Raw genomic sequence first — 55,458 nt, 5'->3', positions numbered from 1 at the left:
GCGAACCCCCGTACCACCGCCGCGCATTGCCCGCAGCTCTCGAAGAAGCTGACCTGGTACGGCGACAACCGCGCCCGGCTGCAGCGCGTGATCGACGAGCGCGGCCGCTGCTCCCGCCCGCACCTCGGACACGGCGGGAAGCGCCCGGTCGCCGCCTTCGACTGGGACAACACCGTCACCAAGAACGACGTCACCGACGCGACCATCGCCTGGTCCCTGCGGCACGACAAGATCCTGCGCCCCAAGAGCTGGAAGTCCACCAGCAAGTGGATGACCGACGACGCCCACCGCGCGCTCACCAAGGCCTGCGGCACGAAGGTCCCGGTCGGCAGGCCGCTGCCCACCTCCACCAACACGGCCTGCGCGGACGAGATCTTCGAGGTGCGCGAGGACGGGAAGACGATGAGCGGCGCCGCCGCCTTCGCCGGGACGTGGGACCACCGCCACACCGTCCCGCAGTACGCCTGGGTGCCCCAGCTCTTCGCCGGTCACACCGTCCCCGAACTGGAGTCGTACGCCGCGAAGGCCCGCAAGGAGGCACTCGCCGCCCCTGTCGGCGCCACCCAGACCGTCGGCACCCACGAGATCCCCGGCTACGTCCGCTACTACGACCAGCAGCGCGATCTGATCCGCACCCTCAAGAAGGCCGGCTTCGACGTCTACATCGTCTCGGCGGGCTCGGAGCCGGTCACCGAGGTCTGGTCGAAGAGCGTCGGCATCGACCGCGAACACACCGTCGCCATCCGCTCGGTCCTCGACCGCAAGGGCCGCATCACCACCTTCAACCAGGGCTGCGGCAACGTCCCCGTCAACAAGGGCGAGGCCATCCCGTACATCGACGGCAAGCGCTGCTGGATCAACCAGGAGATCTTCCGTCTCAAGGGCAAGAAGGCCTGGGCCAAGCAGGACCGCGCCCACCGCATCGCGCTCGGCGGCGGCGACGCCGACACCGACGTGACCTTCGTCGGCGACGCGACCGGCGCGCACCTCGTGCTGAACCGCAACAAGGACGAGGTCATGTGCCGCGCGTACGACAACGCGGACGGCCGCTGGGTCGTGAACCCCATGTTCATCGAGCCGCTGAAGCAGAAGCCGGGCCGCTACCCCTGCTCGACGGGCGCGTACAACAAGCACGGCGGGGGCAAGGGACCCGTCCTGCGCGGCGACGGCTCCGTCGTCCCCGACCAGGTGGACTCGGTGTACTGATCTTCGCGGCACGATTCCCGGACACCGCTTAGAGTGCCGGGATGAGCATGTCGCCCCCTCCCGGCTGGTACTCGGACCCCTCGGCGCCGGCCGTCGAACGCTGGTGGGACGGAACCGCCTGGACCGAGCACCGGCGGGCCCCCGAGCACCCCCAAGTGCCCGGGACGCAGCAGGGCTTCGGCCCGTCGCCGGACGCCACGGCCGTGCCGGCGCCCGCCGTCCCGGGCGGCGGGCGGGGGAAGACCGTCGCCCTGGCCGCCGCCGGGGTCGTCCTCGTCGGCGCGATCGGCACGGGCGCCGTCGTCCTGACCAAGGACGACGGCGACCCGAAGGGCGGCGGCCCTGCGCCCACCGCGCCCGTCACGAACAGCCCGGCGCCGACCGCCACGAAGTCCGCGTCCCCGAGCCCCGACCCCGACCCGGACACCCTCGTCGACGACCTCAACGGCATCACGCTCCCCGTCCCCGACGGATGGGAGAAGGACGACGACTCCTTCGGCGGCGGCGCGACCATCCAGACCCCGGACATCATCGACTGCCCCGGCGACTCCGGACTCTGCCGCGAGGGCACCGTCACGTCGAGCACCGTGACGAACACCGACGAGAGCGACCCCAAGGCGCTCGCCCTCGGCGACATCGAGGACGCGGCGGACGACGCCTTCGACCACGACAAACTGGACAACAAGCCCTACGGCGGCCTCACCGGCCACGAGAAGGTCAAGGAAGGCCAGGTGGCCGTCGCCGGGCGCACCGGCTACCTCGTGCGCTGGCGCGTCCACACCGCCAAGGGCCCCGGCGGCTACGTCCAGTCGCTCGCGTTCAAGTCGAGCGTCGGGTCGGAGTCCCCGGTCATCGTCCGCTTCGCCATCGGCGCCGGCGACGACGCGCCGCGCGTCTCCGTCCTGGACGAGATCACCGACGGCATCCGCTCGGTCGACGACAGCGCGACGGGCGGCGGCGTGGGCGAGGACGTCGGCGCGACGCCCTGAGCCGCCGTGACGCCCTGACCGGCCGCGGGGTCAGAGGAAGGTGTGGCCCTCGCCCCGGTACGTCGGGACGCTCGCCGTCACCCTGTCACCCTCGACCAGGTGCAGCGTCTCGAACCGCTCGCACAGCTCACCGGCCTTGGCGTGCCGGAACCACACCTTGTCGCCGATCAGCAGATCGTCGGCCGGGGGCCCGTGCAGCGGCGTCTGCACTTCGCCCGCGCCCTCCTGCGGGTCGTACCGCAGCCCCTCGGGCAGATACGGCACCGGTGAGCGGTCGGGGCCCGCGACCCCCGACGCCGGATAGCCCCCGCCCAGCACCGTCACGGTGCCCGCGTCCGGCCGCCGCACCACGGGCTGCGCGAACAGCGCGGCCGGACGCCCGCTGAACGACGTGTAGTTGTCGAACAGCCGCGGCACGAACAACCCGGAACCCGCGGCGATCTCGGTGACCGCGCGCTCGGCCGCGGTGTGCTGCACGCTGCCGGTCCCGCCGCCGTTCACGAACTCCAGGTCGGGCGCGGCCTCCCGCACCGCGGCGATGGTCCGCCCCCGGCGCGCGACCAGCTCCTTGCGGGCCGCCGTCTGCATCAGCCGGATCGCCCGGGAGCGCGCCGGGTGCCCCTCGACCGCGTCGCCCACCCCCGCGACATGTCCCTCGTACGCCATGACACCGACGAGCCGGAACCCCGGCCGCCGGACGATGGCGCGGGCCAGGGCGGCGACCTGCACGGGGGAGTGCAGCGGCGAACGGAGCGCGCCGACGCGGACGCGTCCGCCGAGCACCCGGTAGGAGGTGTCCAACTCCAGGCAGACCCGCACCTCTTCGGTCCCGCCGTCCCTGGCCTCGTCGATCAGCCGCAGCTGGGCCGGGTCGTCGACCATCACGGTCACCGCAGCGGCGAGCTTCGGATCGGCGGTCAGCCGCGCGAACCCGGCCCGGTCCGCCGAGGGGTAGGCGAGCAGCACGTCGTCGAAGCCGGACCCGGCGAGCCACATCGACTCGGCGAGCGTGAACGACATGACCCCGGCGAAGCCGTCGCGGGCCAGGACCCGTTCGAGCAGGGCACGACAGCGCACGGACTTGCTCGCGACCCGGATCGGCTTGCCGCCGGCCCGGCGCACGAGATCGTCCGCGTTCGCGTCGAAGGCGGCCAGATCGACGATCGCGAGGGGGGCGTCGAGATGCGCGGTGGCCCGGTCGTAACGGGCCCGGTCTGCTGCACGGGCTGTCATGGCCGAAGCCTGCCAGACACGATTACCGGAGGGTAGGGGGATGATCCGGGCAGATCGCCCGGGGTGCGGACTGGGTTCCCTCGCGTCCGACGTCAGCCCGTAGAGTGACGCGGACGGAGCCTGACGAAGCGGCGTCCACAGAGCCTCGCCGGCCTCGCGCTCCGGCCGGCCGAGCGCGAGGAGAGCGGGGGAGCATGAGCACGGAGGCGCCTCGCAGCCCCATCCCGCCGCGCCCCGCCACGCCTCCCCGCCCCCCGGCCCCGCCGGCCCCCGCCGACCCGTCCTTGACGGACCCGGCCGCCGACCCGCCGCCCGCACCGTCCGCCCGCTTCCCCGACGTCCGCCCGCCGGTCGACCAGGACTGGATACTCGACAGCCCGCGGCCCGCCTCCGCGGCGAGCGACGACGAGCTGAGCCGCTCGGCCCGTATAGAGGACCTGCTGGCCCCCTTCGAACAGGCCCGCGCGGAACGCGAGACGTCGACCGGACACGAGGCGTCCGCGGACCGTGCGGCGCCCGGGCCCACCGCCCCGCCCCCGCCCCCCGCTTCGGCCCGCCTGCCGGACACCCCGCCGATACCGGCCGGGCCACCCGCGTCCGGAGCCCCTGACCCGCAGCCGTCGAGCACCTCCGGCTTCCCCGGCCCGCCGAGCGCTTTGGGCCCGGTGCCCCCCGCCGCACCGGCAGCCACGCCCCCGCGCCCCGCCACGCCGCCGCCCGCTCCGGCGACGTCCCGCCCGGCCGACGCGCCTTCGCCCCCTCCTGAGGCAACCGCGGTGCGGCCCGCACCGCGTGGCGCCCGCCCCGTCGCCACCACGACCGCGTCCCGCCGCACGGCCGGAGCCGTAGATCCGACGCCGGTGCCCGGCGCGGGACGGCCCTTGGTGTCGTTCGCGCGGCCCGCCATGGATGACGACAGCACCACGCGGTTGCGGCCCGTCGGCGGCTGGGCCCGCCCCCGCGCGGTCGCCGCCGCGGTCTGCGCCGTGCTCGGGCTCGGGCTCATCGGGGGTGCGGTGACCGGGAGTTGGCTGACGGGGGAGTCCGCGGCCGGGGGCGCCACGCGCAGCGCGTACACCGTCACCGGCGGGCTCTGGCACAGCGTGCCCGTCGACCGGCTCTTCCCGCCCGCGCTCAAGGGCGAGGGCGCGGGCCCCGGCGGCGCGGACCGCTCGTGGACGCGGATCGCCGTCGCGCCCGACAGCGGCTGCAAGGACGCCTTCGACCCGCTGCTGCGCAAGGCCCTCGCCCCGGCAGGCTGCCTGCGGCTGCTGCGCGCCACGTACACCGACGCCACCCGCAGCCATGTCACCACCGTGGGGCTGCTGTTCACCAAGGCGGACGCCGACGGCATGCGGACGCTGCGCGACCGTTTCACCGAGGAGGGGCTCGACCGACGGCCCGACCTCATGCCCCGCCCGTACGCGGCCAAAGGCACCCCCGCCGAAGGCTTCGGCGACACCCAGCGCGCCTCCTGGACGATGTCCGTGCTCCCGGACGCCCCCGTCGTCGCCTACGCCGTCTCCGGATTCGCCGACGGCCGCGTCGTCACGGACCCCGAGCCCGCCACCGAGGCCATGGGCACCAACACCACGTCGTCGCCCGCCCAGGCGGGCCTCGGCCACGAGGCGAAAGGCATCGCCGACCGCGTCGAGCGCGGCCTGCGCAAGACCATCGCGGCCGCGGAGAAGAAGTCATGAGCATCCGCCGGACACTCGTCGCCGCCACGACGGCCCTGCTCGCGCTCGCCCCGGCCGCCACCGCCCACGCCGACGACGGCATCCGCGCCCAGCAGTGGGCCCTCGACGCCATGCACACCAGCGAGGCCTGGCGGACCACCAAGGGCGCGGGCATCACCGTCGCCGTCCTGGACACCGGCATAGATGACGAGCACCCGGACCTCGCGGGCAGTGTCCTCAAGGGCGAGGACATGGTCGGCTTCGGCGCCCGCCGCGGCGACCGGGCCTGGGCCCGGCACGGCACCGCCATGGCCGGCATCATCGCGGGCCACGGACACGGCCAGGGCCGCGCCGACGGCGTACTCGGCATCGCGCCCGAAGCGAAGATCCTGCCGGTCCGCGTGATCCTCGAGGACGGCGACCCCGCCCGCAAGAAGGCCCGCGACACCCGCGGCAACGCCCTCGCCGACGGCATCCGCTGGGCCGCCGACCACGGCGCGGACGTCATCAACCTCTCCCTCGGCGACGATTCGAAATCCGCCCACCCCGAACCGGCCGAGGACGCCGCCGTGCAGTACGCCCTGAAGAAGGGCGTCGCCGTCGTCGCCTCCGCGGGCAACGGCGGCGAACGCGGCGACCACATCTCCTACCCCGCCGCCTACCCCGGCGTCATCGCCGCGACGGCCGTCGACGAGAACGGCGCTCGCGCCTCGTTCTCCACCCGCCGCTGGTACGCCACCGTCGCGGCGCCCGGCGACGACATCGTCATCGCCGACCCCGACCACAAGTACTACGAGGGCTGGGGCACCAGCGCCGCCTCCGCCTTCGTCTCGGGCGCCGTCGCCCTGATCCGCGCCGCCCACCCCGCGCTCGCCCCCGCCCAGATCAAGCAGCTCCTCGAGGACACCGCCCGCGACACCCCCTCCGGCGGCCGCGACGACTCCCGGGGCTTCGGCCTGATCGACCCCGCGGCGGCGCTGACCCGCGGCGCCAGGATCGAGCCCGGACCCGCCGAGCCGCGCACGGCGGCCCACGGCGCGCGCTACTTCGGTCCTGGCCCGGACGCGGAGACGGGCGACGACGGGCCCGCGGGCTGGGTGGGACCGGTCGCCGGGGGCCTCGGCGTCGCGCTGCTCGCGGCGGCGGTCCAGCTGTGGCGGACCCGGTCGGGAGCGCCCCGCCGGGGTGCCGGACCCGCTCTGTAGGGTCGACACGTGGCGAACATGGCGAACAAGGCGAGCACGGCGGACATGGCGAACAAGAACATTCCCGATCCGGGATTCTCCGACGACGACGGGACCGCCGACCCCCGGCTGGCCGAGGCGCTGGCCGCCTGGTCCGAGGACCGCACGGCCCACGGTCCGGTCCTGCGGGCCCTGGCCGGCGCCCGGCTCCTCGTCCCCGTCGTCGCGGTGCTCGGCGAGGTGGAGGAGGACGAGAACGGGCTGCGTCGCGAGAAGACCAGCGACATGGCCGTCCCCACCCTCAAGGCGGGCGACCGCAAGGCGCTGCCCGCCTTCACCTCCATCGAGGCCCTCGCCCTCTGGGACCCGGCCGCCCGCCCCGTCGCCGTCCCGCTGCACCAGGCCCTGCAGGCCGCCGCCCACGAGCAGGCCGACACCATCGTCCTGGACCTGGCGGGCCCCGTCCCCTACGAGCTGGGCCGCTCCGCCCTGCTCGCGCTCGCCGAGGGGCGCGCCAGCGCCGACCCGCTCGCGGACCCCGCCGTCACCGGCGCGGTGCGCGCGGCCGTCGCCGCCGAGCCCGGCGTGCTCCGCGCCCACCTGGGCCCCGGCCACGCCGACGGCACCCTCGCCCTGGTCCTCGACCCGGCCGCGGACCCCGCCGAGGCCGCCCAGCGGGTGGCCCGGCGGATCGCCGCCGACGAAACACTGAGGGCCCGCCTGGTGCGCGGCCTCGACCTGGCACTCCTGCCGGCCGAGGCGACGCCACCGGGCGAGCCCCTCTACGTACGTACGGTGTGAAGGTGAAGGCTCAGCCGAAGACCGGGCCCGTGTACTTCTCGCCGGGCCCCTGACCCGGCTCGTCGGCAACCAGGGACGCCTCGCGGAACGCCAGCTGCAGCGACTTCAGGCCGTCACGCAGCGGCGCCGCGTGGAACGAGCTGATCTCCGTGGCGCTCGCGTCCATCAGTCCGGCCAGCGAGTGGATCAGCTTGCGGGCCTCGTCCAGGTCCTTGTGGCCCTCGCCGCCCTCGGCGAGACCGAGGTTCACGGCGGCGGCGCTCATCAGGTGGACCGCCACCGTGGTGATCACCTCGACCGCGGGGACGTCCGCGATGTCACGGGTCAGGGTGTCGAAGTCGGGGGAGTCGGGCCCGGCGCCTGCGGGGGACTCGGGGGTGGGGGTCGCGTCGCTCATGTGCCACACGATATGCCGAGCCCCGCGCGGCCCGGGCCCCGGGAGCCGCCGCGCGAGCTGGTTCGCCCCACCCGGGCAGAGCTGCTAACCTTGTGTAACGACCGGCTGGACACCCGCGTGCCAACGCGAGGGTCCGGCCCACAAGTGGAGGCTCCGATCTCCCACCTGACCGCTCCCCGGAGCGGCGGGTCACCGGTCAGGCGGCCGAAGTCCCCGAGGCTTCGGGTCGCCCGATGTGCGCCCCGCGATCACCGCGGAGGTGCTCCGGTAGTACGTGGAGCCCCTTCTGTGATCGGTCGGGGCATTTTTTGTGGCCTCGTTCGGTTGGTCCAGTCAACAGACGTAACGCGGCTGTCCGCCAGACGGTCGCGTGGTGCTACCGAGGAGGATCCATCAGCGCCGAGCCCCGCATCAACGACCGGATTCGCGTTCCCGAGGTGCGACTTGTCGGTCCCAGCGGCGAGCAGGTCGGGATTGTCCCGCTTGCCAAGGCCCTGGAGCTTGCGCAGGAGTACGACCTCGACCTGGTCGAGGTGGCCGCGACTGCGCGTCCGCCGGTCTGCAAGCTCATGGACTACGGGAAGTTCAAGTACGAGTCGGCCATGAAGGCCCGTGAAGCGCGCAAGAACCAGGCGCACACGGTCATCAAGGAGATGAAGCTCCGGCCGAAGATCGACCCGCACGACTATGACACCAAGAAGGGTCACGTCGTCCGGTTCCTCAAGCAGGGCGACAAGGTCAAGATCACGATCATGTTCCGTGGTCGTGAGCAGTCCCGCCCCGAGCTGGGCTTCCGACTGCTGCAGCGTCTCGCTTCGGACGTCGAGGACCTTGGGTTCATCGAGTCGAACCCGAAGCAGGACGGCCGGAACATGATCATGGTTCTCGGTCCGCACAAGAAGAAGACCGAGGCGATGGCCGAGGCCCGTGAGGCCCAGGCGGCCCGCAAGGCGGACGCGAAGGCCAACCCTGGCCGCTCGCAGAACTCCGCCGAGGGGGAGGAGCTCGACGAGGCTCCCGCCGAGGCCCCGGCCGAGGCTTCTGCCGAGGCCTGATCCCGTGGACGCGAGTCCAGGGGATGCCAACCGATACATATGGCTCCCGGATGCCCGGTTTAACGACCGGGCATCGGAACGCCACTGACGAGGAGAGAACGGCGCTATGCCGAAGAACAAGTCGCACAGCGGTGCCAGCAAGCGCTTCAAGGTCACCGGCTCCGGCAAGGTGCTCCGTGAGCGCGCCGGCAAGCGCCACCTGCTCGAGCACAAGTCGTCCCGTCTGACGCGTCGCCTCACCGGCAACGCCGAGATGGCCCCGGGCGACGCCAAGAAGATCAAGAAGCTTCTCGGCAAGTGAGCTCGGGTGCCGGACACGGCACCTGACCTCTGACCGGGACCCAATCGATACCGGGTCGTGTGAGTCCAACCACGGCCCCGCTACAAGGAGTTAAACAGTGGCACGCGTCAAGCGGGCAGTAAACGCCCACAAGAAGCGTCGGGCGATTCTCGAAGCGGCCAGCGGCTACCGCGGCCAGCGCTCGCGCCTGTACCGCAAGGCCAAGGAGCAGGTCACCCACTCCCTGGTCTACAACTACAACGACCGCAAGAAGCGCAAGGGCGACTTCCGTCAGCTGTGGATCCAGCGCATCAACGCCGCTGCCCGCGCCAACGGCATCACCTACAACCGCTTCATCCAGGGTCTGAAGGCCGCCAACGTCGAGGTGGACCGCAAGATCCTCGCGGAGCTGGCCGTCAACGACGAGAACGCGTTCGCCGCGCTCGTCGAGGTCGCGCAGAAGGCGCTGCCGTCGGACGTCAACGCGCCGAAGGCGGCGTGACGCTTCGCTGAGCCGAGCGTGATTTCGGACCCGTGAGCCGGTTGGCTTGCGGGTCCGCTGTCGTTCGGGGTCTCGTCCGCCCTGTGCTGTCTCTGCCGTCCGCGGGTCTGTTCTCGGCTGGTCGCGCAGTTCCCCGCGCCCCTATCGGGGCGCCGTCCCGAGGTGAGTTGAATGGTTGCCGCCCCCGAATTGATCTCCCCCAAGTCGCCCCGCGTCAGTGCGGCCCGGCGGCTGGCCAAGCGGAATTTCCGGGGGAAGGAGCGGCTGTTCCTCGCCGAGGGGCCGCAGGCCGTGCGGGAGGCCGCCGCGTACGCGGACACCCTGGTCGAGCTGTTCGCCACCGTCGACGCCGCCGAGCGGTACGCCGACATCGTGGGGGAGGCGCGGGCCGCCGGGGCCCGGGTGCACCTCGCCCACGAGGACGTCATCGCCGACATCTCGACGACCGTCACCCCCCAGGGCCTCGTCGGCGTCTGCCGTTTCCTCGACGTGCCCTTCGACGAGGTCATCGCGGGCCGCCCGAAGCTCGTCGCCGTCCTCGCCAACGTCCGCGACCCCGGGAACGCCGGGACCGTGCTGCGCTGCGCGGACGCCGCGGGCGCCGACGCCGTGGTCTTCACGGACGCCTCGGTGGACCTCTACAACCCCAAGGCGGTCCGCGCGTCGGTCGGTTCGCACTTCCATCTGCCCGTCGCCGTGGGCGTACCCGTCGAGCAGGCCGTCCGAGGGCTCAAGGACGCGGGCGTACGCATCCTCGCCGCGGACGGGGCCGGTGCGGACGACCTCGACACCGAACTCGACCGGGGCACCATGGGCACCCCCACCGCCTGGGTCTTCGGCAACGAGGCCTGGGGGCTCCCGGAGGAGACCCGCGCACTCGCCGACGCGGTGGTGCGCGTTCCGATCCACGGCAGAGCCGAAAGCCTCAACCTCGCGACGGCCGCGGCCGTGTGCCTCTATGCGTCCGCCCGTGCACAGCGCGCCGCCAGTACTCGCTGAGGGGGTCCGCTCCGTCACATCGAGCTAGTAGTGTGACGGGCTCACCGACAGTCCGAGAGGTGGGGTACGGGGAATGAGCGTCGGCACGAGCAGAGCACCGGGAGTGCAGGGCGTCGTCCGTGCTCGCACGGACCGCGACGGCCCCGGTGACCTCGGCGACCTCGGACTCGACCCCGACGAGCTGCCCGACGGGCTCGTCGTCGCCGACGAGGCGGGCCGCGTCATCTGCTTCAACGCGGCGGCGGTGCGCATCACCGCGGTCCCCGCGACCGACGCCCTCGGCGCCCCCCTGGAGCGCGCCCTCCCCTTAGAGGACCTCGAAGGCCGCCGCTGGTGGCAGCTGACCGACCCCTACGGCGGCCTCGCCATCCGCAACGGCCAGCCCGAGCGCAACCTGCTCCTGCCCGGCGGCCGCGAGATCCTGGTCACCGCCCGCTACGTACGCACCGCCCGCACCGGGCCCGTACGCCGCGTCATCGTCTCCCTGCGCGACACCGAGGCCCGCCGCCGCACCGAGCGCAGCCACGCCGAGCTGATCGCCACGGTCGCCCACGAGCTCCGCTCGCCCCTCACCTCCGTCAAGGGCTTCACGGCGACCCTGCTCGCCAAGTGGGAGCGGTTCACCGACGACCAGAAGAAGCTGATGCTGGAGACCGTCGACGCCGACGCGGACCGCGTCACCCGGCTGATCGCCGAGCTCCTCGACATCTCCCGCATCGACTCCGGCCGCCTTGAGCTGCGCCGCCAGCCCGTCGACATCGGCGCCGCCGTCGGCCGCCACATCCAGGCGCACGTCGCGGCCGGCCAGGACGCCGACCGCTTCCTCGTCCGCGTCGAGCAGCCGCTGCCCGACCTCTGGGCGGACCCCGACAAGATCGACCAGGTGCTGAGCAACCTGCTGGAAAACGCCGTGCGGCACGGTGAGGGAACCGTCACCATTGAGGCGGCGGCCGCCTCCTCCTCGCCGCGCGAGCGGGGCGGCGCCGAGACCGCCGTGACCGTGAGCGACGAGGGCTGCGGCATTCCGGAGGAGTCGATGGGCCGTGTCTTCACCCGCTTCTGGCGGGGCAGCAAGCGCGGCGGGACGGGACTGGGGTTATACATCGTGAAGGGCATCGTGGAGGCGCACGGCGGGACGATCACGGTCGGCCGCGCGCCCGGCGGCGGTGCCCAGTTCCGATTTACGTTGCCCGTGGGGGCCCCGGCGTATCTCCAGTGACCCTGTCGGGGACCGCCTGAGCAGCCCGCGGGCTCATTCGTTCACCGCACCCCCGTTAGACTCGGTCGTTGGCACTTTGTGTCCCCAAATCCGGGACAGCTTGTCTCCGAGTCGTTGACGGGGACCCATCCGCCAGCCAATCGGAAGCACGGGAAGAGATGTCGGCACCGAACAAGTCGTACGACCCTGTTGAGGTCGAGGCACTGAAACCTGAAGAGATCGAGCGCATGCGGGACGAGGCGCTCGCCGCCTTCGCGGCCGCGGACTCCCTCGACGCGCTCCAGGAGGCCAAGATCGCGCACACCGGCGGCACCTCGCCGCTGGCGCTCGCCAACCGCGAGATCGGCGCGCTGCCCCCGCAGGCCAAGGCCGAGGCGGGCAAGCGCGTGGGCATGGCCCGCGGCGCCGTGAGCAAGGCGCTCGCCGCCCGTCAGAGCGAGCTGGAGGCCGAGCGCGACGCCCGCGTCCTGGTCGAGGAGGCGGTGGACGTCACGCTGCCGTACGACCGCACGCCCGCCGGCGCCCGGCACCCGCTGACCACGATGATGGAGCGCGTCGCCGACGTCTTCGTCTCGATGGGCTACGAGGTCGCGGAGGGGCCCGAGGTCGAGGCGGAGTGGTTCAACTTCGACGCCCTGAACTTCACGCCCGACCACCCCGCCCGGCAGATGCAGGACACGTTCTTCGTCCAGGGGCCCGAGGGCGCCGAAGGCGGTGGGGGTACCTCCCAGGCTTTCGGCACTGGGGGAGAGTCCGGTGTCGTGCTCCGTACGCACACCTCGCCCGTGCAGGCCCGCGCGCTCCTCGAACGCCGCGAGCCGCCGGTCTACGTCGTCTGCCCCGGCCGCGTGTACCGCACGGACGAGCTGGACGCGACGCACACCCCGGTCTTCCACCAGATCGAGCTGCTCGCCGTCGACGAGGGCCTGACCATGGCCGACCTCAAGGGCACCCTGGACCACATGGTCCAGTCGCTCTTCGGCCCGGACATGAAGACCCGGCTGCGGCCGAACTACTTCCCGTTCACCGAGCCGTCCGCCGAGATGGACATGGTCTGCTACGTCTGCCGCGGCGAGTCCGTCGGCAACGCCGACCGCCCCTGCCGCACCTGCGGCAGCGAGGGCTGGATCGAGCTCGGCGGCTGCGGCATGGTCAACCCCAAGGTGCTCACCGCCTGCGGCGTCGACCCCCAGAAGTACAGCGGATTCGCCTTCGGGTTCGGCATCGAACGGATGCTGATGTTCCGCCACAACGTCGAAGACATGCGAGACATGGTCGAGGGTGACATCCGGTTCACCCGGCCGTTCGGGATGGAGATCTGATGCGGGTCCCGCTTTCCTGGCTGCGGGAGTACGTCGACCTCCCCGCCACCGAGACCGGCCGCGACGTGCAGGCCAAGCTGATCGAGGTCGGCCTCGAGGTCGAGACCGTCGAGCAGCTCGGCGCGGGCCTCAAGGGCCCGCTCGTCGTGGGCAAGGTCCTCACCATCGAGGAGCTCGAGGGCTTCAAGAAGCCCATCCGCTTCTGCACCGTCGACGTCGGCATGGCCAACGGCACCGGTGAGCCGCAGGAGATCGTCTGCGGCGCCCGGAACTTCGCCGTCGGCGACAAGGTCGTCGTGGTCCTGCCCGGCGCCGTCCTGCCCGGCGACTTCGCCATCGCCGCCCGCAAGACGTACGGCAGGACCTCGCACGGCATGATCTGCTCCGGTGACGAGCTGGGCATGGGCGACGACGGCTCCGGCGGCATCATCGTCCTGCCGCCCGAGCACGAGGCAGGCACCGACGCCATCGAGCTCCTCGAGCTGGTCGACGAGGTCCTCGACATCGCCGTCACGCCCGACCGCGGGTACGCCCTCTCGATGCGCGGTGTCGCCCGCGAGACCGCCATCGCGTACGGCCTGCCGCTGCGCGACCCGGCGCTGCTCGACGTGCCCGCGCCGAACTCCTTCGGCTACCCGGTCAAGATCAGCGACCCGCTCGGCTGCGACCGCTTCACCGCGCGCACCGTCACGGGCCTGCAGCCCGAGGCCCGCTCCCCGATCTGGCTGCAGCGCCGCCTGCAGAAGGTCGGCATGCGCCCGATCTCGCTCGCCGTCGACATCACCAACTACGTGATGATGGAGCTCGGCCAGCCCCTGCACGCGTACGACCGTTCCAGCGTCCAGGGCACGATCGGCGTCCGCAGGGCCGAGCAGGGCGAGAAGTTCACCACCCTTGACGGCACCAAGCGCGTCCTGGACGCCGAGGACCTGGTCATCACCGACGACCGCGGCCCCATCGGCCTCGCGGGCGTCATGGGCGGCGCCAACACCGAGATCGCGGACTCCGAGGCGGACGCGGAGACCGGGCAGGTCCGCGGTACCACCGAGGTGGTGATCGAGGCCGCGCACTTCGACGCGATCTCCATCGCCCGCACCGCGCGCCGCCACAAGCTGGCATCCGAGGCGTCCAAGCGCTTCGAGCGCGGCGTCGACCCGCAGGCCGCGGCAGCCGCCGCGCAGCGCACCGTCGACCTGCTCGTGCTTCTCGCGGGCGGCAGCGCCGAGGCCGGCGTCACCGAGGTCATCGCCCCGACCGGGCCGCGCACGATCACCATGCCGGCCGACCACCCGGACAGCGTCGCCGGTGTCGTCTACGGCCGCGAGACCGTCGTACGCCGCCTCCAGGAGGTCGGCTGCGACGTGTACGGGCAGGACACCCTGACCGTCACCGTGCCGTCCTGGCGCCCCGACCTCGCCGAGCCGAACGACCTCGCCGAGGAGGTCATCCGCCTTGAGGGGTACGAGAACCTGCCCTCGACGCTGCCCAAGCCCCCGGCGGGCCGCGGCCTGACCGAGCGGCAGCGGCTGCACCGCCGCGTCGGCCGCGCGCTGGCCGGCGCCGGTTACGTGGAGGCGCTGAGCTACCCCTTCATCGGCGAGGGCGTCTTCGACCAGCTGGGCCTGGAGCCGGACGACCCCGCGCGCCGCGTGGTGAAGCTCGTCAACCCGATCTCCGACGAGGAGCCCGCGCTCCGTACGACGCTGCTGCCTGGGCTGCTCGCCACCCTCCGCCGCAACGACGGGCGGGGCTCGCACGACCTGGCCCTCTTCGAGACCGGCCTTGTCTTCCACCCCCAGGACGAGCTGAAGGTCGCCGGGCGCCTGCCCGTGGACCGGCGTCCCACCGACGAGGAGATCGCCTCCCTCACCGAGGCGCTGCCCGTCCAGCCCCGGCACGCGGCCGTCGTCCTCGCGGGCGCCCGCGAGCAGGGCGGCTGGTGGGGCAAGGGCCGCCCGGCGGACTGGGCCGACGCCGTCGAGGCGGCGCGGACCATCGCCCGGGAGGCCGGTGTCGAGCTCATCGTCGACCAGGGGCAGTACGGCCCGTGGCACCCCGGCCGCTGCGCCCTGCTGAAGGTCGTCGTCGACGGCGAGATCGTCACCGTCGGCCACGCGGGCGAGCTGCACCCGCGCGTCGTGAAGGCGCTGGGCGTGCCCGCGCGCACCTGTGCGATGGAGCTGAACCTGGACGCGCTCGAGTCGGCACGCGAAGGCGGCGTCCAGGCACCGCGCATCTCGACCTTCCCGGTGGCCACCCAGGACGTCGCCCTCGTGGTCGACGCCGAGGTGCCCGCCGCCGTCGTCGAGTACTACCTGCGCGGCGGCGCGGGCGAACTCCTGGAGTCCATCCGGCTGTTCGACGTCTTCGAGGGCGAGCAGATCGGCGCGGGCAAGAAGTCCCTGGCGTACGCGCTGCGCTTCCGGGCGGCCGACCGCACGCTCACCGTCGACGAGGCCTCCGCGGCCCGCGACGCGGCCGTCGCCCTGGCGGCCGAGCGGACGGGCGCGGTGCTGCGCGGAGCGTAGCCACCGCCGGGCAGTAGGCAACAGGCGCACACGGGGCGCATCGAGGGGCTCATCCGGACCACCGGGTGAGCCCCTCACTCGTTCGGGTGGCAAGAGGAATCAGCATGGTCCGATCGGTCCATACGGTCGTAAGAATCGATCCGGCCGTAGCGCCGGCCTGCTCGCTGAACAGGGCCTGGGACACGACCTAGGGGGGGCCGAGGGCATGACGCGTACCAGACCTGGGGCTGCCCGGCGGGGTGCCCGCCTGCTTCCCCGTGTGCTTGACCGCGTCCGCCCGGCGCGGCCTCCGCGGCACCGACGCGCGCTCGCCCTGCTCCTTCCCACGGTGTGGGGCGCCTGCGCGGTCACGTACAAACTGGCCTGTCCGCTCGCGCAGCAGGACGGCATGGGGGCACGGATCGTCAGCAGCGCCGTCTTCTTCGCCGTCGGGGCCGGGCTCATCTGCCACGTCCATCGGGCGCTGCTGCGGGAGCTGCGGCAGGTCCGCGAGGTCGCGGGCGCCGCGCAGAACGTACTGCTGCGGCCGCTGCCGCCCCGCCTCGAAGGGCTCGCGCTCGCCGTCGGTCGGCTCTCCGCGTCGCGCGGCGCCTCCGTCGGGGGAGACCTGTACGAGGTGGCGGCCACCGAGCACGGCGTCCGGGTCGTCATGGGCGATGTGCGCGGGCACGGCCTCGCCGCCATCGGGAGTGTCGCCGCCGTCCTCGGCAGCTTCCGCGAGGCGGCCCACGACGAGCCCGAACTCCCGCTGGTCCTTCGGAGGTTGGAGAGAGCGCACAGCCGGTACCTGCGGGAGCGCTCGCGCGCCGAGCACCCCGCGAACGGCGGCCCGGCACCGGACGCCCCGCCGGCCGAGGAGTTCGTGACCGTACTGCTCCTTGAGATCAGCCAGGAGGGCGAGATCTCCGCGCTGAACTGCGGGCACCCCTGGCCCCACCTGCTGAGCGGCCAGGCGCGGCCCCTGACGGACAGTGAGCCGCTGCCGCCGCTCGGTTCCTTCCCGCTCCCCGCCGAACTGCCCGTGCTGCGCTGCGGCCGGCTGCTGCCCGGCGAGGCGCTGATCCTGCACACGGACGGCATGGAGGAGCAGCGCAACGCCGCGGGCGCGTTCTTCCCGCTGCGCAGCGCCCTCACCGAGGCCGCAGGTGGCCGGCCCGTCTCACCGCAAAGCCTGGTCCGCGCGGTCCATGCCCGGCTCGCCCGCCACGCGGGCCGGTCGCCGTCCGACGACGCGGCCCTGCTCGTGCTGCGCAACGACCGGGTGCGGGTCCCCGTCCAGCAGCCGGAGCCCGGGCGGCGCGCCCGCACCATGAGTTGAGAGCGGGCCCACGGGGCGGCCGGGCACCGGGGAAGACGGCATGCGCCATCCGCCCCGCCATGGAGTTGTCGGGCAGACGGCGGGACGGATGACGCCGATGAGGGCCGCCGCACTGTACGAGGGGGAGCCGGCGGCCCGGCCGGCCTCCTTAACTGATGAGGCATCTCAGTCAAGCGATTCCACACCCCACGCGGCAGAGCGCACACCCCCCGGATTCGGGCACTCCGTTCACACCCCGTGTGAAGGGCCCTCCACTACGCTGAACAGCACCGAGCCACCGGAGGGCACCCATGCAGCCCAACACCCTGCTCGACGCGATCCTCGACGAAGCGGGCATTTCCCACGCGGGACTCGCCGCACATGTGAACCAGGCCGGACGGGCCAGGGGACTGGCGTTGCGCTACGAACACACCGCCGTCTCCCGCTGGTTGAAGGGTCAGCGGCCGCGGGGCCAGGTGCCCGACCTGATCTGCGAGGTGCTCGCCGCCCGGCTGCAGCGGCCCGTCACCCTCGACGACATCGGCCTCGGCCTGCCCGGTGTGCCGGCCGCCCGCACCGGCTCCACCGCCTCCACGCTCTCGGGGTTCGTGGAGCGGGCCACCGCCCTGTGGCGCTCCGACGAACAGCAGCGCCCGCACCTGCTCGGCGCCCCCGCCGTCACCGGCACGCCCGCCGTGATGCCCGTCTGGGAGTGGGAGAACCCGCCCGAGGACGTCGACGTCTCCCGCGGTGGACGGCACCCGGTCAGCAAGGCCGACATCGAGATGATGCGCGCCGCCCGCACCCACTACGAGCAGATGTACCGCAAGACCGGTGGCATCGCGACCCGCACCCGCATCGTCGGCTTCCTCAACGCCGAGGCCGCGCCGCTGCTGCGCGGCAGCTACACCGACGAGCTGGGCCGCCAACTGCACCGTTCCACGGGCGGGTTGGTGGCCATCGCGGGCATCTGCGCGTACGACTCCGACGCGCACGGTCTCGCCCAGCGCTACTTCCACCAGGCGCTGCGGCTGGCCAAGGCGAGCGGTGACCAGGGGCTCGGCGCGTACGTGATCGCGCTCCTCGTCAACCAGTCCCTGTTCATGCGCGAGCACCGCCAGGCCGTGGCCTTCGCCGAGGCCGCGCTGCGCGCCGCGGGACGCGACCTGACCCCGGCCCTCGCATCCGATCTGTACGCGATGCAGGCCAAGGCGTACGCGCACCTGGGCGACGGCAGGAGCGCGCTGTCCTGCATCCGGCGTGCGGAGGTGGCGGCCGACCGGATCCTGCGCGGCCGCGAGCCGGACGAGACGGGCTATGTCCAGCCGGGGCTCGTCAACGTGCAAGTGGCGGAGGCGCTGCTCAGCCTCGGTGATCTGGCCAGCGCCCACGAGCACGCCGCGGCGGCCGTGGACACTCCGGCGCACGACCGCGGCCGGGTGCACCGCCTCGCCATGCTCAGCCAGATCGAGCTCCGCCAGGGCAACACCGACGAGGCGGTGGCCTCGGCGGTGAAAATGGCAGAACAGGCCCGGGGCATGGAGTCCCAGCGGCTGCGCGATCGGCTGCGCGCGGTCCGGGAGCACCTGGTCCGCAGCGACTGCGCGGGCACGGCCGAGGCGGCCGCACTGATCGACGGGGCGCTGCGCGTGCCGCTGTGACGCGCTAGCGGCGCCGCCGCGCCGTCCGCGCATACGCACAGCTCCGAGCCGTACACACTCTGCTCCGACATTCGGCCTGCTGCGATATTGCCATCTACTCGGCGGAAGGTGGCAGAACCGTGCAGTGGACGAAACAGAGCGAACAAACTGTGTACGGAAACCGTTGGTTCACCGTCAATCTCGCAGATGTCGAGCTACCCGACGGCCGGCATCTGGATCACTTCCTCATACGGCTGCGGCCCGTCGCCGTGGCCACCGTCGTCAACGACGCCAACGAAGTGCTGCTGCTGTGGCGGCACCGCTTCATCACCGACAGCTGGGGGTGGGAACTCGCGGCCGGCGTCGTCGAGGACGGCGAGGACATCGCGTACGCGGCGGCACGCGAAATGGAGGAGGAGACCGGCTGGCGGCCGGGACCGCTGCGGCACCTCATGAGCGTCGAGCCGTCCAACGGGCTCACCGACGCCCGGCACCACATCTACTGGTCCGACGAAGGGACGTACATCGGCCACCCCGAAGACGACTTCGAGTCGGACCGCCGCGAGTGGGTCCCGCTCAAGCTGGTACCCGACATGGTGGCTCGCGGAGAGGTCCCGGCCGCCAACATGGCCGCGGCGCTCCTCCTCCTGCACCATCTGCGCCTCGGCCAGGACGCGCGCTAACCAGGCGCGCGCCAGCTAATGGCCTATCGCCTGCCAGACCGCCACGGCGATCGCCGCGACCGCCGCGAGAGCGACGATCGTCGGCAGTGGCCAGCGGGTGTTCTCCAGTGCGGCGACCCGGGCCTCCATGGTCTCCACGTTCTTGGCGGTCTGTTCGTCGTGCTGCGTGAGCAACGCCAGCCGTCCGTCGACGCGGGCGAGGCCCACGTCCAGGCTGCGTCGTAACTCCGCGAGTTCCTCAGGGACCACGGCCATTTCGCCGTCGGTGGTCACGAGTCCGCTCCTCTCTGTAGTGGCGCGTCCCCCCTCCTTCCGCACGGAAAGTCAACTCGCGTGGTGGGCAGGGCGGGAGAGTGTGCGATGGGCATATGCGAGCCTTCTGCGCACACGGTGTGTGAACGCCGCGGGCCCGGCACTCGCAGGAGTGCCGGGCCCGTCGGTACGGAGCGTGTTCGTACGGGGTGTGCGCCGCTCGGGCGCGTCCCGTCAGGCGTACGTGTAGAAGCCCGAGCCGGACTTCCGGCCGAGGCGGCCCGCGTCCACCATCCGCTGCAGCAGCGGGGGAGCGGCGTACAGCGGCTCCTTGTACTCGGCGTACATGGAGTCGGCGACCGAGGCGACCGTGTCGAGGCCGATCAGGTCGGAGAGCTTGAGCGGGCCCATCGGGTGGGCGCAGCCCATCTCCATGCCGTTGTCGATGTCCTCGCGGCTCGCGATGCCCGACTCGAACATCCGGATGGCGGAGAGCAGGTACGGGATGAGCAGCGCGTTGACCACGAAGCCCGAGCGGTCCTGGGCGCGGATCGCGTGCTTGCCGAGGATCTTCTCGACCACGGCCTGAGCGCGGCTGATCGTGCCCTCGGACGTGGTCAGCGCCGGGATCAGCTCGACGAGCTGCTGCACCGGCGCCGGGTTGAAGAAGTGGATGCCGATGACCTGGTCCGGGCGCGAGGTCGCGACGGCCAGCTTCACCAGCGGGATGGAGGAGGTGTTGGAGGCGAGGATCGCGTCCTGCCGGGTCACCACCTGGTCGAGCACCTGGAAGATCTCGGTCTTTACCTGCTCGTTCTCCACCACGGCCTCGATGACGAGGTCACGGTCGGCGAACTCGCCGAGGTCGGTGGTGAAGCTGAGGCGGTCGAGCGTCGCGTCACGCTCCTCCTCGGAGATCTTGCCGCGCTCGGCCGCCTTGGAGAGGGAGTTGTACAGCCGTGTCCGGCCGATCTCCAGGGCCTCGCCGGTGGTCTCCGCGACCTTCACGTCCAGTCCGGAGCGGGCGCAGACCTCTGCGATTCCGGCGCCCATCTGGCCACAGCCCACCACTCCGACGCGTGCGATATCGGTCATGGAGTCGGTCACCTCGTGCCTTTCGCTGATCAACGGGGCCGGCAGGTCCCCCGTCCCCCGTATGGATGCGGTGCCTGCCTCGGCCGTGAACGTTACTCCGCAATGAGGGGTCCATGAGGGGCCGGGTCGGGCATGCTGTGCGCATCCGGCAACGGGTGCCGGAGGACTGCTGGCCAAGGAGGTACGCAGATGAGGCGTATGTCACGTCGAGGTTTCTCGTTGGTGGCCGCGGCGGCGGTCGCGGGCCTCGCGACGGCGGGGGACGCGGCCGCCGCTCCCGGCCGGCGCCGGAAGAAGGGGCGCGAGCTGCGGGCCATGTGGCTGGCGAGCGTCGTCAACCGCGACTGGCCGTCCAAGCCGGGGCTCCCGGTGGCGCAGCAGCGCAGCGAGTTGCTGGCGTACCTGGACTCGGCCGTGGACCGCAGACTCAACGCGGTGGTCTTCCAGGTGCGGCCGACCGCCGACGCGCTGTGGCCGTCGCCGTACGAGCCCTGGTCGGAGTACCTGACCGGCACGCAGGGCAAGGACCCGGGCTGGGACCCGCTGGGCACCGCCGTGCGCGAGGCCCACCGCAGGGGCCTTGAGCTGCACGCGTGGTTCAACCCCTTCCGGGTCGCTAACCACACCGACCCCTCCCGTCTTGTGGCCACGCACCCCGCCCGGGTGCACCCCGACTGGGTGCTGCCGTACGGCGGGAAGCTCTACTACAACCCGGGCCTGCCCGCGGTGCGGCGCTTCGTGCAGGACGCGATGCTCGACGCTGTGCGCCGGTACCCGATCGACGCGGTGCACTGGGACGACTACTTCTACCCCTACCCGGTCGCGGGCCAGAAGTTCGACGACGACGCCGCCTTCGAGCAGTACGGCGGCGACTTCCCGGACCGGGCGTCCTGGCGGCGGGACAACATCGACACGCTGGTGCGGGAGATGTCGGGCCGGGTGAAGAAGGCGCGGCCGCACTGTCAGTTCGGTGTCAGCCCCTTCGCCGTCTGGCGCAACCTCGCGACGGACCCGACGGGGTCGGACACCCGGGCCGGGGTGCAGACCTACGACGATCTGTACGCGGACACGCGGGGCTGGGTGAAGAAGGGCTGGCTCGACTACATCGTCCCGCAGGTGTACTGGAACATCGGCTTCGCCGCCGCGGATTACGCCAAGCTGATCCCGTGGTGGAGCGACGTCGTGCGCGGCACGGACGTGAAGCTGTACATCGGCGAGGCCCTGTACAAGGCGGGTGATCCGGCGCAGCCCGCGGCCTGGCAGGACCCGGCGGAGCTCTCCCGGCACCTCACGTTCGCCGAGGACTTCCCCGAGGTGCGCGGGCACATCTACTTCTCGGCGAAGGAGGTCGGCGTCGACAGGATCGGCGCGATGGCCCGTGTCGTCGCCGACCACTACCAGGAACCGGCGAGGCCACCGCGCTGATCCGCGCGGACACGGCCTAGGAAGCCGGGTCCTGATGCCGTACGACGGTGTCGGGGCCCGGCGACATCAGCGTCTCGTGGCCGTCCTCGAAGCGGACGCGGTACGGCGGGCCACCGTCCGGGCCCAGGACCTCGACGACCTGCGCGATCCGGTCGTGCTGCCCGACGATCCTGCCGTGCAGCACCAGCTCGTCGCCTACGGTTGCACGCATCTGGAGAGCCCCCTCGTCCCGCTCTGCGGTCGCGAACTGTGGCGGCAAGTGTACGACGGGTGGCGGGAGTTGGGGCCGTCCTCGGGTATACGGCCGGTCAGTCGCGGGCCCGTTGGGTGACCGCGATGCACACGAGGACGGCGGCCGCGGTGAGCGGCGCCGCCACGGTGAGGTGCTCGCCGAGCAGGAACACCGACCAGACCAGCGTCAGGAGCGGCTGGGCGAGCTGGAGCTGGCTGGCCCGCGGGACGCCGATCTCCGCCATCCCCCGGTACCAGACGACGAGGCCGAGGAACTGCGAACCGAGTGCCGCGTACAGCAGGCCCGCCGTGCTGTGCCCGGTGAGGTGGAAGGACTCGTGGGGCAGGGCCGCGAGCGCGCCCACCGCGTTGAGCGGCAGGCACAGGACCAGCGCCCAGCCGATCACCTGCCAGCCGGGCATCTCCCTGGCGAGCCTGCCGCCCTCGGTGTAACCGGCCGCGCAGATCAGCAGCGCGCCGAAGAGGTAGAGGTCGGCGGTGGTCAGGGCGCCGCCGCTCTGCTGCACGGTGAAGGCGATCACCGCGGCGGCCCCGGCGAGCGCCGCCGTCCAGAAGGTGCGCGAGGGGCGGGCCCCGGTGCGCAGCGCCGAGAGGGCGGCGGTCGTCAGGGGGAGCAGGCCGACGACCACGGCCGCGTGGGCGGTGCTCGACGTCTGCAGGGCGAGCGTGGTCAGCAGCGGGAATCCGACGACCACGCCGACGCCCACCACGGCGAGGCCGAACCAGTGCCGCCGGTGCGGGACGGCGACGCGCAGGGCGAGCAGGCAGCTCCCCGCGACCAACGCGGCGAGCACGCCGCGCAGGGTCACGAAGCTCCAGGGTCCGATGCCCTCGAGAGCCCAGGCGGTGGAGGGGAAGGTGAGCGAGAACGCGGTCACGCCGAGAGCGGCCATCACGGTGCCGGCGCGGCGGGACGCGGGCGCGGGGCGCTGCTTCTCGTCGAGGGCGGGGACCGCTATCCGGGTCGGGCGAGTAGCGCTATCCTGTGCTGTCATGCATGACAGTAGCAGTGTGGGCGAACTGGCGAAAAGCCTGCGAGCGGAGCTTGACCGCTACTCGCCAGGTGGAAAGCTGCCGTCGAGCCGGGCGCTGGTCGAGCGGTTCAGGGTGAGCCCGGTGACCGTGTCCCGGGCCCTGGGCCAGCTGGCCGCCGAGGGCCTCGTCGTCACCCGCCCCGGCGCGGGCGTCTTCCGCGCGGAGGCGTCGGAGCCCGCCGCGCCCGTCGGCGACACGTCCTGGCAGGAGGTGACGCTGAGCGCCGACGCCGCAGCCGAACTCGTGCCGCGCTCGGTCGACGCGTCCGGAGTGCTCGCCACCCTCGCCGCGCCGCCGCCCGGCATCATCGAGTTCAACGGCGGCTACCTCGATCCGGCACTGCAGCCCGAGCGCGCGATGGCGGCGGCCCTCGCACGGGCCGGGCGGCGCCCCGGGGCGTGGGGGCGACCGCCGGTCGACGGCCTGCCGGAGCTGCGCGAGTGGTTCGCGCGAGGAATCGGCGGAGCGATCACGGCCGCCGAGGTGCTGATCACCGCGGGCGGGCAGAGCGCCCTGACGACGGCGCTGCGGGCGCTCGCCCCGCCCGGGGCGCCGGTCCTCGTCGAATCCCCCACCTACCCAGGCATGCTGGCGATCGCCCGGGCCGCGGGGCTGCGTCCCGTGCCGGTGCCCGTGGACACCGACGGGGTGCGCCCCCGGCTCCTGGCGGCAGCCTTCGAGGCGACGGGCGCCCGGGTCTTCGTCTGCCAGCCGCTGTTCCAGAACCCGACCGGCGCGGTGCTGTCCGCCGAGCGCCGCCCCGAGGTCCTGCGGATCGCCCGCGAGGCGGGGGCCTTCGTCATCGAGGACGACTTCGTGCGCCGCCTCGTCCACGAGGACGCCGGGCCGCTGCCGCGCCCACTCGCCTCCGACGACCGCGACGGCGTCGTCGTCCACGTCTGCTCGCTCACCAAGGCCACCTCGCCGAGCTTCCGCGTCAGCGCGCTCGCGGCCCGCGGACCTGTCCTTGAGCGGCTGCGCGCCATCCAGGTCGTCGACCACTTCTTCGTACCGAGGCCACTGCAGGAAGCGGCCCTCGAACTGGTGGGCTCCCCGGCCTGGCCACGCCATCTGCGGGCGGTGGCGGGCGAGTTGAAGGAACGCAGGGACACGATGGCGGCGGCGCTGCGGCTGCGCCTGCCCGAGCTCACGGTGCCGCACGTCCCCGCGGGCGGCTACAACCTGTGGCTGCGGCTGCCCGACGGCACGGAGGAGTCCGCGTTCGCCTCCGCGGCCCTGCGCGCGGGCGTGGCCGTGGCCCCAGGCCGCCCGTACTTCGCGGCCGAGCCCCCGGCGGCCCACGTCCGCCTGAGCTTCGCGGCGGTCGCGGGGCCGGGGGAGATCACGGAGGGGGTACGGAGGCTGCGGGTGGCTTGTGATGAGGTGCTGGGCGCCGGGGTGGGCTGAGAGCCTGTCTTCGCGCCCCCGCCTGCGCCCCGACGCCCGGCAGGGGTCAGCGGTCGCCGGGACCTTCGGCGCGGACCGTCCGCCGGTACTCCGTGACGAGCAGCAGGTCCTTGGCGGGGCCGCCGACCCGCCACCGGGTGCGCCAGCAGTCCGCGGCGGCCACCTCGAACTCGCCGCGGTAGAGGTCGCTTACGCAGGGGTGGTCCGTCGTCCAGCGACCCGTGCGCAGGTCGAGGTCGTGGAAGAAGCGGCCGTCGGCGAACTCCACGCGTGCGGTGCCCGCCGCCTCGCCGGGCAGGAAGCGGAGCGTGCGTTCGGCGGGGCGGGCGATGCCGTGCCAGGTGAAGGTGCCGGACTCCTGGTGGAGGAGGCCGCCGGATTCGGGGGCGGGCAGCGGTGAGAAGCGCGTCGTACCGGTGAAGCGGCCCTCGGAACCGTCCGCGAGGTCGCGGACGGTGCGCTCGACGCGCCACTCGCCGGTGAGGAAGGCGAGTGTCTCAGGGACGGGGACGGGGAGGCGGACGGCCACGGCGTCCCTGTCGGCCTTCTCCTCGAAAAGCGGCATACCCGCAGGCTACGCGGCCCGGCCGAGCGCCCCGCCGCCACGGGGGCGGCAGGCGGGGAGCGCGGCGGCTAGCGGTCCAGGACCGCCAGGCTGTTCTGGTCGTACCGCGTCCCCGCCACCCGGTCCGCGGGCGCCGCGGCGTCGATCGCGGCCAGCTCGTCGGCGGACAGCTCGATCGCGGTGGCGCCGAGGTTCTCCTGAAGGTACTTCTCGCGGCGCGTGCCCGGGATCGGCACTACGTCGTCCCCGCGGTGCTGCACCCAGGCGAGCGCGAGCTGTCCGGCTGTCACGCCCTTCTTCGCGGCGAGCGCGTCCAGGGTCTGAACGATGGACAGGTTCTGCTCCAGGTTGCCGTCGGCGAAACGGGGCTGGTAGCGGCGCACGTCGTCCTTCTGGAGGCCGTCGAGCGAGGTGTAGCGGCCGGTGAGGAAGCCGCGTCCGAGCGGCGAGAACGGCACGATGCCGATGCCGAGCTCACGGCAGACCGGCGCGATCTCCGCCTCCAGGTCCCTGGTCCACAGGGACCACTCGCTCTGCAGCGCGGCGATGGGGTGCACGGCGTGCGCCCGCCGGATCGTGCGCGCGCCGGCCTCGGAGAGCCCGATGTGGCGCACCTTGCCCGCCGCCACCAGCTCCGCCATCGCGCCGACGGTCTCCTCGATCGGCACGGTCTTGTCGACCCGGTGCTGGTAGTACAGGTCGATGTGGTCGACGCCGAGGCGGCGCAGCGAGGCGTCGCAGGCCTCGCGTACGTACGCCGCGTCGCCCCGTATGCGCGTGGGCTCGCCGAGCCGGTTGGCGAAGCCGAACTTCGTGGCGACGACGGCCTGTTCGCGGCGCGCGCCGGTGAGCGCGCGGCCGATGAGCTGTTCGTTGTGGCCGTGGCCGTAGTAGTCGGCGGTGTCGAAGAGGGTGACGCCGAGGTCGAGGGCGCGATGGATCGTCGCGATCGACTGCGCGTCGTCGGACGCGCCGTAACCGTGACTCATCCCCATGCAGCCGAGTCCCTGCGCCGAGACGGTCAGCGCGCCGAGGCGGCGCGTGGGAAGGGTGGACATGCTGGTACCTCCTGGGACGTGCGCGGTGATCCGGGGGATGCCCTGTGATCGGGTACGAACCTAGGACTTGGAGCGAACTCCAGGTCAAGCCCCGGATCTCCGGAGAACCGGAGCGCGCGTACGGGGGCTTTCCCCAGGTGGTCCGGCCCGGTAGCACGATGTTCCGGCGCCGTGAGTGTTCCTAGCGTGGTGATCACCAATTCCTCGGTCGGCCGTCGGAGACGGACGGACGGGCGGGCGGACCGGGAGCCACCGAACCAAGGAGCACGATGCGCGTCGCGTCAGCAGTCACCGCCGGTCTCGGCCTCGTCGGATTACTCGCGGGCGAAGTGGCCGCCGCGGACCTTCCCGAGACGCCCAAGTCGGCGCACCAGGCGCTCAGTTGGGGCAGCTGCTCCGCACACCAGAAGGGGCTGAACGAGGCGGGCGCGCGGTGCGCGAAGGTGACCGTGCCCCTCGACTACGCGGACCCCGGCGGCCGTACGATCGACATCGCCGTCTCCCGCATCAAGGCGAAGTCACCGGGGACGCGGCGCGGCATCCTGCTCTCCAACCCCGGCGGCCCGGGCGGCACGGGACTCGCCCACACCCTGGCCCTGCGGTCCACGCTGAAGGGTGCGGCGGACCACTACGACCTGATCGGCTTCGATCCGCGCTTCCTCGGCGAGAGCACGCCCGTCACGTGCGGCAAGGCACCGCGGCCCACGCCACCTGCCGAAAACACCACACCGCGCCGTGACTTCGCGGACGCGGTGCGGTCGGCGCGCGAGACCGCGCGCCGCTGCCAGGAGTACGGCGACAACGCCGCGCTGCTCCCGCACGCGTCGAGCCGGAACGTCGCCCGCGACATGGACGCGATCCGGGCGGCGCTGGGCGAGCGCAAGCTGTCGTACTACGGCGTCTCGTACGGAGCCGACCTGGGCGCTGTCTACACCCAGCTGTTCCCGCGCCGCACCGACCGGATCGTCCTGGACTCCTCGACGGATCCGGCGGCCACGCAGTACGAACTGTTCCAGCGGTCCGGGGCGCCCGCGGAGGCCGCGCTCAAGAACATCGACGGCTCTGATGGCATCGATGGCCTTGACGGCCATACGTACGCGGACGTCCGGGCGTTGCTGGCACGGGCCGAGCGGCACCCCATCCCGGTCAAGGGGCAGCGCCTCAATGCCCCGCTACTGCGCATGATCTTCAAGCAACTCGTCCAGCACGAGGAGAACGACCCCCAACTCCGCGGTGTCGTGGCCGACTTGAAGAAGGCCGCCGCGGGTGAGGCGGTCGAGCCGGGACCGGCGCTCGCCGGGATGCTGGAGTTCCTCTCCTCGCCCGAGGTGGCGGACAGCATGGTGGGCGGCGCGATCTTCATGTGCGGCGACGGGGGCTGGCCCGCGGGCGGGTGGCCCAAGAACCCGCGGACGTACTGGAAGAACATGCAGCGCAGCAGGGCCGACCAGCCGGTGTTCGGGCCGTACGTCAACACAATGATCGCTCCGTGCGCGTTCTGGAAGGGCGAGCCCCGTGAACCCGGCACGAGGATCGGCAATGACGTGCCGGTCCTGATGCTCCAGGCCCGCTACGACAACAACGTCCCGTACGAGGGCGCCCTCGCCCTGCACGCGAAGCTCGCCGGGTCCCGCCTGGTGACGGCGGACATCCGCTCGCACGGCGTCTACGGGCGCGGCAACGACGGCCTCACCCCCGTCCCGTGCGCCGACCGCACCGTCAACGCCTACCTGCGCGACGGGAAGCTGCCCGCCACGGACCGCACGTGCGCGAGGCCGAAGAAGACAGCCGACACCACGGAGAAGGAGAATTCCCGATGACGACCGGGATCAGCAGGCGCACGGGCCTCGCGGCGACCGCGGCGGCACTGCTCACGGGAGTGGCAGGCACCAGGGCCGCCGCGGCAGCCCCCGCCTCCGCCTCCGCCGCCCCGCCCTCCCGGCGCGGGCGCACCCTCCAGCGCGACGTCGACGCGATCCTCGCCACCGGCGTGACCGGCGTCCTCGCCGAGGTGCACGGCCCGCACGGCCGCACGGCCGCCCGGGCGGGCGTCGCCGACCTCGCGGCGGAGCGGCCGGTGCCCTGGGGCGCGTACTACCGCATCGGCAGCGACACGAAGACGTTCACCGCGACGGTCGTCCTCCAACTCGTCGGCGAGGGACGGCTGAAGCTCACCGACACCGTCGAGCGGTGGCTGCCGGGAGCGGTCCGTGGCCACGGCAACGACGGCCGCCGGATCACCGTCGCCAACCTGCTGCGGCAGACCAGCGGCCTCAACGACTATATCGACGGGGACAGCGAGGACTTCACCCCCGACGGCTACCGCCGCAACCGCTTCCGCTCGCAGACGCCCGAGGAGCAGCTGACGGCGGCCCTCGGCGCGCCGCCGCAGTGGCTGCCCGACGCCGACGACCCGGCGGGGGAGCGGCGCTGGGGCTACTCCAACACCAACTACATCGTCGCCGGGATGATCGTCGAGGCGGTCACGGGGCACCCCTGGGCCCAGGAGGTCCACGAGCGGATCATCGAGCCGCTCGGACTGCGCCACACCTTCGCGCCGGGCACCTCGCCGTACGTGCCGCAGCCGACGGCCACCGGTTACACGTACTTCCCGAAGGGCACCCGCCCCGTCGAGACCACCCTCGGCTTCGGCGGCGGAGCCGACGGCTGCCTCATCTCCACGCCGCGCGACCACGGCGTCTTCCTGCGCGCCCTGCTCGGCGGCCGACTGCTGCGCCCGGCGCAGCTGGCGGCCATGAAGCGGACCGTGCCGGTGAAGGACTGGATCCCGGCCGACGGCGTCCGCTACGGCATGGGCATCGCCTGGCGTCCCGTCGCGGGCCGCGACGACGGAATCTGGTTCCACGGCGGAACGAGCCTCGGCTGCGTCTCCGAGGGCGGCGTGACCCCGGACGGCACGACCTCAGTCAACAGCGCGGCCTTCACCCTGCGCATCGACAGCGTGGAGCCGCACGAGGCGCAGGCGCGGGCGACCCTCCGGATGGTGGACGCGGCGCTGAGCGCGGGTCCGGGCCGGGGCGGTTCGTAGGGCTGGTCCCGGGTCCCGGGTCCCGGAGCCCGGAGCCCGGAGCCGGGAGTCCGGGGCTGGGGTGCGGCGGGGCTCCGGGGGCCGGGGGCCTGATGGCGGGGCCCGTCCGTGGTCCCTTCGCCGAGGGCGCTGCCGTACTCCCGGGCGGGCTCCCGTCAGGCTGTGGGTCCGCCCCCGGGTGCGGCTTCGCCCCTGGGGCCGAGTTCCGGCTCAGCTGCGGCTTCGCCGCTGGGTGCGGGCTCCCGCTTGGCTGCGTCTTCGCCGTGGGCGCGACCCCCGGCGGGCCGCGGCTCCACGCCACCCGCGGGTCCGGGTCCCCGCTGGTCTTACGCCGGGTGGCGGCTTCACGTCCGGCCGCGCTCGCAGGCCGGGGGGCATGGCTTCACCCCCGGCCCTGGCCTCGCCGCCGACCGTGGCCCTGACCCGGGATGCGGGCTGCTGCCCGGCTGCGGCTTCACGCCGGGCCGGGGTGTCACGCCGAGCCGTGGTCCTCACCCCGGGGGGCAGGTTGCTGCCCGGCTGCGGTTTCACGCCGGGCCGTGGTGTCACGCCGGGCCGTGGTTCTCACCCCGGGGGGCAGGTTGCTGCCCGGCTGCGGTTTCACGCCGGGCCGGGGGCCTCACCCCCGGGCGCGGTCCTGCCCCCGGGGCAGGACCCGTCCGGCTGCGCCTTCGTGCCGGGCAGCGGCCCCGCCTTCAGCCCTGGCCGCACGCCCGCTCAGCCCTGGCCGCACGCCCGCTCAGCCCTGGCCGCACCCCCGCTCGCCGTCCCACGGCCCGCCGGCCCGAGGCCCGGCAGCGTCGTAGCCGCCACCGCTCCCGCCGCCGCCACCACGGCCAAGGCCGTCAGCGTAGGTGTCATCGCGGAGAGGAACTCCGCGCGGGACCACGGGGGCCGGCCCGCACGCGGGGGACCCGAGGGGGAGGCGGCGGCGGTCATCAGGGTGGTCGCCAGGGCGATGCCCAGCGCCGGGCCCACGTTCATCGCCGTCTGCTGGAGGCCCCCGGCCACCCCGGCGTCGGCCACCGGAGCGTGGCGTACGACGACGGCCGTGGCCGCCACCATCACCGTGCCGAACCCCGCCCCCACGAGCGCGAACGCGCCGCCGACCACCACCGGCCCCGAGGCCTGGTCCAGGCGGGACAGAGCCAGCACGCCGAGGGTGAGCACCGCCATGGCCCCGGTGATCGTCAGGCGCGGGCCCGCCCGGCGCAGCAGTACGGCCGAGAGGGGCGCGCCGACCACCATCATCACCGCGAGCGGCAGGGCGCTCAGCGCACTGTGCAGCGGGTCGAGCGCCCGTACGTCCTGGAGGAAGTACGTCGCGACGAAGAGCGTTCCGAACATCGCGGCGGACGCCGCGATGAGGATGCCGAGCGCGGGGCCGACCGTGGAGGTACGGAGCAGACGGGGCGGCACGAGCGGGCGCGCCGCATGCCGTTCGTGCCGCAGGAACACGCCGCCCGCGAGTACCGCCGCCGACGCCCCCGCGGCGGCGGCCGGCGTCCAGCCGCTCTCCGGGACGCCGACCAGCGTGTGCACGAGACAGGCCAGCGTCACCGCGAGCAGTCCCGCGCCGGGCAGGTCGAGCCCGGGCGCCGGACCCTCCCGGCGCGGCTCCGGCACCCGGACCACCAGCGCCAGTACGCCGATGAGTAGCGCGGGCACGACGCCGAGGAAGAACACGGAGCGCCACCCGAGGTGCGTGGCGAGCGCCCCGCCCAGTACCGGACCGGCCGCGGCGGCGAGGCCGATCGCGCTCGTCCGCAGCGCGATCGGCATGCCGAGCCGGTCCGGCGGGAACGCGGCCCGGAGCATGCCGAGCGTCGCGGGCTGCAGCAGCGCCCCGAAGATGCCCTGGACGACGCGCAGCGCGATCAGCGGGCCGACGCCGGACGCGAGGCCGACCCCGGCCGACGCGGCGGCGAAGCCGAGCGTGCCGACGGCGAAGAGCCGCCGGTGCCCGTACCGGTCGCCGAGCCGCCCCGCGAAGACGAGCAGGCTCGCCACGGCGATCAGGTACCCGGTGCTCGTCCACTGCACCTGGGCGAACGAGGCGCCCAGATCGCGTCGCAGAGCGGGCTGGACCACGCTCAGCACGGTGCCGTCCAACGCGACGATCATGGCGCCGGCGACACTGCAGGCCAGGGTGAGGTTCCGTCGGCCCCTCTCCCCGGGGGCGACGCGCTTCCCTGCCCCGGAAGTCGTGACGCTCATCCGGCTGCCGGCCCGAGCCCGAGATGTGCGTCGAGCGCCGCGTCGAGCAGCGCCTCCACCTCGTCCGTGCCCGTCGCGAGGCGCAGACTGCCCCAGCCCCACAGCTGCGCGATCCCGTGCAGGTTCGCCCACAGCGCACCCGCGGCGACCCGCACGCCCGTGTCGGAGACGGGGGCGGAGGCGGACGCGGACGCGGCTGAGCGGGCCTCGGCGACGAGTCCGACCAGCACGTCGAAGAGCGGCAGGCTCGTCTCCCGCAGGCCGAGCTGATTGCTCTCGAGGAGGTCGTGGCGGAACATCAGCTCGAACATGCCGCGGTGCTCCGCGGCGAAGCCGAGGTACGCGCGGCTCAGCGCCTTCAACCGCGTACGCGCGTCCTGGCCGGCCCCGCCCCCCGCCGCGCCCACGGCCTTCTCCGCCTCGGCCGCCAGCTCGGCGAACCCGCGCCGGGCGATGGCGGACAGCAGCGCCACGTGCGTGGGGAAGTGGCGCCGGGGCGCTCCGTGGGAGACACCGGCCCGGCGGGCGATCTCCCGCAGCGTCAGCGCCTGCACCCCGTCCGTCGCCACCAGCTCCACGCCGACGTCCACCAGCCGGGCCCGCAGCCCGGCGTCCTGTTCGTCCCCGCCCATCGCCCTGCCCACCACTGGATTCATAGACACTGTCTACCGCATCGCGTAGACAGTGTCTACCAAGATTGGGGTCCTTAGGGCCCTGTCCGTGACGGGGGAGGGAGGAGATATCTTGATGTCGAGCAATGTTGCAGACGCGGAGCGGAGCACCCGGTGACTGACTCGACCATCATCTACACCCACACTGACGAGGCCCCGGCCCTGGCGACCCATTCCTTCTTGCCGGTGGTCCAGGCCTACGCCTCGACGGCCGGGGTCAGCGTGGAGACCCGCGACATCTCGCTCGCGGGCCGCATCATCGCCCTCTTCCCCGAGTTCCTCGAGGAGAGCCAGCGCATCGATGACGCCCTTGCCGAGCTCGGCGAGCTCGCCAAGACGCCCGGGGCGAACATCATCAAGCTGCCGAACATCTCGGCCTCGATCCCGCAGCTCAAGGCCGCGATCGCCGAGCTGCAGGGCCAGGGCTACGCGCTCCCCGACTACCCGGACGACCCGAAGACCGACGAGCAGCGCGACATCCGCGCCCGCTACGACAAGGTCAAGGGCAGCGCCGTCAACCCGGTCCTGCGCGAGGGCAACTCCGACCGCCGCGCCCCCGCCTCGGTCAAGAACTACGCCAAGGCCCACCCGCACCGCATGGGCGCCTGGACGGCCGACTCGAAGACGAACGTCGCCACCATGGGCGCCAACGACTTCCGCTCCACCGAGAAGTCCGCGGTGATCGCCGAGGACGGTTCGCTGCGCATCGAGCTCACCGGTGACGACGGCTCCACCACCGTCCTGCGCGAGTCCGTACCGGTCCTCGCGGGCGAGGTCGTCGACGCCTCCGTCATGCGCGTCGCCGCGCTGCGCGAGTTCCTCGGCGAGCAGGTCGCCCGCGCCAAGGCCGAGGGCGTCCTCTTCTCCGTGCACCTCAAGGCCACGATGATGAAGGTCTCCGACCCGATCGTCTTCGGCCACGTGGTCCGCGCCTTCTTCCCGAAGACGTTCGCCGCGCACGGCGAGACCCTCGCCGCCGCGGGCCTGACCCCGAACGACGGTCTTGGCGGCATCTTCAAGGGCCTGGAGTCCCTCCCCGAGGGCGCGGCCATCAAGGCGTCCTTCGAGGCCGAGCTGGCCGAGGGCCCCGAGCTCGCCATGGTCGACTCCGACAAGGGCATCACCAACCTGCATGTCCCGAGCGACGTCATCGTCGACGCCTCCATGCCGGCCATGATCCGCACCTCCGGCCACATGTGGGGCCCGGACGGCGCCGAGCACGACACCCTCGCGGTCCTGCCGGACAGCAGCTACTCCGGGGTCTACCAGGTCGTCCTCGACGACTGCCGCGCCAACGGCGCCTTCGACCCCTCGACGATGGGCTCCGTCCCGAACGTCGGCCTCATGGCGCAGAAGGCCGAGGAGTACGGCAGCCACGACAAGACCTTCGAGATCCCCACCACGGGCAACGTCCGGGTCCTCGACGGCGCCGGCAACGTCGTCCTCGAGCAGGCCGTCTCCACCGGTGACATCTTCCGCATGTGCCAGACCAAGGACGCGCCGATCCAGGACTGGGTCAAGCTCGCCGTCACCCGCGCCCGCGCCACCGGCAGCCCGGCCGTGTTCTGGCTGGACGACACCCGCGCCCACGACGCCGTGCTCATCGGCAAGGTCGAGCGCTACCTCGCCGACCACGAGACCGAGGGCCTGGACATCCGGATCATGTCGCCGGTCGAGGCCACCGCGTTCTCCCTGGAGCGCATCCGCCGCGGCGAGGACACCATCTCCGTCACCGGCAACGTCCTGCGCGACTACCTGACCGACCTCTTCCCGATCCTGGAGCTGGGCACCAGCGCCAAGATGCTGTCGGTCGTCCCGCTGATGAACGGCGGCGGCCTCTTCGAGACGGGCGCCGGCGGCTCCGCCCCGAAGCACGTCCAGCAGCTGGTCAAGGAGAACTACCTGCGCTGGGACAGCCTGGGCGAGTTCCTCGCCCTCGCGGTGAGCTTCGAGCACCTCGCCACCACCACGGGCAACGCGCGCGCCCAGATCCTCGCCGACACCCTGGACCGCGCGACGGCCACGTTCCTGGAGAACGACAAGTCGCCGAGCCGCCGCCTCGGTGGCATCGACAACCGCGGCAGCCACTTCTACCTCGGCCTGTACTGGGCGCAGGAGCTGGCCGGGCAGACGGAGGACGCGCAGCTCGCCGAGGCGTTCGCGGCCCTGGCCAAGACGCTGGCCGAGCAGGAGCAGACCATCGTCGACGAGCTGATCGCCGTGCAGGGCTCGCCGGCCGACATCGGCGGCTACTACCAGCCGGACGCGGCCAAGGCCTCCAAGGTCATGCGCCCGTCCGCGACGCTCAACCAGGCGCTGTCGATCCTGGGCTGACGCTTCCGGTACGCAGTGAACAGAGGGGCCCCCGCCGATGTGGCGGGGGCCCCTCCGCGTACGAGGTGAAGGCGCAGCGCTACGAGTGCCGCGCTACGAGCGGCGCCGGGGCTTGCCGCGCTTGGCGGGCTTGGGGCGGGCTGCGGCGCCGCGCTGCGGCTTGCCGGTCGCCCTGCCGCCCGACGCGCCGCCGGTCTTGCCGCCCGTCTTGCCCGCCGCGGGCTTCCGCTTGGGCTGGGCGGCCGCCTTGGCCTGGTCCTTCGCCGGCGCCTGCGCACGGCCGCGCGAGCTGTTGACCGTCCGGCCGCGGACGATCCCGATGAAGTCCTCGACCAGGTCGGTGGTCTCCGCCTCCGGCCACGACAGGGCGACGCGCGACTCGGGGGCGTCCGTCACCGGGCGGTAGGTGAGGTCCTTGCGGTGGTGCAGGCGGGCGAGCGACTGGGGGACGACCAGGAGGCCGACGCCCGCCGCGACCAGCTCGACGGCGTCCTCGGTCGTGGCGGGCCGCTCCAGCGCGGGCAGGCCGGGCCGCCGCTCCCACTCCAGGGTCTCGTCGAGCGGATGGAACACGATGTCGTCGGCGAGATCCTCGACCGACACCTCGTCGACCGCCGCGACGACGTGGTCCTTGGGGGCCACGACGACCGTGGTCTCGGTGTAGAGGGGGATCGCGCTGAGGTCCGTACGGTCGATGGGCAGCCGTACGAAACCGGCGTCCGCGCCACCCGCCCGCAGCACGTCGGGCGCCTCTTCGGCGGAGACCGTCACGAGGGTCAGCGGGACATCGGGCAGCCGCTCGTTCCAGATCCGCACCCATTTGGCGGGCGTCACTCCGGGGACGTAGGCGAGCCGGAACGCCGGGGGTACTTCCGAGCCTGTCACCTCGCCAGGCTACCCGGCGTGGTCAGGAGTAGCGCACATGCTCGATACCCTTGACCCATGACGTCGCACCAGACCACCCAGACCATGAAGCCCGCGACCGCGGCGAAGAAGCTGGGTGTGTACCTCCAGGCCACGCCCGCCGAGTTCCAGGAGGGCGTCATCTCGCGCAGCGAGCTGAACGCGCTCCAGACCGACCCGCCCGAGTGGCTCAAGGAGCTGCGGCGCAACGGCCCGCACCCCCGCCCCGTCGTCGCGGCCAAGCTCGGGGTCTCCATCGCGGGCCTCGCGCGCGGCGGCGTGACCGAGCCGCTCACCACGGAGCAGATCGACGCCCTGAAGGAGGAGCAGCCCGGCTGGCTGCGCCAGGAGCGCGCCGTCCAGGCCGAGGTCCGCAAGGAGGGCGTGCGCATCAAGGAGAAGCAGGCGGAGCAGGCCGAGAAGCGCGCGACGCGCGCCGAGGACTCCCGCTCCTGACGCCGCCTACCCGTCGGCTACCCGTCGGCGCCTCGCCGCCCGAGCGTCCGGAAGAACCTCCGCACGTCGTCGACGAGCAGTTCAGGCTGCTCCATCGCCGCGAAGTGGCCGCCCCGGTCGTACGTCGTCCACTGGACGATGTTCTCGGTGCGGTCCGCGATGTGGCGCAGCGGGATGAAGTTGTCACGGGGGAAGTCGGCCAGCGCGGTCGGCGTCGTCGACGGCTCGGGCGGGTTGCCGGTGTAGGCGGCCTGCGCCCGCGCGTAGTAGATCCGGGCCGACGAACCCGCCGTGCCGGTCAGCCAGTACAGCATCACGTTCGTGAGCATCCGGTCGCGGTCGACGGCGTCCTCGGGGCGGTCCGTGGAGTCCGTCCACTCCTTGAACTTCTCGACGATCCAGGCCAGTTGGCCCACCGGTGAGTCGGTAAGGCCGTACGCCAGGGTCTGCGGGCGGGTGCTCTGGATGTCGGCGTACCCCTGACGGTCCCGGCTCCACGCCCGCGTGCGCTCCCAGGAGGCCAGCGTGCGCGCACGCTCCGACGGGTCCAGCGCGCTCAGCTCCCGCGCGGTCGGCTCCCGCGTCTGCGCCGAGTTGGGCAGCAGGTTCAGGTGTACGCCGATGACGTTCTCCGGACGCAGGCGGCCGTGTTCGCGGGAGATGGCCGCTCCCCAGTCGCCGCCCTGGACGCCGTACCGCTCGTAGTCGAGCCGTCGCATCAGCTCGGCGGAGGCGAGGGCGACCCGCCGGAACTCCCAGCCGGTCTCCCGGGTCGGGCCGGACAGGCCGAACCCGGGGATGCTGGGCAGCACCAGGTGGAACGCGTCGGCCGGGTCGCCGCCGTGCGCCCGCGGATCGGTGAGCGGGCCGACGACATCGGCGAACTCGACGATCGAGCCCGGCCAGCCGTGGGTCATGATCAGGGGCGTCGCGTCCGGCTCGGGGGACCGGACATGGGCGAAGTGGAGGTTCGCGCCGTCGATCGTGGTGGTGAACTGCGGCCACTCGTTCAGCGCGGCTTCGGCGGCCCGCCAGTCGTACACGTGGCGCCAGTGCCGCACGAGCTCCTCGAGGTAGTCGCGCGGGACGCCGTACGCCCAGCCGGCCCCGGGCAGTTCGTCGGGCCAGCGGACGCGGTCGAGCCGGGCGTGGAGATCGTCCAGGTCAGCCTGGGGTATGGCGATGCGGTAGGGCCGGATGGTGGTGTCGCGCGAGGTCGTCATCGCTGCGCATGCTACGTCCGGGGGGTTCCGCACGTGACCGGCTTTTCCCCGGCCTGCTCCGCGGGCTCGCGCCGGGCGTGCGGCCGGCGCGCCGTTCGCATCAGGCGCCGCGTCTCGCGGTCGATGGCCCAGGCGTCCGCCACCGGCCCCAGGTGCCCGAGCTTGTCGGGGTTGATGATCAGGCGGATCGCCTGGATCCGCCCGTCGGCCACGTCGAGCGCCAGGGTGTGGAGCACCTTGCCGTCCCGGTCGCGGAAGACCGCGCCCGGCCCGCCGTTGACCTCATGGGCCTCGAACGCCACGCCGATCCGCGTCATCACGGGGAAGCTGGCGGTGAGCAGCCTGGCCACCTTCTCGCCGCCGACGACGGTCCGCGACAGCTGCGGACCCTTGCCGCCGCCGTCCCCGACCATCGCCACGTCGGCGGCGAGCAGGCTCCGCAGTCCGGCGACGTCGCCCTCGCTGAGGGCGTCGAAGAACCGGGACGCCAGCTCGGCGCGCTCCTCGCGGGCCGGTTCGAAGCGCGGCCGTCCGGCCGCCATGTGCCGCCGGGCCCGCACCAGCAGCTGCCGGCACGCCGCCTCCGACCGCTCCACCGCCGCGGCGACCTCGTCGAACCCGAAGCCGAACACGTCACGCAGCACGAACACCGCCCGCTCCAGCGGGCTGAGCCGCTCAAGGAGCAGGAGCGCCGCCACCGACACCGACTCGGCGAGTTCCACCGCCCGTGCCGGATCCTGGTACGGGTCCTCGAGCAGCGGCTCGGGGAACCAGGGGCCCGCGTACTGCTCCCGGCGCACCCGCGCGGACCGCAGTACGTCGATGGAGATCCGCGTCACCGCGGCGGACAGATAGGCCTTGGCCGACGTGGGGCGGGTGGCCGACGCGTCGAAGCGCAGCCACGTCTCCTGCACCGCGTCCTCGGCCTCGCTCACGCTGCCCAGGATCCGATAGGCGATCGAGAACAGCAGCGACCGCAGCTCCTCGAACTCCTCGACCTTGTCCATGCCGTCCCCCTCGCTCCCCGTCAGCCGCTCAGTCTCGCTCCCCGTCAGCCGTTCGGTGGATCTGGCCGGGCTCGTAGTCGCCGGCCGGCTGCCGGGTCATGATGTTCATCCGGTTGACCATGTTCATGAACGAGATGTGTACCACCAGGGCGGCGAGCTGCTCCTCGTCATAGTGCTCCGCGGCGCGCGCCCACACCTCGTCGCCGACCCCGCCGGACGCGTCCGCGACCCGGGTCGCCTCCTCCGAGAGCTCCAGCGCGGCGCGCTCGGCCTCGGTGAAGACCGTGGCCTCCCGCCAGGCCGCGACCAGGTTGAGCCGCACCGGCTTCTCACCCGCCGCGGTGGCCTCCTTGGTGTGCATGTCGATGCAGACGGCGCAGCCGTTGATCTGGCTGACGCGCAGCGCCACCAGCTCCTGCGTCGCGGTCGGCACCGTCGTCTCCTTGAGCGCGTTGCTCCCCGCGATGAAGTACTTGAGCGCCTTGGCGGCGTTGGGCTGGGCGAAGAAGTCGAGTCGCGCGTCCATGATGTGCTCCCTCTGGGCTCGTTCTGGGCTTGTTCGTGCTGACACCCCTGAGACGAGGCAGCCTGATCCCCTGTGACATGGAGGGATGTGACCCGCGTCTCCCGTGTCCGCCACCCCTCCCTACGAGCGCCCCCTCTCTACGAGTGCTCCCTCTCGTTCTCCGTAAGGGTCTCGAATGCCGCGCACAGGAGCCGGACGCTGCGCCGGAACTTCTCGTCCTGGCTCAGCCGGGGCATCTGCTCCATGACGAGCGGGAAGCGCGCGCACAGGTCGGCGTAGGTCTCGGCGGTGACGGTCGGCGCCGTGGGCTCGGTCTGCTCCTGGAGGACGAAGCCCGTGATGTGGCTGAGGAGGGTGTCGGCCGCGATGCCGCAGTGCTCGGCGGGGACGCCTGCGTCGAGCAGGGTCCCGAGGAGTCGCTCCATCAGGGACAGCCCGCCGGTGCTCAGCGTCCCGGGGCTGTCGGCCAGCAGGAGCGCGCCCCCAGGGTGCTGCTTGAGGCTCCGGCGCAGCGCCACGGCCTGCACCTCGATCTCTTCCCACCGGGCCGCCCCGGGCGGCAGCACGGCCAGGGCGTCGCTCCCCGCGTCGTACGCGTGCCGGCAGACCCGGTCGGCCATCAGCTCGAGCAGCTCGCCCTTGCTGCGTACGTGGTAGTAGAGGCTGCCCGCGTGGGTGCCGAGCCGCTCGGCCACCCCGCGCATGGACAGGCCGTGGTATCCGGTCTCGGCGAACGTGGTCATTCCGGCGTCGATGATCCGCTCTCTGGTGAGCTTCATGAGGGCACCGTAACAGCTTTTCAAACACCGTTAGAAAATCGTGCTAGCCTCACCGATGACTGGTTTCGAACACTGTTGGAAGAGGGCACGGGGGACATGGGCGGACTGGATGGACTGGGCGGACTGCTCTTCGGCGCGACGACGGCCGCGCTGATGGTGATGATGATCAACAGCGGGCTCGGCGCGGTGGGGCGGGACTCGCTGCGCGGGCGGCCCGTTCCGTGGGTCGCGGTCGGCCTGACGGCGCTTGCGGTGGCCGGTGTCGTCCTTCAGCTGTGCTGGAAGGGGGCGATGGCCGCCCTCGACGACGACCCCGCCAAATCCGGCTGGTGGCGAGTGCTCACCGCCGTCTTCATGCAGAACGGCGGCTTCACCGGCGGGCTCTGGAACATCGCCACTCTCGCCGCCGTGGCGGCGCTCGCGCAGTGGCTCTGGGGCGGTCCGCTGACCGCGCTCCTCTTCGGCGCCGGCGTCCTCCTGCCGGAGCGGATCGACGCCCTGCTCGGTCTGGGCGGCGGCCACAGCACCGACCCCCGCAACTTCGCGGGCAGCTCAGGTGCCACGTACTTCCTCGGAGCCACCCTGGCGGCCGCTCTCCTGACGCGCGCCCGCACCAGGAAGGAGCGGGCCCTCGCGGCCGGTGTCCCGGTGCTCGGGCTCCTCATGTGGGTCGCGCAGGACAACGGTCACGGTCTCGTGGCCGCCTACGGCTTCGCGCTCGGAACCGTCCTCTGGGCGGTACTGCGACGGGTGCCGCGTCTCCGTCCGGGAGCGGGCACCCGTACGCCGTCCGTCACCTCCTGAGCGCGGCGCCGCGGGTCTGCGCCCTGTTCAGCGGGTCGCGCCGGCCCCGGCCGTCGGCAGGTAGCGCGGGGCGCGCCAGGCCTTCAGCAGGTGCTCCACCGCGGCCCCCAGTGACAGAAGCTCGGTGTCCTGGCGGTCACCGGCCATCAGGAGCAGGCCGATCGGGAGTTCGTTCACGGTCCCCGCGGGCACCGAGAGGGACGGATATCCGGCGACGGCCGCGGGGGTCGAGGACGGGATGACGTCGTTGTCGCCGCGCGCGCAGTCGGTCGTCCAGGCGGGCGGGTTCGTGGGCGCGGCGATGGCGTCCAGGTGGTGGGAGGCCATGGTCTCGTCGATGGAACGCCGGGAGAGGTCCTTCAGCTCGGCGCGCATCGCCCGGTACGCGGGGTCGGTGGTGGGCGGCGCGGCGAGCGCCTGCTCGAACAGCTCCTGGCCCGCGAAGCAGCTCTGCTCCTCGGGGTGGGCGCGGTTGAACTCGATCAGCCCGGCGAGGTCCTCGGGGCCTTCGCGAGTGGCGAGGTAGGCGTCGATGTCCCGGTGGAACTCGCTGAGCAGCGCCGGGAATTCGAGTTCGGCGAGCCGGTCCTGGTACGGGGGCGTCACCTCGACGACCACGGCCCCGGCCTTGCGCAGCTTCGCCGCCGTACGGGTCATCACCGCGTCCACGTCGGCGCCGAGCGAGGGGAGGCGCCACAGGCCGATCCGCTTGCCGCGGAGCCCGGCGTCCCTCCGGCCCGCCGCCGTGTCCACGCCACGTGAACCGGCCTTCTGTCCGCTGATCACCGAGAGCGTGAGCGCGGTGTCGGTGACGTTGCGCGCCATGGGCCCCGCGGTGTCCTGCTCGGCGGAGATCGGCACCACGCCGGACCCGCTGACCAGGCCGAGGCTGGGCTTGTGGCCGACGACGCCGTTCATCCCGGCCGGGCACACGATCGAGCCGTCCGTCTCGGTGCCGATCGCCACCTGCGCCAACGACGCGGCGAGCGCGGCGCCGGAACCGGCCGACGACCCGCAGGGGTTGCGGTCGAGTACGTACGGGTTGTGGGTCTGCCCGCCCACGGCCGACCAGCCCGAGGTCGGCTTCGCGCCGCGGAAGTTGGCCCATTCGGACAGGTTGGTCTTGCCGAGGATGACCGCCCCCGCCTTCCTCAGCCGGGCCACCAGTACGGCGTCGGTGGCGGGCGGCTTCCCGGCGAGCGCGAGCGATCCGGCCGTCGTCGGCATGTCACGCGTGTCCACGTTGTCCTTGAGCAGGACGGGGATGCCGTCCAGCGGCCCGAGGGTCTTCCCCTGCCGGTGCCGGGCGTCGCTTGCGGCCGCCTCGCGCAGGGCCGCCGGGCTCGTCCGCAGCACCGCGTGGATCTTCGGGTCGACCTTCTCGATCCGTCGCAGATAGGCCCGGGTCAGCGCCGAAGCGCTCAGCGACCCGTCCGTCATGCGCGCCTGCAACTCCGGGATCGTCACGGTGTCCAGGTCGATCCCGGAAGCGAGACGCGCTCCGGCCGGCGGCGACGCGCTCCCGGCGCCGTGCCCGGCGCCTCGCGCCCCGGCATCCGGTATACCCGTCAGAAGGGACCCCGCGACAAGGGCGGCGGTCATTGCGGTCATGCTCCTCTTGCCCATGAGGCTCAGCCGACTACACGGGCAGCACCCGGCGCAAGAGTGCGGAGCTTGCACAGATCGTGAACACCGGGCCCGCCGGGCGCACTTCAAGCCACCGCGGTCAGCACCGCCTCCGCCGCTCTCGACATCCTGCTCCGCACATGAGACTGAGTTCTTGAGCTGGCCCGTGAGCGCTTGAGTTGGCCTGGGTGAGCGCAGGAGGTGGCCCGCAGGGTAGCGGCCGCTGCTCTCACCTGCGTCGTTTTCGATGAAAGTGGTACGCGAGACCTTTCGGGCGGCATGTTCTGGGGGCGACGACCGGAAACGCCAGATCGCCTCCATCTTCATCTGGACCCGCGTCACCGCCGGGGAACACCTCTTCGCACCCCGCCCCCTCGAACAGGCCCAGCCCGAACGGATCCGCCGGGCATGGGCCGCCCGGCGCCCCACCACCTGGCACCAACTCGCCTGGACCCCGGATCCGGGCCCCCACTATGCCGCCCTGCGACGGCTCCTCACCGAGTACGCAGGCAAGCTGGCCAAGGAGATCGATGCTGCGGACCCGCTCGCCAACGGCGCGGTTACATAAGATGCATCGCCCTTTGCCAGAAGCTGCGTCAGCCGGTCGTGGGCACGTGCCCTCGGTCGTGGAGCGGATACCAGCAGAAGGAGTACCAGTCATGATCCTCCCGAAAGTCCGGGACCCTCGTTTCGTGACGATCCGCCGCGGCGGGACCCTCACCGACACGGATCACCATCTCCTCGCCCTGTGGGCGGCATCGTGCGCGGAGCGCGTCCTGGACCTCTTCGAGTCGGTTCGGCCCGAGGATCCACGACCGCGTCAAGCGATCGAACATGCCCGAGCCTGGGTGCGTGGCGAGGTCAAGATGGCGCAAGCTCGCGCGGCGGGAGGCCATGCGATGGGCGCTGCCCGAGACCTGCGTGGCGCAGCACGGCATGCCGCATGCGCCGCCGGCCAGGCCGCGGTCGTTGCACACGTCGCCGCCCACGAACTGGGTGCGGCTGCCTATGCGATCAAGGCTGCGCGTGCTGCCGCGCAGGAAGACGAGGGCGAAGCAGCTGGGCGACTTGAGTGCCAGTGGCAGCGTGACCAGCTTCCGGAAGCGATCTGCGAGCTCGTACTTGACGATCAGCGCTTGCGCAACGACATCTGCTGGTCGGTGTTCGACTGCTGAGCGTAGGCCGGGGCGCCGGCTACCCCGGCACCTTCCGCTACTACCTCTTCACCGGCGGCTTCGAGCGCACAGCGAAGGACCTCCAAAAACCGCGCGCTGATCCGCGGGCCGCCCCCGACGCACACCCGGGCCAACTCAAGCGCTCATGGGCCAACTCAGAACTCAGTCTCACACGCTGTGACCGAGCGCTGCAGTTGGCCCCGAAGGACAACTACAGCGCTCAGTTCTGATGAACGGGCCTGTATCCGCGTTGCGAATGGGGCGGGCAGATCAGCGTAGCGGCGGCGTGCGCTCACCGGCCGAAGCGGCTCTTCTTGGGAGGGTCGGCAGGGATCAGCTCTTGGATATGGACGAGCTCGGCCGCTCGGATGGTCAAGTGCTCGGCAACCGTCGTCGGTCCCTCGTCACCCTTGAACCAGTACGACTTGGTCAGCTCGACAAACCAGCTTGTCGGCGAAGTCTGGAACACTATTCGACCGAACGAGGTGTCGGTCTGAAGCAGGCCGGGGGTACTGGACCGGGCGACATCCTCAGCACGGGTAACGGCCGCTTCCCTTCCGCCTTCGACCGAGATCTTGCGCAACAGCCTCGACTCCCCGTGCTGGGCCTGTTCCACCAAGACGTACCAGCTCACAGTCCTGCCCCTCCCGCAACGGGGCGTGCCCGCCGCCCGGTGCAGCGACCCGCCCTCACGCTCGCGATCCAGACGCTACCTCGCGGGCCAACTTTCACGCGCAGGGGCCAACTCGCGTGCTCAAGGGCCAGGTAGCGCGCTCAGTCACAGCGCATCCGTACCGCCCCCGCAGCCACGTTGCATAAAACTGCGGTGAAACGTATAGTCATGCCATCCAAGAGGAGGGTTCCATGAGGGTACGCGCAGCAGTGGCAGGGGCGAGTGGGTACGCGGGCGGCGAGCTGCTGCGTCTGCTGCTCGGGCACCCCGGGATCGAGATCGGCGCCCTCACCGGCAACTCCAACGCGGGGCAGCGCCTGGGCGCGTTGCAGCCGCATCTGCTTCCGCTCGCCGACCGGATCCTGGAGCCGACCACCGGCGACGTCCTCGCCGGGCACGACGTCGTCTTCCTCGCGCTGCCCCACGGGCAGTCCGCCGCCGTGGCCGAGCAGCTCGGACCGGACGTCCTCGTCGTCGACATGGGCGCGGACTTCCGGCTCGCGGACGCGGCGGACTGGGAGAAGTTCTACGGGAGTCCGCACGCCGGTACCTGGCCGTACGGCCTGCCCGAGCTGCCGGGCGCCCGCGCCGCGTTGGCGGGCGCCAAGCGCATCGCGGTGCCCGGCTGCTACCCCACCGCCGTCTCGCTCGCGCTCTTCCCGGCGTACGCGGCCGGTCTCGTCGAGGCGGAGGTGGTGATCGTCGCGGCGTCCGGCACCTCCGGCGCGGGCAAGGCCGCCAAGCCGCACCTGCTGGGCTCCGAGGTCATGGGCAGCATGTCCCCGTACGGCGTGGGCGGCGCCCACCGGCACACGCCCGAGATGATCCAGAACCTCAGCGCCGCCGCGGGCGCCCCCGTCACCGTCTCCTTCACGCCGACCCTGGCCCCGATGCCCCGCGGCATCCTCGCCACGTGCAGCGCGAAGGCCAAGGCGGGCGTCGGCGCCGAGTCCGTGCGGGACGTGTACGTGAAGGCCTTCGCCGACGAGCCGTTCGTCCACCTGCTCCCCGAGGGGCAGTGGCCCGCCACCGCCGCCGTGTACGGGTCGAACGCCGTGCAGGTCCAGGTCGCGTACGACGAGGCGGCCGGGCGCGTGATCGTGATCAGCGCCATCGACAACCTGACCAAGGGCACCGCCGGCGGCGCCCTGCAGAGCATGAACATCGCCCTCGGCCTCGACGAGGCCACCGGGCTCACTACGATCGGAGTCGCGCCGTGAGTGTGACGGCAGCCAAGGGATTCACGGCCGCGGGCATCGCCGCGGGCATCAAGGAGAACGGCAACCCGGACCTGGCCCTCGTGGTCAACACCGGGCCCCGCCTGGCCGCCGCGGGCGTCTTCACCTCCAACCGCGTCAAGGCCGCCCCCGTCCTCTGGTCCGAGCAGGTCCTCAAGGGCGGCCTGGTCTCCGCCGTCGTCCTCAACTCCGGTGGCGCCAACGCCTGTACGGGCCCCAAGGGCTTCCAGGACACGCACGCCACCGCCGAGAAGGTCGCCGATGTCCTGTCCTTGAACGCCGGTGACGTCGCCGTCGCGTCGACCGGACTCATCGGCGTGACCCTCCCCATGGACAGGCTCCTGCCTGGCGTCGAGAAGGCCGCCGCCGAACTCTCCCCGCACGGCGGAGAGAAGGCCGCCATCGCCATCAAGACCACCGACAGCGTCCACAAGACGTCCGTGGTCACCAAGGACGGCTGGACCGTCGGCGGCATGGCCAAGGGCGCGGGCATGCTCGCCCCCGGCCTCGCCACCATGCTCGTCGTCCTCACCACCGACGCCGACCTGGAGGCCGACGTCCTGGACCGGGCGCTGCGCGACGCCACCCGGCTCACCTTCGACCGCGTCGACTCCGACGGCTGCATGTCGACCAACGACACCGTCCTGCTGCTCGCCTCCGGCGCCGCCGGAGTCACCCCGCAGTACGCCGAGTTCGCCGCCGCCGTACGCGAGGTCTGCGACGACCTCGGACGCCAGCTGATCGGCGACGCCGAGGGCGCGAGCAAGGACATCAAGGTCGAGGTCGTGAACGCGGCGAGCGAGGCCGACGCCGTCGAGGTCGGCCGCTCCATCGCCCGCAACAACCTCCTCAAGTGCGCCCTGCACGGCGAGGACCCCAACTGGGGCCGCGTGCTCTCCGCCATCGGCACGACATCGGCGGCCTTCGACCCGAACGAGCTGAACGTCGCCATCAACGGCGTCTGGGTCTGCAGGAACGGCTCCGTCGGCGAGGACCGCGAGCTCGTCGACATGCGCTACCGGGAGATCGTCATCACCGCCGACCTGGCCGCGGGCGACGAGGCCGCGACCATCTGGACGAACGACCTCACCGCGGACTACGTCCACGAGAACAGCGCGTACAGCTCATGACCAAGGACGCGAGCAGCCAGCCCACCGCCCGCAAGCACACCGCGCTCCCCAAGGCGCAGATCCTCATCGAGGCACTGCCCTGGCTGACCCGGCACCGCGGCAAGACCGTCGTCATCAAGTTCGGCGGCAACGCCATGGTCGACGAGGAGCTGAAGGCCGCCTTCGCCCAGGATGTCGTCTTCCTGCACCACGCGGGCCTCAAGCCCGTCGTCGTGCACGGCGGCGGACCGCAGATCAGCGCGGCCCTCGACCGGCACGGCATCATCAGCGAGTTCAAGGCGGGCCTGCGCGTCACCACCGAGGACGCCATGGACGTCGTACGCATGGTGCTCGCCGGACAGGTGCAGCGCGAGCTGGTCGGGCTGCTCAACCGGCATGGCCCGCTCGCCGTCGGCCTCACCGGCGAGGACGCGCACACCATCACCGCCACCAAGCACCGGCCCCGCATCGAGGGTGAACTGGTCGACATCGGCCGCGTCGGCGAGATCACCGAGATCGACACCGGCGCCATCGAGGCGCTGCTCGCCGACGGCCGTATCCCGGTCGTCTCCTCGATCGCCCGTTCCCAGGACGATCACCATGTCTACAACGTCAATGCTGATACGGCGGCTGCGGCACTCGCTGCGGCGCTTGATGCCGAGACCCTGATGGTCCTGACCGACGTCGAGGGCCTCTACGAGGACTGGCCCAACAGCGACGAGGTGATAAGCCGCCTCACCGCCGCCGAGCTGGAGAAACTCCTGCCCGAGCTGGCCAGCGGCATGGTCCCCAAGATGGAGGGCTGTCTGCACGCCGTGCGCAACGGCGTCGAGACCGCCCGCGTCATCGACGGACGCGTCCAGCACTCGATCCTGCTGGAGATCTTCACGGATGAAGGAATCGGCACGATGGTCGTGCCCGACACGGAGGGGGAGTCATGAGCAACCAGGAGCTGACCACGCGCTGGCAGGGCGCGCTCATGGACAACTACGGCACGCCCAGGCTGCCTCTCGTACGCGGCGCGGGCACCAAGGTGTGGGACGCCGACGGCAAGGAGTACCTCGACTTCGTCGGCGGCATCGCGGTCAACGCCCTCGGCCACGGGCACCCGGCGGTCGTCGAGGCCGTGAGCGCGCAGATCGGCGCCCTCGGCCACGTCTCGAACCTCTTCGTCGCCGAACCGCCCGTCGCGCTCGCCGAGAAGCTGCTGCAGCTCTTCGGCCGCGAGGGCCGGGTGTACTTCTGCAACTCCGGTGCCGAGGCCAACGAAGCTGCGTTCAAGCTCGGCCGACTGACCGGCCGTCCGCACATGGTCGCCACCGGGGGCGGCTTCCACGGCCGCACGATGGGCGCGCTCGCCCTCACCGGCCAGCCCGGCAAGCAGAAGCCGTTCGTACCGCTGCCCGGAGAGGTCACGCACGTCCCGTACGGCGACGTCGAGGCGCTGCGCGCGGCGGTCACCACCGAGACCGCCTTCGTGATCATCGAGCCGATCCAGGGCGAGAACGGCGTCGTCGTGCCGCCCGCGGGCTACCTGGAGGCGGCCAGGGACATCACTGCGGCCACCGGCACGCTCCTCGTCCTCGACGAGGTGCAGACCGGAATCGGCCGCACCGGGCACTGGTTCGAGCACCTCGCGCACGACGGCGTCCAGCCGGATGTCGTCACGCTCGCGAAGGGTCTGGGCGGCGGCCTTCCGCTCGGCGCGACCGTCGCGTTCGGCGCCGCAGCCGACCTCTTCGAGCCCGGTCACCACGGCACGACATTCGGCGGCAATCCGGTCGCGTGCGCCGCGGGCCGCGCCGTCGTCGACACCATCGAGGCCGAGGGGCTCCTTGAGAACACCAAGCGGGCGGGCGAGAAGCTGCGCGACGCGATCGAGTCACTGCGGCACCCACTCGTAGGGCATGTAAGGGGCTCGGGGCTGCTGCTGGGTATCGTGCTCACCGAGCCGCTCGCGCCACGGGCGCAGCAGGCGGCTCAGGACGCCGGCTTCCTCATGAACGCGCCCGCCCCCGATGTCGTACGGCTGATGCCTCCGCTGAACGTGCGCGACGACGAGGTGGACGCGTTCCTGCGGGCCCTGCCCGGCATCCTGGACAAGGCTCTAGAAGCCGACGGGGACGGACGATCCGGAGAATGAGACGACGATGAGCCAGGCGCAAGGCAACGAGCACGGCGACCACGCGGGTCCCGCCGTGCCGCAGACCCGCACCGCACGCCACCGCCGGATCGTGGACATCCTCAACCGGCAGCCGGTGCGCTCCCAGAGCCAGCTGGCGAAGCTGCTCGCCGATGACGGCCTGACCGTCACTCAGGCGACGCTCTCCCGCGACCTCGACGAGCTGAACGCGGTGAAGATCCGCAACGCCGAGGGCGACCTCATCTACGCGGTACCGAGCGAGGGCGGCTTCCGCACCCCGCGCGCGCCGCTCGGGGAGTCGGCCAAGGAGGAGCGGATGCGGCGTCTCTCCGCGGAGCTGCTGATCTCCGCGGAGGCTTCGGCGAACCTCGTCGTCCTGCGCACCCCGCCGGGCGCCGCCCAGTTCCTGGCCTCGGCCATCGACCAGGCCGAACTGCACGACATCCTCGGCACCATCGCGGGCGACGACACGCTGATGCTGATCAGCAGGGAGCCGGCGGGGGGTCAGGCCCTGGCGGACCATCTGCTACGGCTTGCGTCGAACGACTGATCCGGCCCCTGGGCCCTGGGCACCGTCAATCGCCGGCTGCGCCGAGCTCGTCCTCAAGCGCCGGACGGGCTGTCAGGCGCTTGGGTCGTCCTCAATCGCCGGACGCACTCGGATTCCTTCGTGCCATCCACGCCGCCACCAGCGCCCCCGACACGTTGTGCCACACGGAGAACACCGCCGAGGGCAGCGCCGCGAGCGGGCTGAAGTGGGCCGTTGCCAGGGACGCCGCGAGGCCCGAGTTCTGCATGCCGACCTCGAAGGCCATGGCCCGGGAGGCGGGCGGGCCGAGGCGGGCCAGTTTGCCCGCGCCGTAACCGAGCGCGAGACCGAGCCCGTTGTGCAGGAACACCGCGAGGAACACCAGCGCCGCGGCCGACTTGATGGCCGCGGCGCTGCCCGCGACGACGATCGCCACGATGGCGGCGATGGTCAGCGCCGACAGCCACGGCAGCGCGCCGAGCACCCGGTCGACGTACCGCCCGAAGAGCAGCCGTACGAGCAGGCCCGCGATGACCGGAAGCAGCACGGTCTTGAGGATGTCCGTGACCATCGAGCCCGCGTCGACGGGCAGGTACTCGCCCGCGAGCAGCAGCGTCAGCGGCGGCGTGACCAGCGGCGCGAGGACGGTCGACACAGTGGCCACGGAGACGGACAGGGCCACGTCGCCCCGGGCCAGATAGGTGACGACGTTGGACGCGGTGCCGCTCGGCGCGCAGCCCACCAGGATCACCCCGGCCGCCAGCTGCGGTGACAGACCGAGCGCGTGGGCGATCAGCCAGCCGAGCCCCGGCATGATCACGTAGTGCGCCACCAGGCCGAGCGCGACGGCCCAGGGCCGCTTGACCACGCCCTGGAAGTCGAGCGGGGTCATGGTCAGCCCCATGCAGAACATCACCACGCCGAGCAGGTACGGAACGTTCGTGCCCCATCCCGCGAAGGTGTCCGGCACGGCGAGACCGAGTCCGCCCGCCACCAGGACGAGGACGGGGAAGACGGTGACGGCGCGGCGGGCTGCCTTGTCGGCGGCGCCACCGCCACCGGTGGGGCTGGGGAGCGTCTGTTCGGGTTGCACGGCGCGATGCAACGCCCCGGCCGGGCGCGCGTGCAACCCCGTCTCGGTATGTGGTCGCTACACGGAGCTCTCGGTCCGTGCGACGCCGGGCGGCAGCGGCAGCGGCAGGCCGGGAAGCCCGTCGATGCTTTGCGCGATGTGCTCCTTCTTGGTGAAGTACGCGTCGAGCGACGCGTCGTCGTCGCGGGCGAAGCGCCTGGCGTGCAGGTCGCGGTCCTCGTCGTACGTCATGAAGGGCACCGCGTACCCGCAGGTGTCGCGGACGAGGTCGGCCGTCACGACGATGATGGCGCGCAGGCCGTGCGGAGTGGGGTCGATGTCGGGGAAGTGGCCGAGGAGTTCCTTGAAGCGCGGGTCGTCGCGGAAGACGGGCTCGCCGCGACCATGCACCCGCACGATGTTGGGCGGCCCCTGGAAGGCGCACCACATGAGAGTGATGCGGCCGTTCTCCCGCAGGTGCGCGACGGTCTCCGCGTTGCTGCCCGCGAAGTCGAGGTAGGCGACGGTGAGTTCGTCGACGACCGCGAAGGAGCCCTTGAGGCCCTTGGGGGAGAGGTTGATCGTGCCGTCGCCTGCGAGGGGCGCTGTCGCGGTGAAGAACATCGGCTGGGCCTCGATGAAGGTGCGCAGCCTGCCGTCTATGCGTTCATAGGTCTTTCCCATGACCAGTGATTATTGGACAAGGCTTTTTGTTTGTCTAACGAAATGGGCCACCGTTCCGCGGAGTGGCCTGATTGACGAAACATACGGAGTACTGCATACTCATGCATGACGGTGCATGCAGGGAACGGCCTTGAGGAGCACGTGCAGTGAGCAGCAACAACGGCGGTGACGTCCGGCTCTGGGGCGGACGGTTCGCCGACGGGCCCGCAGAGGCCCTCGCGAAGCTGTCCGCATCGGTCCACTTCGACTGGCGCCTGGCCCCTTACGACATCGCCGGCTCCCGCGCCCACGCACGCGTGCTGCACAAGGCGGGCCTGCTCACCGACGACGAGCTGACCGGCATGCTGGACGGACTCGACCGTCTCCAGGCCGACGTGGCCGACGGCTCCTTCGTCGGCACCGTCGCCGACGAGGACGTCCACACCGCCCTGGAGCGGGGTCTCCTCGAGCGGGTCGGCCCCGACCTCGGCGGCAAGCTGCGGGCCGGCCGCTCCCGCAACGACCAGGTGGCAACGCTCTTCCGGATGTACCTGCGCGACCACGCCCGGATCATCGGCGGCCTGCTCGCCGACCTCCAGGGCGCGCTCGTCGGGCTCGCCGAGGCGCACCCCGACGTCGCCATGCCGGGCCGTACGCATCTTCAGCACGCCCAGCCGGTGCTCTTCGCGCACCACGTCCTCGCGCACGTCCAGTCGCTCTCCCGGGACGCGGAACGGCTGCGGCAGTGGGACACCCGGGCGGCCGTGTCGCCGTACGGCTCGGGCGCGCTGGCGGGCTCCTCGCTCGGCCTCGATCCCGAGGCGGTCGCGAAGGACCTCGGCTTCGAGCACGGCTCGTCCGCCAACTCCATCGACGGGACGGCGTCCCGCGACTTCGTCGCGGAGTTCGCCTTCATCACCGCGATGATCGGCGTGAACCTCTCCCGCATCGCCGAGGAGATCATCATCTGGAACACGAAGGAGTTCTCCTTCGTCACCCTCCACGACGCCTTCTCGACCGGCTCGTCGATCATGCCGCAGAAGAAGAACCCCGACATCGCCGAGCTGGCGCGGGGCAAGTCGGGCCGCCTCATCGGCAACCTGACGGGCCTGATGGCGACGCTCAAGGCGCTCCCGCTGGCGTACAACCGCGACCTCCAGGAGGACAAGGAGCCGGTCTTCGACTCCTGCGACCAGCTGGAGATCCTGCTCCCCGCCTTCACCGGCATGATGGCGACGCTCACCGTGCACCGCGAGCGCATGGAGGAGCTGGCCCCGGCCGGCTTCTCGCTCGCCACGGACATCGCCGAGTGGCTGGTCAAGCAGGGCGTGCCGTTCCGGGTGGCGCACGAGGTCGCGGGCGGCTGCGTCAAGGAGTGCGAGGCGCACGGCATCGAACTCGACCAGCTCACGGACGAGCAGTTCGCCAAGATCTCCGAACACCTCACCCCCGAGGTGCGCACCGTCCTCAACGTGCCGGGCGCCCTGGCCTCCCGCAACGGCCGCGGCGGCACCGCGCCCTCGGCCGTCGCCGCCCAACTGGCCGAGGTCAAGGCGGACCTGTCGGTCCAGCGCGAGTGGGCGGGCGCCCGCGGCTGACGGGACGGGTGCCCGCCGGTGACGAAGGGGCGCCGCGGGTGACAAAAGGGCCTCGCGGGTTACGTTGACGGGGACCCCCTACAACGAGGAGCCCGCGATGCCCTTCGCCCGGCTGGCCGCAGCCACGACCCCGACCGCACACCTAGGGCTCGGCCTCGCCGCCGTCGGCAGGTCCGGCTACATCACCCTGGGCCGCGAGAGCGACCTGCCGCCGTCCCGCAGCGTCGAGGCCCTGCGCGAGCGCGCCCACGAACTCCTCGACGCCGCCTACGCGTCGGGGGTCCGCTACTTCGACGTGGCACGGTCCTACGGCCGCTCCGAGGAGTTCCTCGGCGACTGGCTGCGCGCCAGGCCCGACGTCCGTGACGTCGTCATCGGCAGCAAGTGGGGCTATACGTACACGGCGGACTGGCGCACCGACGCCGAGGGCCCGCACGAGGTCAAGGACCACAGCGTCGCCGCGTACGTACGCCAGCGCGCCGAGAGCGCCGAACTGCTCGGCGACCGGCTCGACCTCTACCAGATCCACTCCGTGACGCCCGAGAGCCCGGCGCTCACCGACAAGGAACTGCACGGCCGCCTGGCCGAGCTGGCGGCCGAGGGCGTCACGGTCGGCCTCTCCGTGAGCGGCCCGGGGCAGGCGGCCGCGATCCGCGCCGCCCTCGCCGTCACCGTCGACGGCGAGCCGCTCTTCCGCACCGTCCAGGCCACGTACAACATCCTGGAGACCTCGGCCGGGCCCGCGCTCGCCGAGGCGCACGACGCCGGGCTCACGGTGATCGTCAAGGAGGGCATGGCCAACGGCCGCCTGGCCGGTCCCTACGCGCCGACCGCGCTGCGCGAGGTCGCCGAGGAGACGGGGCTCGGCTGCGACGCGGTGGCGCTCGCCGTCCTCCTCGCCGAGCCGTGGGCGGGCGTGGTCCTGTCCGGGGCGGCCACCTCGGTCCAGCTCGTCTCCAACCTGCACGCCGCCGCCGTCGATCTGGAGACCGGCCGGCTGGAGCGGCTCGTGGGGCTGGCGCAGGACCCGGCGGCGTACTGGGAGGGCAGGGCGCGGCTGCCCTGGAACTGAACCGACAGGCGGGGCCTTCGGGGCAAGCGGGTTGCACGACACCCGCTCAATGAGACAGTCCTGTCTCAATTGGCTTATGGTTGTCGCATGTCAGTCGATCGCGACCAGGTTCTGCGCAGCGCCGCGGCCCTGCTCACCCGCAAATCCACCTCCACGATGGACGAGGTCGCCCGCGCGGCAGGCATCAGCCGGGCGACCCTCCACCGCCACTTCGCGGGCCGCGACGCGCTCGTGCGCGCCCTCGAAGAGCTCGGCCTCCAGGAGTGCGAGGCCGCCCTCGACCGGGCCGCCCTCGGCGAAGGCGGCGCCGGTGACGCGCTGCGGCGCCTGGTGAGGGAGATCGAGCCGGCCGCGGGGCTGCTCGCGTTCCTGTACACCGAGAACCAGCTCTTCGAAGGCGAAACCCAGCACGAGGGCTGGTCCCGCATCGACGACCGGCTGGCCGCGCTCTTCCGGCGCGGCCAGGAGAACGGCGAGTTCCGCATCGACCTCACGCCCGTCTGGCTGACCGAGGCGCTGTACGGGCTCGTCGGCTCCGGCGCCTGGGCCGTGCAGGACGGCCGGGTGGCCGCCAACGACTTCTCGTACATGATCGCCGAGCTGCTGATCGGCGGCGCACAGCGGAGAGTGGAATCATGACCAGCACCCATCCGCAGACAGCGGCTCCCGAGGCGGAGCGCAGCCCCGGCCGCTGGCTCGCGCTCGCCGTCCTCGCCCTGGCCGTGCTCCTGGTCGCCGTCGACGCGACCGTGCTCGGCCTGGCGACGCCCTACATCAGTGAGGACCTCAAGCCGTCCGGCACCCAGCTGCTGTGGATCGGCGACGTCTACTCCTTCGTCATCGCGGGCCTGCTCGTCTCCATGGGCAGCCTCGGCGACCGCATCGGCCGCAAGAAGCTCCTGCTCACCGGGGCCGTCGCCTTCGGCGCGGTGTCGGTGCTCAACTCCTACGCCACGAGCCCCGAGCTGATGATCCTGGCCCGTGCGCTGCTCGGCGTCGCGGGCGCGACGCTGATGCCGTCCACGCTGGCCCTCATCCGCAACATCTTCCACGACCCGCGCGAGCGCAGCCTCGCGGTCGGCATCTGGGGCGCCATGGCGTCCGCGGGCGCGGCCGTCGGGCCCGTCGTCGGCGGCTTCCTGCTCGAACACTTCTGGTGGGGCTCGGTCTTCCTCATCAACCTGCCGGTGATGGCCGTGCTCGTCCTGGTCGGCATCAAGTTCCTGCCCGAGTCCAAGAACCCGGCGCCAGGGCCCTGGGACCTGCTCAGCGTCGTGCTCTCGCTCATCGGCATGATCGCCGTCGTGTACGCCATCAAGGAGGTGGCCGCGCACGGTCTGCGCTGGGACGCAGTGGCGGGCGCGGTCGTCGGCATCGCGGCGCTCACCTGGTTCGTACGCCGCCAACTGACGCTGCCCGCGCCGCTCCTGGACATGCGGCTGTTCCGTAACCGCGGCTTCTCCGGGGCGGTCCTCGCCGACCTGCTGACCGTCCTCGGCCTCTCCGGCCTGGTCTTCTTCCTCTCCCAGTTCCTCCAACTCGTGCAGGGCCGGCGGCCCTTCGAGGCGGGCCTCGCCGAACTGCCTGCGGCGGTCGGCGCGGTGGGGGCGGGGCTGATCGCGGGCATGGTGGCGCGGCGCTTCTCCGTACGGGTCGTGGTCGCCGGTGGCCTTGCGGCGGTCGGCCTCTCCCTCGCCGCGCTCACTGCGTTGAGCCAGAGCACCGGCTACCCCCTGCTCGGCGCCGCGCTCCTCGTCGTCGGCATCGGCGCGGGCTTCTCCTTCACCGTGACCGCCGACGTCATCCTCTCCAGCGTTCCCAAGGAACAGGCGGGCGCGGCCTCCGCGGTCTCCGAGACGGCGTACGAGCTGGGCGCCGCACTCGGTATCGCCCTCCTCGGCTCCATCGTCACCGGCGTCTACCGCGACTTCACGGCACCGCCGGGCACGCCGCCCGATGTCGCGTCGGCCGCGCACGAGTCGCTCGGCGGCGCGGTGGAATCGACGGCGGACCTCCCCGCCCACCAGGCGGACGTCCTCCTCTCGGCCGCCCAGAGCGCCTTCGTCGACGGCCTGCGCCTGGCGGCGGGCGTCGGAGCGGCGGTGCTCCTAGCGACGGCGGCGGTCGCGTGGTTCCTCCTGAAGGGCCAGAAACTGGAGGACGGCGCAGGCGCAGGCGCCGGCCACTGACGCGGGCGCCTGGCGGCGAGCGGTACGGCCACCCTTTTGCGCAGTTCCCCGCGCCCCTTGGGGGCGGCCCCTGATGGTCTTGCCTGCGGGTGGTACGTGGTCGCTCGCGCAGTTCCCCGCGCCCCTTGGGGGGTGGGCGTTGGTGTGTTGTCTGCGGGCGGTGTGTGGTTGCTCGCGCAGTTCCTCGCGCCCCTGGAGGGGCTGACCGCGACTGTGTGGCTGCGGGGGGGGGGGGGGGGGGGGGGCCCCCTCGGGGGGCGGGGGACCCCTCAACCCCCCAAACCCTCCCCTCCATGCAA

The 55,458-nt window shown here is 72.3% G+C and carries 52 protein-coding genes (1 of these 52 only partly in view); 33 read left to right on the top strand and 19 right to left on the bottom strand.

The annotated features are described in order from the left end of the window. Positions 1–1,206, top strand: the 3' portion of a protein-coding gene (locus tag AC07DI_RS24100) for an HAD family hydrolase (protein ID WP_478906061.1). 93 nt of this gene lie to the left of the window's left edge; 1,206 of the gene's 1,299 nt are visible here — the last part of the coding sequence; its start codon lies off the left edge, out of view; the stop codon is at positions 1,204–1,206. 41 nt (positions 1,207–1,247) lie between these two features. Further along, a complete protein-coding gene (locus tag AC07DI_RS24095; RefSeq protein WP_478906060.1) occupies positions 1,248–2,195 on the top strand; it encodes a DUF2510 domain-containing protein in 948 nt (315 codons plus the stop codon). Positions 2,196–2,225: 30 nt separating this feature from the next. Here AC07DI_RS24095 and AC07DI_RS24090 read toward each other — a convergent pair whose 3' ends face one another. Further along, positions 2,226–3,428 carry an amino acid deaminase/aldolase gene (locus AC07DI_RS24090; protein WP_478906059.1) on the bottom strand — a complete coding sequence of 401 codons (1,203 nt, stop codon included), beginning with the start codon at positions 3,426–3,428 and terminating at the stop codon, positions 2,226–2,228. Positions 3,429–3,622: 194 nt separating this feature from the next. On the opposite strand from AC07DI_RS24090, the gene AC07DI_RS24085 reads away from it, so the two are divergent. The 3 genes from AC07DI_RS24085 to AC07DI_RS24075 are packed head-to-tail and all read left to right on the top strand — an operon-like array spanning position 3,623 to position 7,092. After that, a complete protein-coding gene (locus AC07DI_RS24085; protein ID WP_478906058.1) occupies positions 3,623–5,128 on the top strand; it encodes a hypothetical protein in 1,506 nt (501 codons plus the stop codon). Further along, a complete protein-coding gene (gene mycP / locus AC07DI_RS24080) occupies positions 5,125–6,312 on the top strand; it encodes a type VII secretion-associated serine protease mycosin (protein WP_478906057.1) in 1,188 nt (395 codons plus the stop codon). Before AC07DI_RS24085 ends, mycP begins: the two co-directional genes overlap by 4 nt. Positions 6,313–6,357: 45 nt before the next feature. Beyond that, positions 6,358–7,092: an SseB family protein gene (locus tag AC07DI_RS24075; protein ID WP_384258261.1), complete on the top strand. Its 735-nt coding sequence runs from the start codon at positions 6,358–6,360 to the stop codon at positions 7,090–7,092. Between the two features lie 10 nt (positions 7,093–7,102). On the opposite strand, the gene AC07DI_RS24070 is transcribed toward AC07DI_RS24075, so the two are convergent. Then, positions 7,103–7,489 (bottom strand): DUF1844 domain-containing protein, encoded by a 387-nt coding sequence (locus AC07DI_RS24070; RefSeq protein ID WP_384258149.1) that lies wholly within the window; start codon positions 7,487–7,489, stop codon positions 7,103–7,105. 392 nt (positions 7,490–7,881) lie between these two features. Between AC07DI_RS24070 and infC the strand changes: the two genes are divergently transcribed. From infC to AC07DI_RS24020, 10 genes are all read left to right on the top strand, one after another. Next, positions 7,882–8,544, top strand: a complete 663-nt coding sequence (infC, locus tag AC07DI_RS24065; RefSeq protein ID WP_384258259.1) for a translation initiation factor IF-3 — start codon at positions 7,882–7,884, stop codon at positions 8,542–8,544. Between the two features lie 106 nt (positions 8,545–8,650). Then, positions 8,651–8,845, top strand: a complete 195-nt coding sequence (rpmI, locus tag AC07DI_RS24060; RefSeq protein WP_007829094.1) for a 50S ribosomal protein L35 — start codon at positions 8,651–8,653, stop codon at positions 8,843–8,845. A 97-nt stretch (positions 8,846–8,942) separates the two neighbouring features. Beyond that, positions 8,943–9,326 carry a 50S ribosomal protein L20 gene (rplT, locus tag AC07DI_RS24055; RefSeq protein ID WP_384258146.1) on the top strand — a complete coding sequence of 128 codons (384 nt, stop codon included), beginning with the start codon at positions 8,943–8,945 and terminating at the stop codon, positions 9,324–9,326. A gap of 171 nt (positions 9,327–9,497) precedes the next feature. Further along, positions 9,498–10,325 carry a TrmH family RNA methyltransferase gene (locus tag AC07DI_RS24050; protein WP_384258144.1) on the top strand — a complete coding sequence of 276 codons (828 nt, stop codon included), beginning with the start codon at positions 9,498–9,500 and terminating at the stop codon, positions 10,323–10,325. 73 nt (positions 10,326–10,398) lie between these two features. Continuing rightward, a complete protein-coding gene (locus AC07DI_RS24045; protein WP_478906056.1) occupies positions 10,399–11,544 on the top strand; it encodes a sensor histidine kinase in 1,146 nt (381 codons plus the stop codon). Positions 11,545–11,702: 158 nt separating this feature from the next. Continuing rightward, on the top strand, positions 11,703–12,866 hold the full coding sequence (pheS, locus tag AC07DI_RS24040) for a phenylalanine--tRNA ligase subunit alpha (RefSeq protein ID WP_384258140.1): 1,164 nt from the start codon (positions 11,703–11,705) through the stop codon (positions 12,864–12,866). After that, on the top strand, positions 12,866–15,394 hold the full coding sequence (gene pheT, locus AC07DI_RS24035; protein WP_478906055.1) for a phenylalanine--tRNA ligase subunit beta: 2,529 nt from the start codon (positions 12,866–12,868) through the stop codon (positions 15,392–15,394). The genes pheS and pheT overlap by 1 nt, the downstream gene beginning before the upstream one ends. 205 nt (positions 15,395–15,599) lie before the next feature. Then, a complete protein-coding gene (locus tag AC07DI_RS24030; protein ID WP_384258135.1) occupies positions 15,600–16,712 on the top strand; it encodes a PP2C family protein-serine/threonine phosphatase in 1,113 nt (370 codons plus the stop codon). A 290-nt stretch (positions 16,713–17,002) separates the two neighbouring features. After that, positions 17,003–18,352, top strand: coding sequence for a transcriptional regulator (locus tag AC07DI_RS24025; protein ID WP_478906054.1), 1,350 nt, complete (start codon positions 17,003–17,005; stop codon positions 18,350–18,352). Between the two features lie 119 nt (positions 18,353–18,471). Beyond that, positions 18,472–19,014, top strand: coding sequence for an NUDIX hydrolase (locus AC07DI_RS24020; protein ID WP_055699051.1), 543 nt, complete (start codon positions 18,472–18,474; stop codon positions 19,012–19,014). Positions 19,015–19,029: 15 nt separating this feature from the next. On the opposite strand, the gene AC07DI_RS24015 is transcribed toward AC07DI_RS24020, so the two are convergent. Together AC07DI_RS24015 and AC07DI_RS24010 are read right to left on the bottom strand one after the other, a co-directional pair. Continuing rightward, positions 19,030–19,287, bottom strand: a complete 258-nt coding sequence (locus AC07DI_RS24015) for a hypothetical protein (protein ID WP_384258130.1) — start codon at positions 19,285–19,287, stop codon at positions 19,030–19,032. 213 nt (positions 19,288–19,500) lie between these two features. Continuing rightward, entirely contained in the window at positions 19,501–20,361 is an 861-nt protein-coding gene (locus AC07DI_RS24010) for a 3-hydroxybutyryl-CoA dehydrogenase (RefSeq protein ID WP_384258128.1), read from the bottom strand. Between the two features lie 189 nt (positions 20,362–20,550). Between AC07DI_RS24010 and AC07DI_RS24005 the strand changes: the two genes are divergently transcribed. Next, entirely contained in the window at positions 20,551–21,786 is a 1,236-nt protein-coding gene (locus tag AC07DI_RS24005) for a glycoside hydrolase family 10-like protein (RefSeq protein WP_384258126.1), read from the top strand. 16 nt (positions 21,787–21,802) lie between these two features. Here AC07DI_RS24005 and AC07DI_RS24000 read toward each other — a convergent pair whose 3' ends face one another. Together AC07DI_RS24000 and AC07DI_RS23995 are read right to left on the bottom strand one after the other, a co-directional pair. Continuing rightward, the gene (locus AC07DI_RS24000; protein WP_384258124.1) at positions 21,803–21,997 is read right to left on the bottom strand and encodes a DUF1918 domain-containing protein; all 195 of its coding nucleotides are present in this window, start codon (positions 21,995–21,997) and stop codon (positions 21,803–21,805) included. 97 nt (positions 21,998–22,094) lie between these two features. Beyond that, positions 22,095–23,033 carry a DMT family transporter gene (locus AC07DI_RS23995; protein WP_384258122.1) on the bottom strand — a complete coding sequence of 313 codons (939 nt, stop codon included), beginning with the start codon at positions 23,031–23,033 and terminating at the stop codon, positions 22,095–22,097. Between AC07DI_RS23995 and AC07DI_RS23990 the strand changes: the two genes are divergently transcribed. Continuing rightward, positions 23,032–24,480, top strand: coding sequence for an aminotransferase-like domain-containing protein (locus AC07DI_RS23990; RefSeq protein ID WP_478906053.1), 1,449 nt, complete (start codon positions 23,032–23,034; stop codon positions 24,478–24,480). The genes AC07DI_RS23995 and AC07DI_RS23990 overlap by 2 nt on opposite strands. 46 nt (positions 24,481–24,526) lie before the next feature. On the opposite strand, the gene AC07DI_RS23985 is transcribed toward AC07DI_RS23990, so the two are convergent. Both AC07DI_RS23985 and AC07DI_RS23980 read right to left on the bottom strand, forming a co-directional pair. Further along, the gene (locus tag AC07DI_RS23985) at positions 24,527–25,045 is read right to left on the bottom strand and encodes a DUF6314 family protein (RefSeq protein ID WP_478906052.1); all 519 of its coding nucleotides are present in this window, start codon (positions 25,043–25,045) and stop codon (positions 24,527–24,529) included. Positions 25,046–25,113: 68 nt separating this feature from the next. Continuing rightward, positions 25,114–26,103, bottom strand: a complete 990-nt coding sequence (locus tag AC07DI_RS23980) for an aldo/keto reductase (protein WP_478906051.1) — start codon at positions 26,101–26,103, stop codon at positions 25,114–25,116. Positions 26,104–26,372: 269 nt separating this feature from the next. On the opposite strand from AC07DI_RS23980, the gene AC07DI_RS23975 reads away from it, so the two are divergent. Further along, entirely contained in the window at positions 26,373–27,923 is a 1,551-nt protein-coding gene (locus tag AC07DI_RS23975; RefSeq protein WP_478906050.1) for an alpha/beta hydrolase, read from the top strand. Continuing rightward, positions 27,920–29,152 carry a serine hydrolase domain-containing protein gene (locus AC07DI_RS23970; RefSeq protein ID WP_384258110.1) on the top strand — a complete coding sequence of 411 codons (1,233 nt, stop codon included), beginning with the start codon at positions 27,920–27,922 and terminating at the stop codon, positions 29,150–29,152. Before AC07DI_RS23975 ends, AC07DI_RS23970 begins: the two co-directional genes overlap by 4 nt. A gap of 717 nt (positions 29,153–29,869) precedes the next feature. Here AC07DI_RS23970 and AC07DI_RS23965 read toward each other — a convergent pair. Both AC07DI_RS23965 and AC07DI_RS23960 read right to left on the bottom strand, forming a co-directional pair. Further along, complete coding sequence (locus AC07DI_RS23965) at positions 29,870–31,276, bottom strand: MFS transporter (RefSeq protein ID WP_478906049.1); 1,407 nt, start codon at positions 31,274–31,276, stop codon at positions 29,870–29,872. A gap of 89 nt (positions 31,277–31,365) precedes the next feature. Continuing rightward, the gene (locus AC07DI_RS23960) at positions 31,366–32,025 is read right to left on the bottom strand and encodes a TetR/AcrR family transcriptional regulator (RefSeq protein WP_478906048.1); all 660 of its coding nucleotides are present in this window, start codon (positions 32,023–32,025) and stop codon (positions 31,366–31,368) included. Between the two features lie 129 nt (positions 32,026–32,154). Here AC07DI_RS23960 and AC07DI_RS23955 point away from each other — a divergent pair, with 129 nt between their 5' ends. Next, positions 32,155–34,374 carry an NADP-dependent isocitrate dehydrogenase gene (locus AC07DI_RS23955; protein WP_478906047.1) on the top strand — a complete coding sequence of 740 codons (2,220 nt, stop codon included), beginning with the start codon at positions 32,155–32,157 and terminating at the stop codon, positions 34,372–34,374. A gap of 93 nt (positions 34,375–34,467) precedes the next feature. On the opposite strand, the gene AC07DI_RS23950 is transcribed toward AC07DI_RS23955, so the two are convergent. Next, positions 34,468–35,259: a LysR family substrate-binding domain-containing protein gene (locus AC07DI_RS23950; protein WP_478906046.1), complete on the bottom strand. Its 792-nt coding sequence runs from the start codon at positions 35,257–35,259 to the stop codon at positions 34,468–34,470. A 57-nt stretch (positions 35,260–35,316) separates the two neighbouring features. Here AC07DI_RS23950 and AC07DI_RS23945 point away from each other — a divergent pair, with 57 nt between their 5' ends. Continuing rightward, positions 35,317–35,733, top strand: a complete 417-nt coding sequence (locus tag AC07DI_RS23945) for a DUF5997 family protein (protein WP_478906045.1) — start codon at positions 35,317–35,319, stop codon at positions 35,731–35,733. A gap of 17 nt (positions 35,734–35,750) precedes the next feature. On the opposite strand, the gene AC07DI_RS23940 is transcribed toward AC07DI_RS23945, so the two are convergent. From AC07DI_RS23940 to AC07DI_RS23925, 4 genes are all read right to left on the bottom strand, one after another. Then, entirely contained in the window at positions 35,751–36,956 is a 1,206-nt protein-coding gene (locus AC07DI_RS23940) for an epoxide hydrolase family protein (RefSeq protein WP_478906044.1), read from the bottom strand. Between the two features lie 11 nt (positions 36,957–36,967). After that, complete coding sequence (locus AC07DI_RS23935) at positions 36,968–37,963, bottom strand: RNA polymerase sigma-70 factor (RefSeq protein ID WP_478906043.1); 996 nt, start codon at positions 37,961–37,963, stop codon at positions 36,968–36,970. 28 nt (positions 37,964–37,991) lie between these two features. Then, entirely contained in the window at positions 37,992–38,489 is a 498-nt protein-coding gene (locus tag AC07DI_RS23930) for a carboxymuconolactone decarboxylase family protein (RefSeq protein WP_478906042.1), read from the bottom strand. 137 nt (positions 38,490–38,626) lie between these two features. Beyond that, positions 38,627–39,268, bottom strand: coding sequence for a TetR family transcriptional regulator (locus AC07DI_RS23925; RefSeq protein WP_478906041.1), 642 nt, complete (start codon positions 39,266–39,268; stop codon positions 38,627–38,629). Positions 39,269–39,364: 96 nt separating this feature from the next. Here AC07DI_RS23925 and AC07DI_RS23920 point away from each other — a divergent pair, with 96 nt between their 5' ends. Next, positions 39,365–40,072 carry a hypothetical protein gene (locus AC07DI_RS23920; RefSeq protein WP_478906040.1) on the top strand — a complete coding sequence of 236 codons (708 nt, stop codon included), beginning with the start codon at positions 39,365–39,367 and terminating at the stop codon, positions 40,070–40,072. Between the two features lie 27 nt (positions 40,073–40,099). Here AC07DI_RS23920 and AC07DI_RS23915 read toward each other — a convergent pair whose 3' ends face one another. Beyond that, positions 40,100–41,698 (bottom strand): amidase, encoded by a 1,599-nt coding sequence (locus AC07DI_RS23915; RefSeq protein WP_478906039.1) that lies wholly within the window; start codon positions 41,696–41,698, stop codon positions 40,100–40,102. A gap of 247 nt (positions 41,699–41,945) precedes the next feature. Between AC07DI_RS23915 and AC07DI_RS23910 the strand changes: the two genes are divergently transcribed. Next, a complete protein-coding gene (locus AC07DI_RS23910) occupies positions 41,946–42,266 on the top strand; it encodes a hypothetical protein (protein ID WP_478906038.1) in 321 nt (106 codons plus the stop codon). 91 nt (positions 42,267–42,357) lie between these two features. Continuing rightward, on the top strand, positions 42,358–42,873 hold the full coding sequence (locus AC07DI_RS23905; RefSeq protein WP_478906037.1) for a putative immunity protein: 516 nt from the start codon (positions 42,358–42,360) through the stop codon (positions 42,871–42,873). A 292-nt stretch (positions 42,874–43,165) separates the two neighbouring features. Here the strand turns inward: AC07DI_RS23905 and AC07DI_RS23900 are convergent, their stop codons facing one another. Beyond that, positions 43,166–43,507 (bottom strand): hypothetical protein, encoded by a 342-nt coding sequence (locus tag AC07DI_RS23900; RefSeq protein ID WP_478906036.1) that lies wholly within the window; start codon positions 43,505–43,507, stop codon positions 43,166–43,168. Between the two features lie 230 nt (positions 43,508–43,737). Between AC07DI_RS23900 and argC the strand changes: the two genes are divergently transcribed. From argC to AC07DI_RS23875, 5 genes are read left to right on the top strand one after another with little or no spacing between them, the layout of a single operon-like run. Further along, the gene (gene argC / locus AC07DI_RS23895) at positions 43,738–44,766 is read left to right on the top strand and encodes an N-acetyl-gamma-glutamyl-phosphate reductase (protein WP_478906035.1); all 1,029 of its coding nucleotides are present in this window, start codon (positions 43,738–43,740) and stop codon (positions 44,764–44,766) included. Then, positions 44,763–45,914 (top strand): bifunctional glutamate N-acetyltransferase/amino-acid acetyltransferase ArgJ, encoded by a 1,152-nt coding sequence (gene argJ / locus AC07DI_RS23890; RefSeq protein WP_478906034.1) that lies wholly within the window; start codon positions 44,763–44,765, stop codon positions 45,912–45,914. Before argC ends, argJ begins: the two co-directional genes overlap by 4 nt. Continuing rightward, a complete protein-coding gene (gene argB / locus AC07DI_RS23885; RefSeq protein WP_478906033.1) occupies positions 45,911–46,834 on the top strand; it encodes an acetylglutamate kinase in 924 nt (307 codons plus the stop codon). Before argJ ends, argB begins: the two co-directional genes overlap by 4 nt. After that, complete coding sequence (locus AC07DI_RS23880; RefSeq protein WP_478906032.1) at positions 46,831–48,036, top strand: acetylornithine transaminase; 1,206 nt, start codon at positions 46,831–46,833, stop codon at positions 48,034–48,036. The genes argB and AC07DI_RS23880 overlap by 4 nt, the downstream gene beginning before the upstream one ends. 7 nt (positions 48,037–48,043) lie before the next feature. Continuing rightward, complete coding sequence (locus tag AC07DI_RS23875) at positions 48,044–48,586, top strand: arginine repressor (protein WP_384262832.1); 543 nt, start codon at positions 48,044–48,046, stop codon at positions 48,584–48,586. 91 nt (positions 48,587–48,677) lie between these two features. On the opposite strand, the gene AC07DI_RS23870 is transcribed toward AC07DI_RS23875, so the two are convergent. Next, positions 48,678–49,658: a bile acid:sodium symporter family protein gene (locus AC07DI_RS23870; protein ID WP_478906031.1), complete on the bottom strand. Its 981-nt coding sequence runs from the start codon at positions 49,656–49,658 to the stop codon at positions 48,678–48,680. Between the two features lie 57 nt (positions 49,659–49,715). Then, a complete protein-coding gene (locus AC07DI_RS23865; protein WP_478906030.1) occupies positions 49,716–50,321 on the bottom strand; it encodes a pyridoxamine 5'-phosphate oxidase family protein in 606 nt (201 codons plus the stop codon). Positions 50,322–50,467: 146 nt separating this feature from the next. On the opposite strand from AC07DI_RS23865, the gene argH reads away from it, so the two are divergent. The 4 genes from argH to AC07DI_RS23845 all read left to right on the top strand — a co-directional run bounded on the left by argH (position 50,468) and on the right by AC07DI_RS23845 (position 55,159). Continuing rightward, complete coding sequence (argH, locus tag AC07DI_RS23860) at positions 50,468–51,898, top strand: argininosuccinate lyase (protein WP_384262840.1); 1,431 nt, start codon at positions 50,468–50,470, stop codon at positions 51,896–51,898. Positions 51,899–51,995: 97 nt separating this feature from the next. Beyond that, a complete protein-coding gene (locus AC07DI_RS23855) occupies positions 51,996–52,970 on the top strand; it encodes an aldo/keto reductase (protein WP_478906029.1) in 975 nt (324 codons plus the stop codon). An 87-nt stretch (positions 52,971–53,057) separates the two neighbouring features. Continuing rightward, the gene (locus tag AC07DI_RS23850) at positions 53,058–53,609 is read left to right on the top strand and encodes a TetR/AcrR family transcriptional regulator (RefSeq protein ID WP_478906028.1); all 552 of its coding nucleotides are present in this window, start codon (positions 53,058–53,060) and stop codon (positions 53,607–53,609) included. Beyond that, a complete protein-coding gene (locus AC07DI_RS23845) occupies positions 53,606–55,159 on the top strand; it encodes an MFS transporter (protein WP_478906027.1) in 1,554 nt (517 codons plus the stop codon). Before AC07DI_RS23850 ends, AC07DI_RS23845 begins: the two co-directional genes overlap by 4 nt. Positions 55,160–55,458 lie beyond the last annotated feature (299 nt).

The organism is Streptomyces sp. NPDC044106 (genome assembly GCF_056433985.1).
The sequence above is the reverse complement of the archived record's forward strand: the minus strand, read 5'-3'. Positions and strand labels throughout refer to the sequence as shown.

What these genes read in the sequence shown, in the direction of transcription:
- AC07DI_RS24095 (WP_478906060.1), top strand. Translation starts at nt 1,248, where the DNA reads ATGAGCATGTCGCCCCCTCCCGGCTGGTACTCGGACCCCTCGGCGCCG.
- AC07DI_RS24090 (WP_478906059.1), bottom strand. Translation starts at nt 3,428, where the DNA reads ATGACAGCCCGTGCAGCAGACCGGGCCCGTTACGACCGGGCCACCGCG.
- AC07DI_RS24085 (WP_478906058.1), top strand. Translation starts at nt 3,623, where the DNA reads ATGAGCACGGAGGCGCCTCGCAGCCCCATCCCGCCGCGCCCCGCCACG.
- mycP (WP_478906057.1), top strand. Translation starts at nt 5,125, where the DNA reads ATGAGCATCCGCCGGACACTCGTCGCCGCCACGACGGCCCTGCTCGCG.
- AC07DI_RS24075 (WP_384258261.1), top strand. Translation starts at nt 6,358, where the DNA reads ATGGCGAACAAGAACATTCCCGATCCGGGATTCTCCGACGACGACGGG.
- AC07DI_RS24070 (WP_384258149.1), bottom strand. Translation starts at nt 7,489, where the DNA reads ATGAGCGACGCGACCCCCACCCCCGAGTCCCCCGCAGGCGCCGGGCCC.
- rpmI (WP_007829094.1), top strand. Translation starts at nt 8,651, where the DNA reads ATGCCGAAGAACAAGTCGCACAGCGGTGCCAGCAAGCGCTTCAAGGTC.
- AC07DI_RS24050 (WP_384258144.1), top strand. Translation starts at nt 9,498, where the DNA reads ATGGTTGCCGCCCCCGAATTGATCTCCCCCAAGTCGCCCCGCGTCAGT.
- AC07DI_RS24045 (WP_478906056.1), top strand. Translation starts at nt 10,399, where the DNA reads ATGAGCGTCGGCACGAGCAGAGCACCGGGAGTGCAGGGCGTCGTCCGT.
- pheS (WP_384258140.1), top strand. Translation starts at nt 11,703, where the DNA reads ATGTCGGCACCGAACAAGTCGTACGACCCTGTTGAGGTCGAGGCACTG.
- pheT (WP_478906055.1), top strand. Translation starts at nt 12,866, where the DNA reads ATGCGGGTCCCGCTTTCCTGGCTGCGGGAGTACGTCGACCTCCCCGCC.
- AC07DI_RS24030 (WP_384258135.1), top strand. Translation starts at nt 15,600, where the DNA reads ATGACGCGTACCAGACCTGGGGCTGCCCGGCGGGGTGCCCGCCTGCTT.
- AC07DI_RS24025 (WP_478906054.1), top strand. Translation starts at nt 17,003, where the DNA reads ATGCAGCCCAACACCCTGCTCGACGCGATCCTCGACGAAGCGGGCATT.
- AC07DI_RS24010 (WP_384258128.1), bottom strand. Translation starts at nt 20,361, where the DNA reads ATGACCGATATCGCACGCGTCGGAGTGGTGGGCTGTGGCCAGATGGGC.
- AC07DI_RS24005 (WP_384258126.1), top strand. Translation starts at nt 20,551, where the DNA reads ATGAGGCGTATGTCACGTCGAGGTTTCTCGTTGGTGGCCGCGGCGGCG.
- AC07DI_RS24000 (WP_384258124.1), bottom strand. Translation starts at nt 21,997, where the DNA reads ATGCGTGCAACCGTAGGCGACGAGCTGGTGCTGCACGGCAGGATCGTC.
- AC07DI_RS23990 (WP_478906053.1), top strand. Translation starts at nt 23,032, where the DNA reads ATGCATGACAGTAGCAGTGTGGGCGAACTGGCGAAAAGCCTGCGAGCG.
- AC07DI_RS23995 (WP_384258122.1), bottom strand. Translation starts at nt 23,033, where the DNA reads ATGACAGCACAGGATAGCGCTACTCGCCCGACCCGGATAGCGGTCCCC.
- AC07DI_RS23985 (WP_478906052.1), bottom strand. Translation starts at nt 25,045, where the DNA reads ATGCCGCTTTTCGAGGAGAAGGCCGACAGGGACGCCGTGGCCGTCCGC.
- AC07DI_RS23980 (WP_478906051.1), bottom strand. Translation starts at nt 26,103, where the DNA reads ATGTCCACCCTTCCCACGCGCCGCCTCGGCGCGCTGACCGTCTCGGCG.
- AC07DI_RS23975 (WP_478906050.1), top strand. Translation starts at nt 26,373, where the DNA reads ATGCGCGTCGCGTCAGCAGTCACCGCCGGTCTCGGCCTCGTCGGATTA.
- AC07DI_RS23970 (WP_384258110.1), top strand. Translation starts at nt 27,920, where the DNA reads ATGACGACCGGGATCAGCAGGCGCACGGGCCTCGCGGCGACCGCGGCG.
- AC07DI_RS23965 (WP_478906049.1), bottom strand. Translation starts at nt 31,276, where the DNA reads ATGATCGTCGCGTTGGACGGCACCGTGCTGAGCGTGGTCCAGCCCGCT.
- AC07DI_RS23960 (WP_478906048.1), bottom strand. Translation starts at nt 32,025, where the DNA reads ATGAATCCAGTGGTGGGCAGGGCGATGGGCGGGGACGAACAGGACGCC.
- AC07DI_RS23945 (WP_478906045.1), top strand. Translation starts at nt 35,317, where the DNA reads ATGACGTCGCACCAGACCACCCAGACCATGAAGCCCGCGACCGCGGCG.
- AC07DI_RS23940 (WP_478906044.1), bottom strand. Translation starts at nt 36,956, where the DNA reads ATGACGACCTCGCGCGACACCACCATCCGGCCCTACCGCATCGCCATA.
- AC07DI_RS23935 (WP_478906043.1), bottom strand. Translation starts at nt 37,963, where the DNA reads ATGGACAAGGTCGAGGAGTTCGAGGAGCTGCGGTCGCTGCTGTTCTCG.
- AC07DI_RS23930 (WP_478906042.1), bottom strand. Translation starts at nt 38,489, where the DNA reads ATGGACGCGCGACTCGACTTCTTCGCCCAGCCCAACGCCGCCAAGGCG.
- AC07DI_RS23925 (WP_478906041.1), bottom strand. Translation starts at nt 39,268, where the DNA reads ATGAAGCTCACCAGAGAGCGGATCATCGACGCCGGAATGACCACGTTC.
- AC07DI_RS23920 (WP_478906040.1), top strand. Translation starts at nt 39,365, where the DNA reads ATGGGCGGACTGGATGGACTGGGCGGACTGCTCTTCGGCGCGACGACG.
- AC07DI_RS23915 (WP_478906039.1), bottom strand. Translation starts at nt 41,698, where the DNA reads ATGGGCAAGAGGAGCATGACCGCAATGACCGCCGCCCTTGTCGCGGGG.
- AC07DI_RS23910 (WP_478906038.1), top strand. Translation starts at nt 41,946, where the DNA reads ATGAAAGTGGTACGCGAGACCTTTCGGGCGGCATGTTCTGGGGGCGAC.
- AC07DI_RS23905 (WP_478906037.1), top strand. Translation starts at nt 42,358, where the DNA reads ATGATCCTCCCGAAAGTCCGGGACCCTCGTTTCGTGACGATCCGCCGC.
- argC (WP_478906035.1), top strand. Translation starts at nt 43,738, where the DNA reads ATGAGGGTACGCGCAGCAGTGGCAGGGGCGAGTGGGTACGCGGGCGGC.
- argB (WP_478906033.1), top strand. Translation starts at nt 45,911, where the DNA reads ATGACCAAGGACGCGAGCAGCCAGCCCACCGCCCGCAAGCACACCGCG.
- AC07DI_RS23880 (WP_478906032.1), top strand. Translation starts at nt 46,831, where the DNA reads ATGAGCAACCAGGAGCTGACCACGCGCTGGCAGGGCGCGCTCATGGAC.
- AC07DI_RS23875 (WP_384262832.1), top strand. Translation starts at nt 48,044, where the DNA reads ATGAGCCAGGCGCAAGGCAACGAGCACGGCGACCACGCGGGTCCCGCC.
- AC07DI_RS23865 (WP_478906030.1), bottom strand. Translation starts at nt 50,321, where the DNA reads ATGGGAAAGACCTATGAACGCATAGACGGCAGGCTGCGCACCTTCATC.
- AC07DI_RS23855 (WP_478906029.1), top strand. Translation starts at nt 51,996, where the DNA reads ATGCCCTTCGCCCGGCTGGCCGCAGCCACGACCCCGACCGCACACCTA.
- AC07DI_RS23850 (WP_478906028.1), top strand. Translation starts at nt 53,058, where the DNA reads ATGTCAGTCGATCGCGACCAGGTTCTGCGCAGCGCCGCGGCCCTGCTC.
- AC07DI_RS23845 (WP_478906027.1), top strand. Translation starts at nt 53,606, where the DNA reads ATGACCAGCACCCATCCGCAGACAGCGGCTCCCGAGGCGGAGCGCAGC.